This window comes from Bradyrhizobium sp. Tv2a-2 (assembly GCF_000472425.1).
Lineage (GTDB): Bacteria > Pseudomonadota > Alphaproteobacteria > Rhizobiales > Xanthobacteraceae > Bradyrhizobium.
The window spans coordinates 1-55,690 of the sequence record NZ_AXAI01000007.1; the positions used below are offsets into that span (position 1 = coordinate 1).

Here is a 55,690-nt window from a genome sequence, read left to right on the forward strand (position 1 = left end):
CAGTTCGCGAGACCAATGGTGCGATGACGCGCAAGCCTCGATCCCCACCAGGCATGGCGGCAATTTCTGGAAAAACGCCAGGACGTGCCGGCGCTTCAACTGACGGCGTATGACCACCTGGCCGGCTGCATCAACGCCGTGCAATTGAAAGACCGACTTCGCGATATCCAGACCGATCGTCGAAATTGACTGCATAGGCTGCTCCTCCGAATCGTGGGAGCCTCAAACGGCGCCCACTCCTTGGCACTCTCGTGCCCGTGGAGGAGCCGTCCACAGCATCACAGGCGGACTTCAACCGTCCTGAACGTTGGGCTTACCCGGCGTAGCCCGAGGCATTGGACGCCCGAACTCCAGCCGAGCCTTAGCCTCGCCAGAGGAGGGATAAAGGCAGACATGCGGGATGGAGCTGTCGCGCGGCTCCGCAACTGCCTTGTGAGCCTGCCAGTTGCACAGTAGGCTGCCTGTAATCCGATTGATGCGTTGCTTGCGTTGCGCTCGTGAGGGAGCGTCGTGAGCTCGAGGCCAGGGTTGCGTGCGCTCGAAGGCCGTTCCGCTCGGACATTTGCAACATTTCTAATAGAGAAAGATGCAAGATGAAGCCCTCATATGATGCAAATCATTTCTCCAATCTTACTTCGTGCAATCGGCGAACCGTTCTGCGAGGGATCGCGGGTTCACTAGCCACCCCTGCGCTGATTGCATCCACAGACGCCTCCGGCGATGCGCTGTGGGGCGTCACTTTGGCTGCCACCGAGAGTGGCACGGCACAATACGAACCGAGCCATCGAACGGTTTCTGTAAACGGGCTGCGTTTGCACATCGCCGAATCTGGTCAAGGTCCGTTGGTGCTGCTCTGCCACGGCTTTCCGGAATGTTGGTATTCCTGGCGGCATCAGTTGCGTGCGCTTGCAGAGGCAGGCTTTCACGCGGTGGCCCCTGATATGAGAGGCTTCGGCCAAACGGACGCCCCTGAAGATGTCGGGGAGTACACGATCGGCCACAACGTTGCCGACATGGTGCAATTGGTCTTAATACTCGGAGAAAAACAGGCGATCATTATCGGCCATGATTGGGGCGCACCGGTTGCTTGGACTTCAGCGCTGCTGCGGCCCGACATTTTCCGCGCGGTTGTGGCGATGAGCGTGCCATATCGCGCACGTTCGCCTGTCGCCCCGATGAAGGCACTTCGGGATGCTGGGAACACTAATTTCTATCAGCTGTATTTTCAAACGCCTGGTGTGGCGGAGGCCGAATTTGAGCGCGATGTCGATCGCAGCGTGCGGACACTCTTTTACGGGACCGGCATATCGCTGATGATGAAACCCGGAATGGGGTTCTTGGCGGATGCAACCATACCGCAGCAATTGCCGTCTTGGCTAACGGATGAGGATATTTCCTACTTTGTCGAAACTTATAAGCGCAGTGGCTATCGCGGTGGTTTGAACTGGTACCGCAATATCGACCGCAATTGGGAGCTTTCGGGAGGCTGGGAGGGGATGAAGATTCAGCAACCAGCGCTCTTCATCGCGGGAAGCAATGATGGCGTGATAAAGGCTATGGCTAAGCCGCTTGAGGAGCTGCCGACCACGGTGCCGGGATTGAAGAAGACGCTCATTCTGCCCGACAGCGGTCATTGGATTCAGCAGCAACGGCCGGCGGAAGTGAACGCGGCGATACTCGAATTTTTACGACCGGCCTAGGCCAAATCCATCGAAGAATTGTTACCGGGGCTCAAGCAATGGCTGATAGCTTCCCCCAATTATACTCGCTCACTGTTCTTCAACGTCGTTGATTCCCGGCGCAGCAAATCCAGGCTGTTGCGAATCGCCCTTGCGCGCTCGGTGAAGCACACCGTCGCTCCGACAACCCGGCGGAAGGCCGCCGGCTGCCCCATCAAGATTATGAGCTTGTGCCCCTGACGCAGCGTCCCCAGCGCACCCGGCGACCTGCCCGGCCTATTGGAGACTTCCGTATACGCCGGGTCTTTGCTACAATTTAAGCGTGTAGCTGTCGCTGTCGCCGTCCGTAAAGGCGCCGTACGATCTGCCGGAGAGCGTGTGTAAGCGCCTGGGCGCTGGCGTCGCAGCGCCAGAGGCGCGGAAGCCTTCGACTTTGTCACCTGGTACGACAGGGCCTACGCGGCCCGAAAGCCCTTGAACTTCAAGGATAAACTTGAAACTGAGGGGGCCGGCCACCTTGTGGTGGAAAGCCGCTCCCTCGCAGCCACCAGCGGTAAGGCTCAAGCCAGACCATAGGTGCCTGACGATCATAGAGGGTTCGCCGCGGCCCAGCGCGCCGCACCCCTCAATCGGACCTCGCGGCGACCCCGCAAGTAGCCAGCCGATGGCGATGTCTTCTAAACTCGCACCACGTGCTGCTGACGAGCGAAGGCGAGCCATGGACCGCATCGACGCCATGAAAGTGTTTGTGTCGGCTGTCGACGAGGGGAGTTTGGCGGGCGCGGGCAGGCGGCTTGGTCGTTCGCCGGCCGCAGTCAGCCGGGCCATCGCCTTTCTCGAGGAACATGTGGGCACGGAGCTCCTGCACCGCACCACGCGTTCCCTCAAGTTGAGCGAGGCCGGCGAGCGCTACGCGGCTGCCTGCCGGCGGGTGCTCGTCGATCTTGAGGAAGCCGATATTGCGGCTGCGGGTGAGCGCGCGGCGCCGCGCGGCACGCTGACCGTGACCGCGCCTGTTATCGCCGGCGAAGATCTGCTGCGGCCGATGCTCGACGCCTTCGTCAAGCAGCATCCCGCGGTCTCGGTGCGGCTGCTTTTGGTGGACCGGCCGGTGAATTTGATCGACGAGGGAATCGATGTCGCGTTGCGGATCGCGCATCTTGACGATTCGAGCTTCGTCGCGATCCGCCTGGGTGAGGTGCGCCGCGTGGTTGCCGCGGCACCTGCCTATCTTGCCCGACATCCGGTCATCCACGAGCCGGCTGACCTGGCAAAGCATCAAATCATCGCGATGACGCATTTCGGACAGGACTCCTGGACATTTGCGCCGCCGCCAGGCTCGTCCGTCGCGAGGGCCGTCCAGTTCACGCCGCGGCTCATCGTCAACACCGTGCGTGGCGCGGTTGCCTCCGCCGCCGAGGGCAACGGCGTGACGCGCGTGTTTTCCTATCACATCGCCGCGGAGATCAAGGGCGGGCAGCTCAAGATCCTGCTCGGCCAGGACGAATATCCGCCATTGCCCGTGCACCTGCTCGCGCCGCCCGGCCGCTTCTCGGTGCCCAAGGTCCGCGCCTTTGCCGACTTCGCGGTGCCGCGGCTGAAGCACTATTTCGAGAGCCTGTCGCGCGAAGCGAAGGAAACCGGCGAAGTCATTCGTTCGCGCGGCGGAAGAGTGTCTGCCGGATAGCGGGCATTGGCCCCAAGCCCCGCGATGCCTATTTGGCCATGTGCAACGACGGAAGCGTCGTTTTGGCAGAGATCATGGAGGCTCATTGTGGGTGCAGAACAGAAAGTCGCAATCATTACTGGCGCATCGCAGGGGATCGGCGGGGCTCTCGTCAGCGCTTATCGCGACCGCAACTATCGCGTCGTCGCAACCTCCCGCTCGATCAAGCCGTCATCGGATACGGGTATCCTCGCTGTCGCCGGTGACATCGCAGATCCCGCGACAGCGGAACGCGTCGTCTCGCAAGCGGTCGAGCGCTTCGGCCGTATCGACACGCTCGTCAACAATGCCGGCATCTTCGTTGCAAAGCCGTTCACGGCCTATACCGACGAGGATTATGTCAACATCCTCGGCATCAATCTGAACGGGTTTTTCCAGATCACGCGCCGCGTCGCCGGGGAGATGCTGAAGCAGGGGTCGGGGCACATCGTCCAGATTACCACCACCCTGGTCGATCACGCCAGCAGCAGCGTGCCGTCTGTACTCGCTTCGCTGACCAAGGGCGGGTTGAACGCGGCGACAAAGTCGCTGGCCATCGAATATGCAGCCAAGGGCATCCGCGTCAACGCGGTGTCTCCCGGCGTGATCAAGACGCCGATGCACGCGCCCCAGACGCATGAGTTCCTGGCCGGGTTGCATCCGGTCGGGCGGATGGGCGAGATACGCGACATTGTCGAAGCGGTGCTCTATCTCGAAGGCGCCTCGTTCGTAACAGGCGAGATCCTGCATGTCGACGGCGGCCAGAGCGCCGGCCGCTAAAGCGCGATGAGATTTGGTTGAATTGTCATCGCGCTTTACGCCTTTGATCGAGCACGATCTTTCGGAAAACCGCTACACGCTTTTCCGGATCATGCTTTAGGCGGGGACGAGTGACGGCTATTGTCGTCCGTCGCCCTCCAATAGCTGATCGCGCACCAGTCGAGTCGCGCCGCGGCTCCAGGAATAGTTGGCGCCCATGCGCAGTCCGCTGTCGGCATGGGCGACCACGGCGCCGGTATGGGAATCCCGAACCAGGAAGCCGATCGTGTATTCGGTGCGGCTCACGCGCCTGACAACGCCAAGCAGCGATTGGTCGGCGCCGAGTGCCAATGCCGCCTGCGACTCGCACCCGCTGCAGTCGTGCAACGCACGGGCTTTGGCGGCGTCCGCCCCGGCGGAGCCGACGTCGACCAGCTGATAGCGGCCCGACTGCGCCAGCAGTTGGCGGATCGCATCGGTCGTATCGCTCAATCCCGTGGCGTCGGAAGCGGTTTCGCCGATGGTTTCGGCGCTCGCACTGGTGTCGTCGAGCTCGAACGGGAACACCGCAAGCTTGATTGCAGCGGGCGCCGCAACGGCAGTCGCCGGGCCGCCTGCCAGGCCTGCGCGAAGCTCCTCCGACACAAAGGTCTCGGCCCGCCGCCAGGCTTCGTCACTGTCGCCACGGAAGGTGAAAAGCTTTTTAAGCACGATTCGATTGGTGGCCGTATCGATCGCCGCCAGCCGCGCCCATTGCACCAGCGTGCTCATCTTCTGGATATTGCCGACGGTCAGGATCTTCGCTCCGTCCCGTGATGCGGCGTGAAGTCGCTCCGCAAACCCCGGGCCGTCGCTCGCGCAGGCCGGGGCACAGGAGGAGGCAACAAGCTGAAAGCGTGCGTCCGCGCTGAGGTCCCCGCGCAGCGCAGCCATGAACGTCTGCAGGCGCTTTTGATGCACGGCCGCCTGATCGGTGGGCTCGTTCGAGGTGTCGAAATAGCCGAATTCGTCGATGGAAATAGAGATGGCTGGCCGCTCGGCGCTGCCGGGCATCGCTGCGCTGAGGCTCGATGCCAGCAGTAAAGCGGTCGCGGCACCAAGGTGGAGAATGCGGGCGTTACGCATGATTTGACATCCGTTGGCAGGTGGCGCGTGCCACCATAGGCGTTTCATCCGCGCGCCGCGGCTTACGGTTTCCCGCCTCGCGCCGGGAAAATCTCCCGCCGGTACCGCACAGCGTCAGGCAGTTCGAGTGCCATCGCCCTCCTTTCACGGCTTCGTTTTAACGGGCGCGTAGAATGGAGTATATGGTTTCGCCAGCGACTGACGTCATTGCTCGACGGAGGATATCGTGAAAACTTACCAGCTTTATATCAACGGCCAATCGGTCGACCCTGCCAACGGGGAATGGTTCGATTCGATCGATCCCTATCACGGCAAGCCCTGGGCGAAGATTCCGCGCGGCTCTGCCGCCGATGCCGACAAGGCCGTGAAGGCCGCCAATGAGGCGATGTGGCGCGGCCCCTGGTCGAAGATGACGGCGTCGGCGCGCGGCAAGGCGATGCGAAAGCTGGGTGACCTCGTCGCGGCGAACGCGCAGCGTCTCGCCGAAATCGAGGTGCGCGACAACGGCAAGCTCATGGCCGAGATGCTGGGCCAGCTTCGCTATCATCCGGAATGGTGGTGGTATTTCGGCGGGCTCGTTGACAAGATCGAAGGTGGGCTGGTGCCGATCGACAAGCCCGATACCTTCGCCTACACGACGCACGAGCCGGTCGGCGTCGTGGCCGCGTTGACGGCCTGGAATTCGCCACTGCTGTTCGTCGCCTGGAAATGTGCCGCGGCGCTCGCCGCCGGTTGCGCCGTCATCGTCAAGCCGTCGGAATTCACGTCCGCCAGTACGCTGGAATTCGCCGCGTTGACGAAAGAGGCCGGCATTCCCGATGGAATCTTCAATGTTGTCACCGGCTTCGGGCCCGAGATCGGCAGCGAGCTGATCTCGCATCCCGGCGTCGCCAAGATCACCTTCACGGGATCGGATGCGACGGGCGCAAAGGTGTATGAGACCGCTGCGCGCAGCCTCAAGCGCGTCTCGCTCGAGCTGGGAGGAAAGTCTCCCAACATTGTCTTTGAGGATGCCGATTTGAATGCGGCCGCGGCAGGCGCGATCTCCGGCATCTTCGCCGCGACGGGCCAGACCTGCATCGCCGGATCACGCCTGCTTGTGCAAAGCTCGATCAAGGACAAATTCGTGGCGCGCCTGTTGGAGCTTGCTCGCTCCGCCAAGATTGGCGACCCGATGCAATCGGACACCAATATCGGCCCCATCACGACTCCGGCGCAGTACAAGAAGGTGCTCGATTACATCGATATCGCGAAGACCGAGGGTGCCCGCTGCCTCCTTGGTGGAAAGCCCGCGTCGGGCGAGGGTATCGTCGGCGGCCAGTTCATCGAGCCGACCATCTTCACCGATGTCGACAACACCATGCGGATCGCGCGCGAGGAAGTCTTCGGCCCGGTCCTCTCCATCATCAGCTTCGACACCGAGGAAGATGCAATTCGGATCGCCAACGACACCATCTACGGCCTTGCGGCAGGCATCTGGACCACCGATCTGGCACGCGCCGTGCGTGTGCCGAAGCTGCTGCGCGCTGGAACCGTTTGGGTGAATACCTACCGCGCCATCAGCTACATGATGCCGTTTGGCGGCATGAAGCATTCAGGCGTCGGCCGCGAGTCCGGCATAGACGCGGTCCGCGAGTATCTGGAAACAAAGAGCGTCTGGATCTCGACTGCCAAGGACACTCCGGCCAATCCATTCGTCATGCGCTGACCGATCGCGGAGCCACTCTGCATCGGCCGTTTCGATCAGGCCAGACTAGGCCGCCTGCGCAAGCTAGATGGCATCGCGGTCGGCCGGGCTTCGTGCATGACTGGGTCGGCTTCCGGCTATTTGCGGACGTGCCGCTCCGTTCCAACGGGAAAAAACTCATCCCACGATCGGAAATATTTCCCGATCTCGTATGGATATTTTCCTTATTTTGGTTCTGATGGCGCGGGCTCTTCACGGTTGCGCCCGTGAATAATATTGATGGTCCGTACTCTGCTCACTGGTCTATCCGCTGCAAGCGGGTTTGTACGTAAACCTTGTGAAACTTATCCCCGCCTTCCGAAGCTCGATGGAAGGCGGGGACATTTCAGGCCGCACCGGCTCTGCACTTACGGTGCAGCCGAGTTGTCGTCAGTGGGCGCGATATCCTAGCCTCGGTGCATCCCGACCTTGATCAGCTCACCGCGGACGCGGTGCGGCCGAAAATGAAGAGGCGTGTTCTCTCGATCGTCATTGCGAGGAGCGATGCCTTCCGCTCACTCGCGTGCAAACGCGCCGTGACGCCCGGCCCCGGATGCGAAGCGTGTCGCACCCGCGAGCGTCTCGCCCGACGCAATCACCTCGAGTCCGCCGCGCATCTCATTGGCGATGGCGTCCTCCTCCGCGAGGTCCCATTGCTTGAGTGCCGACAGCCGGTCCGCGCGCAGACATGTCTGCGGAAAGCGCGCGATCTCATGCGCCAGCGCGATCGCCTGCGCCCGCGTCTCACCCTTGGCAACCAGCCGATTGGCAAGCCCCATGCGCAGCGCCTCCGGACCGCTGACGGGACGGCCGGTGAGAATCAGGTCCATGGCCTGGGAATGGCCGATCAGGCGCGGCAGGCGGATGGTGCCGAGATCGATCAGCGGCACACCGAAGCGGCGGCAGAAGATGCCAAAGGTCGCGTCGTCGGCGACCACGCGCATGTCTGCCCAGAGCGCGAGCTCCATGCCGCCGGCCACCGCAAAGCCTTCGATGGCCGCGATCACAGGCTTCGACAGCCGCAACCGGCTCGGCCCCATCGGGGCGATGGTGCTGTGTCCGCCGATCTCGCGCTTTTTGTTGACGTCACCCACCGCAACCGCCTTCAGGTCGGCGCCGGCGCAGAACGTGCCGCCGGTACCGGTGAAGACAGCGACGGACGCGTCGGGATCGGCATCGAAAGCGAGGAAGGTGTCGTACAGTTTGCGCGCGGTTAAGCCGTCAACGGCGTTGCGGCAACGCGGGCGATTGATGGAGACAACGGTCACCGGACCATCGCGCTCGACCAACACGGCGTCGGGCTCGGACATGATGCGCCTCCCTTGATGTGGCCTCCGTCATTTCGGGGCGGTGCGTTGGCGCCGAACTCAGATGTGCAATCGGACGTCGGATTTCACCCTGCGCGTGCCCCGGAATGACAAAAAGCTAAACCTTCAACTCCCGTCCCGTCACGCGCTTATACGCCTCGAGATAGCGCTTGCTGGTCGCGTCCACCACGCTGGCCGGCAGCGGCGGGGGTGGAGCGTCACCGTTCCAGCGGCCGACGCGGCGTTCGCTGTCGAGATAGTCGCGCAGCGGCTGCTTATCAAAGCTCGCTTGTGGCTGGCCGGGCTTGTAATCGTCGACCGCCCAGAAGCGCGAGGAATCCGGCGTCATCACCTCATCGATCAGGATGATGCGGCCGTCCTGATCCTTGCCGAACTCGAACTTGGTGTCGGCGATGATGATGCCCTGCTCGCGGGCAAGTTCTTCGCCAAGCGTGTAGATCGCCCGCGTCATGCTCTCCAGCGTATGGGCGGTGTCGTCGCCGACCACGGTCCGCATCCGCGCAACCGTGATATTCTCGTCATGTCCGGTCTCGGCCTTGGTCGCCGGGCTGAAGATCGCGGGCTCGAGCTTCGCGCTTTCGACGAGGCCAGCGGGCAGCTTCTCGCCGGCGAGCGTGCCGTCGGCCGCATATTCCTTCCAGGCGGAGCCCGAGAGATAGCCGCGGATCACGCATTCGATCGGAAATACGGCTGTGCGCCTGCACAGCATGGCACGCCCGAGAATGTCGGCGCGGTGATCCTTCAGCGCCGGCACCTGGCGGATGATCTCATCCGTCTCCGCACTGATCATGTGATGGGGTACCACGCCTTCGAGCTCCTTGAACCAGAAGGCGCTGATCTGCGTCAGCACGGCGCCCTTCATCGGAATGGTCTCGGCCATCACCACGTCGAAGGCGGAGATGCGGTCGGTGGTGAGCAGGAGCACGCGGTCGTCGCCGACGGCGTAGATGTCGCGTACCTTGCCGCGGCCGATCTTCGGCAACGGCAGGTCGCTGGAGAGCATGGTGGTCATGGAGGCGCCTTCGAAAAAATGTCTCTCGCAGAGGGCCTGCGAGAGACATCGGTAGATAGCCTATTCCGGCAGCGGAATGAACTCGTGCTCCTGCGGAACGGCGGCGAATCTGCCGGTTTTCCAGTCCTGCTTGGCCTGCTCGATCCGCTCCTTGCTGGAGGAGACGAAATTCCACCAGATGTGGCGCGGGCCTTCCAGCGCGTCGCCGCCCAGGAACATCATGCGCGTCGGCTTGATCGTCTTAACGGTGATCGCATCGCCTGGCCGGAAGATCAAAAGCCGCGGCGCTTCGTAGCGCTCGCGGGTGATCTCGACCTCGCCGTCGACGACATATATCGCGCGCTCCTCATGGTCGGGGTCGAGCGGCACGCTGACGCCGGCCTCTGCCGTCACCTCGGTGTAGAACCAGGGCGATACCATCGACACCGGCGAGGTGATGCCGAACGCGCTGCCCGCGATGACGCGGGCAGTGAAGCCGCGCTCGCTGATCATCGGCAGGTCGCCGGCGGCATAGTGCTGGAAGCTTGGTGCGATCTCCTCCTTGGCCTCAGGCAGCGCGATCCAGCTTTGCAGGCCCAGCATCTTCTGCCCGGCCTTGCGCTGGACATCCGGCGTGCGCTCGGAATGCGCGATGCCGCGGCCCGCGGTCATCAGGTTCATGGCGCCGGGCTCGATCTCCTGGATGTTGCCCTCGCTGTCGCGGTGCAGGATCTTGCCGTCGAACAGGTAGGTGACGGTCGCAAGTCCGATATGCGGATGCGGCCGCACGTCCATCCCGGTGCCCGAGACGAATTGCACCGGGCCGAAATGGTCGAAAAAGATGAAGGGGCCGACCATCTGGCGATTGCCGTGCGGCAGTGCACGGCGGACCTGGAACCCGTCGCCGAGATCGCGGGTGCGCGGCACGATGACGAGATCGAGCGCGTCGCAGGACATGGGATCGCCGAGCACGGGATCGTTGGAAGGCATCCAGCTCATAAGAGCCTCCTTGTTGTTGCTTGCGGCAAGCATAGCAGCATCGGCCATCCGTCGTCCAAGAGAACGTCCGAGAGAACGATCCGGCGCGAGCAATCACGAGCAATCATAAGCGAGCTGCTGCGAGGCATTCCCCTGTCCGGGCCGATGGCTTACGATGCACCGAAAAGCTCTGCAAAGGTCAAACTCATGATGCCTCCGGTCAAGCCCGGCGCAGTCTTCGGCAAGTTTCACGGTCCCGTCATCGAGACCGAACGGCTGAGCCTGCGACCCTGGCGCGCGTCCGACGTCGCCCTGAACACGCGGATGTTGTCCGATCCCTGCACGGCGCGCTTCATCACACCCGACCGCAAGGCGGTCACCGAGGAGCTCGTCGGCTGGCGTAACGCGGCGATCATTTCCGGCCATTGGGCGCTCCATGGTTTCGGCATGTTCGCGGTCGAGGAAAGGTCCTCAGGTCAATATGTCGGCCGTGTCGGTCCATGGTTTCCACCGACCTGGCCCGGCTTCGAGGTTGGCTGGGGCATTGCGAAGGAGCTGCGCGGCAGGGGATATGCGGTCGAAGCCGCGCGCGCGGCGATCGACTGGGTGTTCTCGACCTTCGAGATCGATCATGTGATCCATTGCATCCATCCGGAAAATCGGGCTTCGCAGGCGGTGGCGCGCAGGCTTGGCGCCGCGATCGAACGCCAGGCACAGATGTCCGGCGAGACGGTCGACATCTGGGTAACCCGGTGCGACGCATGGTCCGGCAAAAATTGAACAGGCCAATGACCTCGACTAAAATCATTGCCGCTGATTGAACCGGAAGATCCGATGTCGCTTGCGAGCATCGATATTGCATTGCGCGGTGCGAGCATTGCCATGCTGTTGGTGCTTGCCGCGTCGTTGCTTCGCGACTTCCGCGACCGCGTTGCCGGCCGGCTTGCGGTCGCCTTCGCGCTCGGCTCGGCCGCGCATGCCGCCACCCTCGGTTTCGGCGCGCAGTCTCCGGTTTCGGGCTGGCACGCAGCGCTGATCGCGCTCTCGACCGGCGATGTCGTGGTGTTCTGGCTGTTTTGCCGGGCGCTGTTCGACGATGCCTTCGTGCTCAGGCTCTGGCATGCGCTGGTCTGGGGCACTGTCGTGGCTTTCAGCTTCGTCAACTGCCTGGTGATAGCGCCCGGCGGGCACGCGCACGCCGCCGTTGTCGGGATCAACCTCCTCACGCTCGGCTTCATTGGTCTGGCGCTGGCCCAGACCGTCAGCTCATGGTCGGCCGATCTGGTCGAGGGCCGCCGGCGCTTGAGGGTGTTTATCGTGGTGATCGCGGCGCTCTATGGCGGATTGCACGACGCGCTGCAGATATTCACCTTCGGAACCGATGCCGCGGATATCGCCAACACCGTGAATGCAGCGCTGCTGGCCGGAATCGTGGCCTGGATATCGATTGCGATGATGCAGGTCACGGCCGGCGATTTGTTCGCTGAGCCCGAGATGGCGTCCGTCGCGAGCGTGCCGGTCGCATCGATCAACCCGGACACCATTGCCGCGGACCAGAAGCTGATCGATGCCTTGATGCGGCTGATGGCGGACGAGCGGGTCTACCGGCACGACGATCTCACCATCGGCACGCTGGCCACCAGGCTCAAGATCCCCGAATACCGGCTGCGGCGTCTGATCAACCAGAAGCTTGGTTACCGCAATTTCAATTCCTTCCTGAACAACCACCGGATCGAGGAGGCAAAGGCGGCGCTGGCCGACCCTGATCAGGCCGAGGTGCCCGTCATCACCATCGCGATGGACGCGGGCTTCCAGTCGCTCGGACCCTTCAACCGCGCCTTCAAGGCCATGACGGGGGTGACGCCTAGCGAATATCGCAAGCTCAAGGCGTCCGCAGCCTAGGATGTAAGCTCCTGTAAACATGGGGCCATTTCAGAATCGGCAAGGCGGGGCCGCATTCGGCCAGCGCCATTTCCGGAATCGGCGAGCGGATAGGGCTCGTTCGCGCTTGGATCACGCGCCAATGCGCATGCCGGAGAAAGCCATGACCAGACGACGCCTGATCTTCATCCTCGCAACCACCGCCCTGACTGGGGCCGTGCTGTTCGGCGCGGCGCGGGCACACGACGTGCCGAAGGTAGCGACCGGCTTTGTCGCCAACATCCTCTGCTCCGAAACATTCGTCTCCGGCCTCGATCCGGAAAAGACCTTTGCCGAGACCATCGATGCCATGCCGGGAACCCGGCTCATCACCTGGGCGATGGATTACCGTGTCGATCGCACGCGCAAGGACGTCACGGTGACGCTGTTCGGCCTCGGTCGCAGCCATGCCGTCTACCGCAACGGGGCCGGTTGCTATCTGGATCACGGCGGTGTGGCGGCCGAGGTTGCGATGCCGTCAGCGGATCGTCAGCCGGCGCTGTTGCCTGATATCGCGGGACCGGCGGTAGTCCAGCCAGCCAATCCGCAACTGGCCGCGGCGCTGGATCGCGCCTTCGTCGAGCCCGCGCAGCCGCCGTTCCGCCGCACCCGCGCGCTCGTCGTCATGAAAGATGGCCACGTCGTCGCCGAGCGCTATGCAGAGGGCTTCGGCGTCGATACGCCGCTGCTTGGCTTCTCCGCGACCAAGTCGGTGACCTCCGCCTTGGTCGGCATCCTCGTGCGGCAGGGTAAGCTGTCGCTGGACGCACCGGCGCCGGTTGCGGGCTGGCGCGATCCGAACGACCCGCGTCACGCGATCACCATCGACCAGCTAGTGCGCCATACCGCGGGACTGGGACTCGGTTCCTCGCTGCAAGCTTCGCTCGGCTCAGCCTTCGAGCCGGTCAACCGCATGAAGTTCATGGAGCCGGACATGGCGGGCTATGCCGAGACCATAGCACTCGCGACGCCGCCGGGGACGGCCTGGAGCTATCATGACGGCAATTATCTCATCCTGTCCCAGGTCATCCGCAATGCGGTGGGCGGCCGCCCCTCGGATTACCTGCGCTTTGCCCGCGACGAACTGTTCGCGCCGCTCGGCATGCGCCATGTCACCATCGAGTTCGATGCCAGCGGCACGCCGGAAGGATCGAGCCAGATGCTGGCCTCCGCGCGCGACTGGGCTCGGTTCGGCCAGCTCTATCTCGACGACGGCATCGTGGGCGGTAAGCGCATCCTGCCCGAGGGCTGGGTGACGTATTCGGCAGCGCCGACGCCCGGTGGATTCGTCGGCTACGGCGCGGGCTTCTGGACCAACCTCGGCGACAGCCGTGGCGCGACCTACCGGCTCAGCGAAGGCTGGCCGCGCGACGCTTTCATCGCCAAAGGAACGATCGGACAATATGTCATCATCATTCCCTCGCAGCGGCTGGTAATCGCCCGCTTCGGCCGGACGGTGAACTTCCCACTCGATGCAGATGGCGTGTCGCAGCTCGTGCGCGATGTGATCGCAGCCACGGCGGGCAAGGAGAAGCTGGCGGGAAGAGATTGAGCTGCGACTGCTTGCTCCACCTCTCCCCGCGAAGAGCGGGGAGACTACTGCCTTCCGAGCTGCGTTGCTTGCGCCACGCGATCGAAGCGCTCCAGTGATAGGATCGCGTTCGCGAGCTGCTCGGCGCGGTTGCTGAGCACCGGACGCGCCAGCGTCAGGAACTTCTGCTGCATCGCCTGGGCATCCGGGAAGGAGTTCGGCTCACCCGACGGATCGACATTCAGTCGCTCATGCACGCCGTCCTCGGTGGTGATTGAGACGCGCGCGCCGAAGGGATGCTTGCGGCCGGTCTCGAGCCGGTCGTCCTGCACCACGTCGAACTTGTCGGCGAGCGCGTCGATGGCGGCATCGCCGAGCCGGTCGTAATCGTCCCAGCCGAAGCGGCCCTGGTCGAGCGCGATCGCGCCGGTGAAGAACATCGAGAACTGGCCGCCGACGATCGAGCGCGGATGCCGCTTGGTCGCGGCATCGCCGGTCAGCGTGATGCCGTTGCGGTGCAGCCCGATCTCGACGCGCTTGATCTGGTCCGGTGTGAGATTGTGCTCGCGCCGCATGGCGATGATGGCGTCGATCGCGGCATGGGTGTAGCGGCAGCTCGGATAGGGCTTCACGCCGATCTTCATGGTCTCGTAGGTCGCGCCAAGTCCCGCGGTCGCCTTGTCGGGATGGGCATCGTCGCTGTAGCCCACCAGGAGCCCATGCTTGCCCTCGACCGACTCGATCGAGCCGACGAAATCGTTGCGCGCCAAGGTCGCTGCGATCACGCCGTTCATTGCAGCCGCGCCGACCTGATAGCGCTTGTTCCAGGCGCCGTTGACCAGGAATTGCAGCGAGCCCGCGGCCTGGCTGCCGGAGACGCCGAAAGCCGAGACGATCTGCGCCTCGGAAAGCCCATACAGCTTTGCCGCTGCCGCAGCAGCACCGTAGGTGCCGGCGGTCGCGGTGGGGTGAAAGCCGCGCGCATAATGCGAAGTGGGATCCAGTGCATTGCCAAGACGGCAGCAGACTTCATAGCCCGCGACAATCGCGGTCAGGACGTCGCGGCCCGATGCGCCGACCATTTCGCCGACGGCAAAAGCCGCAGGAACCACGGGTGCGCTCGGATGCAGCGAGGAGTCAGCGTGGGTGTCGTCGAAATCGAGCGAATGGCCGAATGCACCGTTGAGCAGCGCGGCCACAGCCGGCGTCCAGGTCTTGCTGTCGCCGAACACGGTCGACTGGCCCTTGCCGTCGAGCGATAGCCCTTCAAGCATCTTCAGAAGCGAGGGCGTCGATTCCGCATCGCGCCGTGCGCGGATGGCGCTGCCGAGAAAGTCCAGTGTCAGCACCTTGGCGCGGTCCAGCACCTCGGGCGGAATGTCCTCGAATGTCAGCCCGGCGACATAGCCGGCCAGCGTGGCGGTCTCCTGGACCATGGCGTTGCCTCTCAAATCTCGTCTTGCCGTTTGGTACGGCCGCGACCCCTCAACGTCAACCGCGCCTGCCGCACATCAGGCCCCTGTTTTGGATGCCTTGGTCCGGCGCGGATTATGAACCGGTCAATTCCAGTCGGCGGGTCAATTGCCGGAAACGCAGGATCAGCAGCGTCGCATAGACGGCCGTGCCGATCGACAGGCCGATCCAGACGCCAACGGCGCCAAGGCCGGTGTGGAAGCCGAGCACGCAGCTCAGGCAAAATCCGATCAGCCAATAACCTATGCCCGCGAACAATAGCGGCACGCGGGTGTCCTTGAGCCCGCGCAGGCTGCCAACAGCGATGCTCTGCATCGCATCGGTCACGAACAGGCTCGCGCCGACGAGGAGCAGCGTTGTTGCCAGCTCGATCGTCGCCGCGGCATTTTCGGTCACGTCGCCGAGGAAGAACTCCGCAATGTCGAGACGTGCCGCGACGACGACGAATGTCAGGATGACGGCGATTGCGATGCCGAGCAGCATCGCGACCAGCCCCGCGCGCCTGACGCCTGGGGCGTCGTTGCGGCCGACGGCATGGCCGACCCGCACGGTCGCAGCCATGCTGATGCCGAAAGGAATCATGAACAGGATCGCGGTTACCTGCAGCGCGATCTGATGCGCGGCGAGCGCCGTGGTGCCGATTACGCCCATCAAGAGCGCGGCGGCGGAAAACATGCCGTACTCCATCAGGAAGGCGAGGGAGATTGGCAGGCCGATCAGGAACAGCTGGCGCATCAGGGGCCAGTCGAAGCGCCAGAGGCGGGCGAGGATATGGTAGTCGCGGAACGGCTTGCGGCGCGTGGCGAACCAGAGCGCGGCGACGAACGTCGCGCAATTGACCAGCGTGGTTGCAAGGCCCACGCCGAACAGCTCCAGCCGCGGCAAGCCGAGCTTGCCGTACATCAAGAGATAGACCAGCAGCGCATTCACCGGAATGGCCGCAAGCGTGATCCATAGAACAGGCTGCGGCCGGTTCACCGCGCCCATGAAGCTCCGGATCGCCATGAACCACAGCGCCGGCGCCACGCCCCAGGCCAGCCCGAACAGATAGTTCTGCGCCAGCCGCGCTGCTTGCGGCGCCTGTCCCAGCAAGAGCAGGATCTGCTCGCCGCGCAGCGGAAACACCATGATCGGCAGCGACAGCAACAGCGCCGCCCACAATCCCGTGCGCAGCGAGCGGCGTACCATCATTGGGTCTTCCGCGCCGAAGGCCTGCGCCGCCAGCGGCGCCACCGCCGAGGTCAATCCCATGCCGAAAGTGAAGCTGACGAAATAGACCGTGCCGGCGAGCGCGGCCGCCGCAACCGCCTGGCCGCCGAGTCGCCCGATGAAGGCGAGATCGGTCGTCATCATCGCGATCTGCGAGAGCTGCGTCAGCGCCATGGGCAGCGCCAGCCGCGCCGTCTCGCTGAGCTCGACGACGAGGTGATGACGGCTCGCGCGCGCGCGTCGCGGCGATGAAGTTCCAACAATCTCGTCCATCGCGTCATGCTGCCCGGTTTGCCGCTTTCAAGCAAACCGGAGGCTTCGCAAAGGGGTGCGGCGGAAACGCGCTATCGCGCGCGCTCGGGCACGCGGGTGATCTTGGCGCCGAGGGCATTGAGCCGTTCGTCGATGCGCTCATAGCCACGCTCAATCTGGTCGGCATTGTTGATGGTCGAGGTGCCGTCGGCGCAGACGGCGGCGAGCAGCATGGCCATGCCGGCGCGGATATCGGGCGAGATCATTGAGGCACCATGTAACTTGCTTGGACCCGCGACAATGGCGCGATGCGGGTCGCACAGCACGATACGGGCGCCCATCGCGATCAGCTTGTCGACGAAGAACATTCGCGATTCGAACATCTTCTCGAACATGAGAATGACGCCGTCGCATTGCGTGGCGGTGACGATCGCGATCGACATCAGGTCGGCCGGGAAGGCCGGCCAGGGCTGGTCCTCGAGCTTCGGCACGTGGCCACCGAAATCATCCCTGATCTTCAGCGTCTGCTCCGACGGCACGATCAGATCGTCGCCGGCGACCTCGCAGACGATGCCGAGCCGTTCAAAACCCATGCGGATCGAGCGCAGATGCTCGACGCCGGCGCGCACGATGCGCAGAGGTGAGCGCGTCACTGCGGCGAGGCCGATCAGCGAGCCGACCTCGATATGGTCGGGCTGGATCGCGTAGCTGGCGGAGCCGAGCGTCGCCTGCCCATGCACCACCATGGTGTTGGTTCCGATGCCTTCGATCGTGGCGCCGAGCGCAGTGAGGAAATGCGCGAGGTCCTGCACATGCGGCTCGGAGGCCGCGTTGCGCAGATAGGTGGTGCCTTGCGCGGCGACAGCCGCAATCAGGGCGTTCTCGGTTGCGGTGACGCTGGGTTCGTCGAGGAAGACGTCGGCGCCCTTGAGCTGCGTGGATCGAAATTCGAGCTTGTCGCTCGCGGTGACCGTCGCGCCGAGCTGTTCAAAGGCCAGGAAATGCGTATCCAGACGGCGCCGGCCGATCACATCGCCGCCGGGTGGCGGCAATGTCAGCCCGCCGCAACGCGCGAGCAGGGGGCCCGCGAGCAGGATCGAGGCGCGGATGCGCGCGCAGAGATCGGGATCGAGATCGGCGGTGTGAAGCTCCTTGGCTTGGATGGCGAGCCGGTTGCGTCCGCGCCATTCCGCCGATGCACCGACCGAGCGGATCAGCTCAACCAGCGCCTCGGTGTCACGGATGCGCGGCACATTGTCGAGCGTGACCGGATGCTCCGTCAGAAGCGCAGCCGCAATGATCGGCAGCGCGGAGTTCTTGTTGCCGGATGGCTCGATGGCGCCACGAAGCCGGTGGCCGCCCTCGACAATATATTGGATGGGCGCCACCTGTGCCTCGCTTTCCCCTAGACGTCGACGGTTGCGCTGAGCGAGTTGTCCTGGATGAACTCGCGTCTTGGCTCGACCACATCGCCCATCAGCTTGGTGAAGATGTCGTCGGCCTCGTCGACCTCCTTGACCTTCACCTGCAAGAGCGAGCGCGCTTCGGTGTCCAGGGTCGTCTCCCACAGCTGCTCCGGGTTCATCTCGCCCAGACCTTTGTAGCGCTGCAGCGTCAGCCCCTTGCGGCCGGCATCGGTGACCGCCTCGAACAGGCCGACAGGGCCGTAGATGATGGCCTCGGAATCCTTCCGCCTGAGCCTGCCGGGACGTGCATAGACGTCCTGCAGCCTCTGTCGAAACTCGTGCAGCTTGCGGGCGTCGGCCGATCCAAGGAAGGCGTCGTCGATAATGGCGACATCTTTGACGCCGCGCACGGTGCGTTCGAACGTGAAGCCATGGCCTTCCTCGAAACGTCCAGTCCAGCCGCGTTCGACCTCCTCCGCCTGCTTGTCCAGACGTCCGGCCATATATTCTGCCGCAGCGGCGGCATTCTCCGGATTGGTACGGATTTCCTGTCCAAAGATGCCTGCGATCGCCGCCTGTTCGACAACGAGCCGGTTGTAGCGGCTATGCAAGTTGCGAAGCACTGAGCGGATCGCGCGGGCATCGTCCACCAGCGAACGCAGATCCAGCCCCTTGCGCTCCTCGCCGGTCCCAAGCGCGAACACGCAATCGTCCAGTCCCGTCTCGATCAGATAGTCCTCCAGCGCGCGCTCGTCCTTCAGATATTGCTCGGACTTGCCGCGGCTGACCTTATAGAGCGGCGGCTGGGCGATATAGAGATAGCCCTGATCGATGATGTCGCGCATCTGCCGGTAGAAGAAGGTGAGCAGCAGGGTGCGGATGTGGGCGCCGTCGACGTCGGCGTCCGTCATCAGGATGATCTTGTGGTAGCGCAGCTTGTCGACCGCGAAATCGTCGCTGATGCCGGTGCCAAGCGCCGTGATCAGCGTGCCGATCTGCTCGCTTGACAGCATCTTGTCGGTGCGGACGCGCTCGACATTGAGGATCTTGCCGCGCAAAGGCAGCACGGCCTGGAACTCGCGGTTGCGGCCCTGCTTGGCGCTGCCGCCGGCCGAGTCACCCTCGACGATAAAGAGTTCGGACTTGGCGGGATCCTTCTCCTGGCAGTCGGCGAGCTTGCCGGGCAGCGAGGAGACACTGAGCGGACTCTTGCGTGTCAGCTCGCGTGCCTTTCGCGCGGCTTCGCGCGCGGCGGCGGCCTGGATCACCTTCCCGACAATCACCTTGGCTTCGCTCGGATGCTCCTCGAACCAGGCGGCCAGGGCCTCGTTAAGCACGTTCTCCACCACGGGTCGCACTTCGGAGGACACCAGCTTGTCCTTGGTCTGCGAGGAGAACTTCGGATCCGGCACTTTCACCGAAAGTACTGCGGTCAGGCCTTCACGGCAGTCGTCGCCGGTGAGCTGGATCTTCTCCTTCTTCGCATTGGCCTCGGCATAGCCGTTGACCTGGCGCGTCAGCGCGCCGCGGAAGCCGGCAAGATGGGTACCGCCGTCGCGCTGCGGGATGTTGTTGGTGAAGCACAGCACGTTCTCGTGGTAGCTGTCGTTCCACCACAGCGCCGCCTCGACGCCGATGCCGTTCATCTCCGAGCGCACCATGATGGGCGCGGGTACGATCGCCTTCTTGTTGCGATCGAGATATTTGACGAACTCCTCTACACCGCCGCTGTAGTGCATCTCCTCGCGCTTCTCGACCGCGTGGCGCATGTCCGAGAGCACGATGTTGACGCCGGAATTGAGGAAGGCGAGCTCGCGCAGGCGATGCTCGAGAGTGGCGAAATCATATTCGATGTTTTTGAACGTATCGGTCGAGGCGAGGAACGTCACCTCGGTGCCGCGCTTGCCATGTGCGTCGCCGACCACCTTCAGTGGCGCCACCGCGTCGCCATGGGCGAATTCGACAAAGTGCTCCTTGCCGTCGCGCCAGACTTTCAGTTGCAGCTTGCTGGAGAGCGCATTGACCACGGACACGCCGACGCCGTGCAGGCCGCCGGAAACCTTGTAGGAGTTCTGGTCGAACTTTCCGCCGGCGTGCAGCTGGGTCATGATGACCTCGGCCGCGGAAATGCCCTCGCCCTTGTGGATGTCGACTGGAATGCCGCGGCCGTCGTCGCGCACGGTGACTGAATTGTCGGGATTGAGGATGACCTCGACGCGGCTGGCATGGCCGGCGAGCGCCTCGTCGATCGCGTTGTCGACGACCTCGTAGACCATGTGGTGCAGGCCGGAACCGTCGTCAGTGTCGCCTATATACATGCCCGGCCGCTTGCGAACGGCATCCAGGCCCTTCAAAACCCGGATCGATTCCGCGCCATACTCGCTCGCGATCGATTGCTCAGTGTCGGCAACGGTCTGCCGGGCGGGTTCTGTCATGTGAGGCCTTTTGCGGATGTCTCGAATCAGCTGCGCAAGAGAGGCGCTGATTTGCGCCATTTCTGCCACGAAAGACGCGACGCGCCTAGCGCAAAGTATCTCGGTATAAGCTTATGAATAAATAGAGCTTTTTGGCGACCTTTCAAGGCGTCAGAGGGTCGCTTTTTCGCAGCTGAAAAAGCACGATTCGCGATGGCTTTTTAACCCTTGAGTTGGTCGATTCGCGGGGGCAAATCGCCTTACGAGAGCGAGTTCCTGGTTCAATCGAGCCTTCAGGCGCGGCGGCTGGCGCGGCCGTTGTCGACGTCGAAAATCTCGCTGGCCTGGGTGATGTTACTGAAGGCTTGCGGGTCGGCCCCGGTCAGCCAAACCTGCGCACCGAGCTTGGCCAGCTCGATAAACAATGCGGCGCGCCGGCCGGGGTCGAGATGCGCGACCACCTCATCGAGCAACAAGAGCGGAATGATGCCGGTGCTCTCGGCTACGAGCGTGGCATGCGCGAGCACGAGCCCGATCAAGAGCGCCTTCTGCTCGCCGGTCGAGGCATCGCGTGCTGGCATATTTTTCGGCGCGTAGATCACCTGCAGGTCGGTCAGATGCGGCCCCTCGAGAGTGCGCCCCGCCGCGGCGTCGCGGGCACGGCTTTGCCGCAGCATCTCGCGATAGCGATCTTCGACCGCCGTCGCGGGCTCGTTGAGGAGCGCGTTTTCCATCCAGCCGTCGAGCGCAATCAAGGCTGAGGGAAAAGCCGAAGATTGTCCGCGGTCGCGCAGCATTGTCGCCAGTTTCACCGCGGTCTGCCCGCGCGTGGCCGCGACAGCGACCGCGAGCTCGGCGGTCTCGCGCTCGATCGCGTCACACCAATGATCGTCGAAATTGCGCACCTCCAGGAGCCGGTTGCGCGAACGAAGCGAGCGTTCCAGCGCCGAGACTCGACTGGAATGCTCGCTGTCGATGGCAAGCACCAGGCGGTCGAAGAAGCGCCGTCGGTCGGAGGCGGAGCCAACGAACAGGCCGTCCATCGACGGCGTCATCCACACCATGCGCAGATGATCGCCAAAGGCAGTGGCGGAGGCGACCGGTTCGCGATCGATGCGGCAGCGGCGCGGTATGCTCTGTCCGTCGCCGCGCGGCGGCTCGATGCCGGTGCCCAGTGTCGCCAAGCCCAGCGCACCCTCGACTTCCGCCGACACCGCCCAGGAGCCGTCGCCCTGATTGTCGGCGACATCCTCAAGCGTGGCGCGGCGCAGCCCGCGGCCGGGCGACAGAAACGAGATCGCCTCCAGGCAATTGGTCTTGCCGGCGCCGTTGGGCCCGACCAGCACCACCATGTCCGTCGTGGTGTCGACGCTTGCCGCGCGGTAATTGCGGAAATGCGTCAACGCCAGGCGATGGATGCGGGATGGGGTCATGTAACTCGTCATTGCACCGTCGTCATGCCCGGGCTTCCACGCCTTCCTTGATGTGGCCAAGACGTGGATGGCCGGGACGAGCCCGGCCATGACGCAAATATAATAAGCACGCCTGCAAACAACAGTCCGCTTACGTCTCCGGCCGGTCAAGCCCGGCCATGAGAAGCGCTCTACACGCGCATCGGCATCAGCACGTAGAGCGCATTCTTGTGATCGCGGTCCTGGATCAGGGTCGGCGAGCCCGGATCGGCGAGCCGCAAGGTCGCGACCTCACCCTCGATCTGGGCGGCGATGTCGAGCAGATAGCGTGAATTGAAGCCGATATCGAGCGGGTCGGAGGCGTATTCGACCTCGAGCTCTTCGGTCGCGCTGCCGGAATCCGGATTGGTCACGCTCAGCACCAGCTTGCCGGATGAGAGCGCAAGCTTCACGGCGCGGCCTCGCTCGCTGGAGATGGTGGAGACGCGGTCGACCGCGGCGGCGAAATCGGCTTTGTCGACCAGGAGTTCCTTGTCGTTGTTCTGCGGGATCACGCGGCCATAGTCCGGGAAGGTGCCGTCGATCAGCTTCGATGTCAGCACCACATGTCCGAGATTGAAGCGGATCTTGCCTTGCGACAATTCGATCGTGACCTCGGCCTCATTGTCCTCGATCAGCCGCTGCACCTCGCCGACCGTCTTGCGCGGCACGATCACGCCGGGCATGCCAGCGGCGCCGGCAGGCAAGGGCAGGTCGACCTGCGCAAGGCGATGGCCGTCGGTTGCGACCGCGCGCAAGGTCGCAGCTTTGTCGCTGCCGGCAGTGTGCAGATAGATGCCGTTGAGATAATAGCGGGTCTCTTCGGTCGAGATCGCAAATTGCGTGCGATCGATCAGCCGCTTCATGTCGGAGGCCGCGAGCGAGAAGGCGTGCGCCATGTCGCCGGCGGCGAGATCCGGAAAGTCGCTCTCAGGCAGCGTCTGCAGCGTGAAACGCGATCGGCCGGCGCGGATCGCGAGCACCGAGCGGTCGCCGTCGGCTTCGAGCGAGATCTGCGAGCCGTCGGGCAGCTTGCGCACGATATCGTAGAACATATGCGCAGGCACCGTGGTCGAGCCGCCGGTCGCGCTTTCCGCCGCCAGCGTCTCGGTCACTTCAAGGTCGAGGTCGGTCGCCTTCAGCGACAGCTGCGTGCTCTCGGCGCGCAACAGCACGTTGCCGAGGATCGGAATGGTGTTGCGGCGCTCGACCACGCGGTGAACGTGACCCAGCGATTTGAGGAGTTGCGCGCGTTCGACGGTGACCTTCATAACAATATTCGCCCGATCCGACAGAGCATGTCATTGGGAATGCCGGGCGAGCTAAGCGCCGCGGCCGATGGCACCCGTCGAGCCCAGAGCTTTCCGGCCTGCGGGGGCCCGTAAAGTGGCGCGGATGGGTCCCAAGTGCAAGGGATCGCCGGCCCATTTTCAACGATTTGCCGGGGCTCCCGCCGAAAAGCAGGCCTCTGCGCCGGCCTTGCGAACAGGTTTCCGGGGAGATCTCACATAGTCGCAAAAAACCCTCCCCCGGAGCGGGGGAGGGAACAGGCGGGGCGTTGGCGATGAGGAGGCAGGCTATTCCCGTAACCGGCTATTCCTGTAACTGCCGCTTCAGGGACTCCACCTCTTCCGACAGCGCGGTGTCCTTGGCGACCAGCGCCTCGATCTTGCGGACAGCGTGCAAAACTGTCGTGTGGTCGCGTCCGCCAAAACGACGGCCGATCTCGGGTAGCGAGCGCAAGGTCAGCGTCTTCGCCAGATACATCGCGACCTGCCGCGGACGCACCACGTTCGCGGTCCGGCGCGACGACAACAGGTCGGAGCGGCTGACGTTATATTGTCGTGCCACGACGCGCTGGATGTCCTCGATCTTGATCCGCTTCGGCTCCTGCGGGCGCACCAGGTCGCGCACTTCGCGCTCGGCCATATCCAGCGTCACGGGCTGGTTGTTGAGCTTGGAGTGGGCCAGCAGGCGATTGATCGCGCCTTCGAGATCGCGGCCGTTGTGGGTGATGGTGCGGGCGAGATAGTCCAGCACCGGCTCGGGCACGTCGAAGCTCGCGTGATGCGCCCGCGCGGCTGCGACGCGCGACCTCAGAATGCCGAGCCGCAGGTCTTCCCCGAGCGATGCCATCTCGACTACGAGCCCGCCTGCGAGCCGCGAGCGCACGCGATCGTCGAGGCTTTCCAGATCGGATGGCGGGCGGTCGGCCGCGATCACCACCTGACGCCCCGCATCGATCAGCGCGTTCAGGGTGTGACAGAACTCGGCCTGAGTCGACTTGCCCTGCAGGAATTGCAGATCGTCGATCACGAGCACGTCGATGCCGCGAAGCGCTTCCTTGAAGGCGAGCGAGGTCTGCGTCTTCAGCGCCGCGACAAAGCCGTACATGAACTTTTCCGCGGTGAGATAGAGCACCTTGCGTTCTCCGCCCGCGTTCCCCGCCCAGGTCACCGCCTGCAGCAGGTGGGTTTTGCCGAGCCCCACGCCGGCGTGGATATAGAGCGGGTTGAACATCACGGGATCGCCGCGCCGTCCTTCGGCGACCTGACGCGCGGCAGCGTGCGCCAGCGTGTTGGCGCGGCCGACGACGAAGCTTGCGAAGGTCAGGCGCGGATCGAGCGGCGAGCCGCCCAGCGCGTCATGGCTGGCCGAGACCGGCGCGGTCGCAGTCGCGCGCAGCTCGATCGGCGCACGCACCTCGGCACGCTCGACACGGCGCGCCTCGATGTTCTGCGCGACCTCCTTGACGGGCGCGACGCAGCGCATCGCGGAGCGCACGGTGAGGTCGATGCGATGGACTTCGGGCATCTCAGCCTGCCAGGCCGAGAGCACGCGCTCGGCATAATGGGACTGAATCCAGCTCTTGAGAAAACGCGTGGGGACCGAAAGGTGCACGCTCTCGTCCTGCACGGCCTCGAGATCCATACGCGCAAACCACGAGCTGTAAACGTCTTCGCCGACGGTCGACCGCAGCCGCCCCTTCACGCGGGTCCAACGTTCTTGTTCTGAATTTGTCATTGCCTGAAAGCTCTTCCAACCGAGTTGTCTCTGTCTGTTGAATCGCCAGGGCAGGCCTTGTTGGTTTCTGCCCTGGCGGGACCTCAGGCGGATTTTTTTCCGCTCCGGGCACAGCTCCGCCGTGCGGTGCCAGGCACCGCGGTCGGACCAGTGTTGAAAGGAGCGAAAAATCCTCCGCGAGGTCAGCGCGTACTCGAGGGGTGAGCCAGAGTGGGCGCCGCTTGAGTAGGCGCCGCTTGCCGTGTGCCGTTCACGGCGTCGAACCCGGTGTTAGCCGAAATGAGCTTTCCTATAAAATACAAGACGTGTCCGCTAAACATGCAACCTCCCCGTCTCACCGCGATCGCCCACGGCAAGCTGTCAACCCACGTGTGTCCAAAGTCAGCCGCGTCCGAACGTCAAGTTGTTCAGCCGCTAGGCTAGTTCGTTCAGCCCGTCCAAACTACCACCCGCTCGGGTCGGCCTTCGCTGCTCTTGCCGGTGCCGTATCTCTCTTTCTGCGCTCTTGGTAGAGCCCCGGCTCTTTATTGAGCCTGCGAGGATGGAAACCTCGCCCAGAGAAATTTCGACACAACTCTCCTGTTGTCCGTATTGCTACGGATTGGAATACGACAATCGCTTGGAAAGCGTCGCCAACGCGCACACCGCCGCCGATTTGCACGTCCGCCCCGATTCTAAAACCGCGCTGGTCTTACGATCGTGGGCGCCGCGAGCAATCTAGAAATACACGATGCGTGGCCACTCGCAACGCATTTGATTCAACATCGGAGCGCCTACTTGCTGTTCAACTGGTCAGCGACACTGGCGATGTTTCGGGTGGTCGAAAGCAAGTTTTTGAATCGCCGGGTAAAATCGCGCACCAAAACGGCACTGTCACAAATGACAACGTGCTGCAAAAAAATATTTACAAATCCTTCAAGCAACAGCCTTGAAGGCGATTTTTTCAAACGCTTCATCCCGCTATGGGGATAAGTGATTATCGAGACAAAGATTTTCGGGACTCTTTTGCGCGGGTAACCCTTGTACGCTGCGCGTGCGAAGGAACCGCGCGCAGTTGCAATTTAGCGGCTTGGCACAAGGCTTTTTTGCATTTTGCTCCGGTGTTTCACCTGCGGCAAAATTGTCACCTGGTAAATTTACGGGACGACCTGCGAATGCGGGGCCGAAGAGTACGCTCCAAGTGCAAACGCACCGCGAAAAATAAACGGCCCGGTCGCGACCGGGCCGTTTCACGACATCTCAATTTCGCGTTGCTCACTCTTTCGAGTGAGACGTGCTTCCGATCGGCTTACTTGCCGAGCTTCGCGATCTGGCGCGCAAGGCGGGAGACCTTGCGGCTTGCGGTGTTCTTGTGAACGATGTTGCGCTGAGCAGCGCGCATCAGCTCGGGCTCCGCGCCCGCCATCGCCTTGACCGCCGCATCGCGGTCGCCGCGATTGATCGCGTCCTCGACGCGGCGGACGGCGCCACGCATCTGCGTGCGGCGTGACTTGTTGATCGCGGTGCGGCGGGCAATCTTGCGCGTCGCCTTCTTGGCGGAGGTGGTGTTGGCCATCGTCTCAAATATCCTTGCGGTGACTGTTCGCTCTCGATCGTGACATGAGCGCGCCGGCCGCTTGAACCGCGTGATCGACGCTGCTGGTTTTCCTAAAACAAGTGTCTTCGAGAACGCCGTTGCCAAAAGCCCATCTGCAACAAGACCCATCTGCAACAAGAAGGGGGCCGGCACTGCCCAAAGAACAGCGGCGGCGGGATTGCGCCCGCCGCCATCGGCGCCCTTATAGAGGGGGCTTTTGACAAGGTCAACGCTTTCGCAGGCTTTTCGAGGCCGCCCGCCTTGCCGAAATGGCCGATAAGTGGCTGATGAGGTTGAATTTCTGCTTGCGCCCCGGTAATCGATGTCGGCGCCTGAAGGCCCGCCAGACAATGGGTGATGCATGATCCGCGGCTTTTTCCGACTGATAGGGCTGTTGCTGCTCGCCGGCGGGTTCGTCTTCATGGTCTATGACGGGGCCCGCTGGGTCGCCGACCAGTCGCTGCATTTCACGCGGTTCGGCCAGTTCTGGAACGACATCAACCAGGCAAGCCAGCAGGCGTTCCGGACCTGGGTGGAGAGCAAGGCGCCCTGGCTCTGGACGTCCGTGGTCCGTCTGGTGCTCGATCAGCCGGTTTTTGCCGTGCTTGGCGTTATTGGCATTCTCCTGATGCTGCTATTCCGGCCGCGCAAGCCGCTGATCGGTTACGGGCGCGACTGATCGGCGGGCCGTAACAAGGCTGCTGCCGACAGCGTAAAGACATATATAAGGGGCGGCGGCCGCGCGGCCCGTTGGGCCTTCCGGCCGATGTCACGCCCCGGGAGAAAATCCATGCTGTTCATGCGCAAGACCACCGCTCTTCCCAGCGCCACGGAAGCGCTGCCCGGCCGCGCCGCGCCGATCCCGACGGCCACCACTCACTATGTCAATGGCGAACGCCTGAAGCCGCCTTATCCTGTTGGCCTCGCGCAGGCGGTGTTCGGGCTCGGCTGCTTCTGGGGTGCCGAGCGTAAATTCTGGGAGCTCGGCGATGGCATCTACGTCACCGCGGTCGGCTATGCGGGCGGCGTCACGCCGAACCCGACCTATGAAGAGGTCTGCTCGGGCCGCACCGGTCATACCGAAGTGGTGATGGTCGTGTTCGACCCCGAGAAGATCTCCTATGAGAAGCTTCTGAAGGCATTCTGGGAGAACCACAACCCGACCCAGGGCATGCGCCAGGGCAACGACGTCGGCACCCAGTATCGCAGCGCGATCTACACCTTCGACGAGGCGCAGCGAAAAGCAGCGGACGCCTCGAAGGCGGTCTATCAGAAGGCGCTGTCCGCAAAGGGACTCGGTGCCATCACCACCGAGATCGCGCCTGTCGGCGAGTTCTATTTCGCCGAGGATTATCATCAGCAATATCTGGCCAAGAATCCAGCCGGCTATTGCGGGCTCGGCGGCACCGGCGTGTCCTGTCCCATCGGTGCTGGCGTCAGCGCCTGATCTGAAGTCTTCGCGATCTCGACTGTATCGCCCCGCCTCGTGCGGGGCGAAGGCTTTTGAAACCATTTGTTAACCATAGCCGGTGCAAGACTTAAGCCGTTTCTTTTCGAGGATTGGCCAAGGTGCCGGTTGTGCGCGCGTCTCGATTGCCGATCATTGCCGTCGCGCTTGCGCTGGCCAATAGCCTGCCCATGACCGCCGTTCCAGCGGCCGCGCAATCGCGCAACGATCTCGACTACATGGCCTACGGCCAGCCTTCCGCTTACGGACAGAACTACGCGCCGGCGCCGCCGCCCGCCGCCGATTCCGGGGGCGCAATCGCAGCACTCCGCCGGGCCTTCTCGTCACCCGCTTCCAGTTACACACAGCCGCAATCCTACAATCCGCCGGCCGCCTCCACGCCGTCGCCACAAGCCTATGACGCCTACGCCGCGGCTCCGATGCCATCGGCCCGCTCCGACGCGGCGTATCGGCTCGATGCCGGCGACAAGCTCCGCGTCGTGGTCTATGGCCAGGACGGTCTCACCAACACCTATGCAATCGATGCCGGCGGCTCCATCACGCTGCCGCTGATCGGCTCCGTGCCTGCGCGGGGGCGCACCACCGCAGAGCTTGCTTCCGCCATCACCGCCAAATTGCGCAACGGCTATATCCGGGAGCCCTCGGTCGCCGTCGAAATCGAGTCCTACCGCCCCTTCTTCATCCTGGGCGAGGTGGCAGCGCCCGGCCAATATCCTTACGTGCCCAACATGACCGTCGAGAGTGCGGTCGCAATCGCCGGTGGCTTTTCGCCGCGGGCGCGCCGCGACACGGTGACGTTGACCCACACCGCTGGCGGCGGCACCGGGCGCTATGTGGTGCCGCTCGGCACCACCGTGTCGCCGGGTGATACCGTCATGGTCGGCGAGCGCTGGTTCTGAATTTCCCTCTCCGTCATTCAGGGTTCACCGGCCGCGCGTGCGGCCCGGAATAACAGCGTCGAGATTGGCGCGCGGCTCCGGCGTCAATCTTGCTGCAGGCTCGCGAGGAACGGCTCGACTGCCTCGATGAAAGCCTGTGGCTGATCGATGTTGACGGCGTGGCCGGCATTCGGGATCACGGCTTTTCGCGCGCCGGGAATTTTCGCCGCCATATAGTCGGAGGCTGCGAGGAACGGCGTGTCGTCGGCGCCGACCACGATCAGGCTCGGCACCGCTATCTCGGGCAAAAGCTCGATCACGCGCGCATCGCGCTGGGTCAGCATGCCACGCGCGGCAAGTGCAAGTCCGCGCGCGTCGCGATGCTGCACGGTGGAGCGCTCGCGGCTGCCGGACTTCAGCACATTCAGCCCTTCGCGTTCGAGCCGCTCGCCGGTATCGCGCGCGCGCCTGTTCCACGCCTCTCGCGCATCGTCCTTCTTGAAGCCGGGGCCGGTATCGATGATCAGCAGCGCGCGCACGCGCTCCGGATGCGCGCGGTAGAAGGCGAGCGACATATAGCCGCCGAGCGACAGGCCGCCGACAATCGCGCGCTTCACCCCGACCGCGTCGAGGATTGCTGCGATATCCGCAACCGTCAGCGCTTCGCTATAGGCGTTGGGTTCCTCCGGATAGTCCGACTGGCCGTGGCCACGCATGTCCCACAAGATCAGTCTGTGGCGCTTCGACAGTGGAGCGATCTGCTCCTGCCACATTGCCGAGGTCGAGGAATAGCCGTGGGTGAGGATCAAGGGCGGGCCGTCGCCATGGACTTCATAATGGATCTTCACCCCGTCGCGGTCGAGTGTCGGCATAGTGGTCCCTCTCCAAACGTCTTTGCTTGAGCGGTAATCTAGCGCGATCGTCTCGCCGCCGGGAACGGCCGAAACCGCACGCGGCCCTGCGCTTCGAGCCGGCCTCGCTACCGCAGTGCAAAATAGTTCGGAATTTTATTCTCTTCGACCAATTCCAAATTGGATTGCCTCGATGCGGGAACCCGATCATGCTCTCGCCCAAGGCTGGCGCCGACCCGGTGGGTGCCCGCTATCGAAAAGTGAACTGCTGCCGTAAGTGGCGTCCACGCACCGGAAGGGGAAGAAACATATGGTTACTCTCAACATCAACGGACGGAATCTGTCCGTGGAGGCGGCAAACGACTCGCCGCTGCTGTGGGCCATCCGTGAGCAATTGCAGATGACCGGCACCAAGTTCGGCTGCGGCGCGGGTCTTTGCGGCGCATGCACGGTTCACGTCAATGGTGAGGCGGTACGCTCCTGCCAGACGGCAGTCGGCGACGTCGTCGGCAAGAAGGTCACCACCATCGAGGGCTTGTCGGCCAAGGGCGATCATCCACTGCAGAAGGCGTGGGTTGCCGAGCAGGTGCCGCAGTGCGGCTATTGCCAGTCCGGACAGATCATGCAGGCGGCCTCGCTGCTTGCGAAAAACAACAACCCGACCAAGGAAGAGATCGTGGCGCATATGGACGGCAATCTCTGCCGTTGCATGACCTATTCGCGCATTCAGAAGGCGATCATGCGCGCGGCCAACGAGATGCGTACCGCCGCGAACTCTGCAACCGAGCGGAGGGCCACATGAATAGCCACGTGAAGATGACCGAACTTCAATCCACCGATCTCAGCCGCCGCTCCTTCCTGGTCGGCGCTGCGGCATCAGGGCTGATGCTCGGCTATTCGGCGATGCCGGATGCGCTCGCTGCGACAGCGCCCGCCAATTTCGAGCCCAGCGTCTGGTACGCGATCGCGCCCGACGGTCTCGTGACCGTCACCTGCGGCAAGGCAGACATGGGCCAGCATGTCGCCTCCACCATGGCGCAGATTATCTGCGAGGAACTCGGCGCCAAATGGAGTGACATGCGCGTCTCGCTCGCCTCCAACGATCCGAAGTTCAACGACCCGGTGCTGGGTGCGCAGATCACCGGCGGCAGCTGGTCGACCATGATGAACTTCGACGCTATGAGCCGTGCCGGTGCAGCGGGGCGTATCGCCTTGGCCGACGCGGCAGCAGCCTCGATGGGCGTGCCGGCCAGTGAGCTTGCCGTGCGCGACTCCATGATCTCACATGCGAAATCGAAGAAGCAGATGAGCTTCGCCGAAATCGTCAAGAGCGGCAAGGCAACCAAGACCTTCACGCCTGATGAACTCAAGGCCATCAAGCTGAAGACGCCCGATCAATACACCATGATCGGTTTCTCGGTGCCGCAGCTCGACATCCCAGACAAGACGAGGGGTGCGGCCAAATACGGCATCGACGTCATGCTGCCTGGCATGGCCTACGGTGCTATCGTGACGCCGCCGGTACGTTATGGCGCGACGGTTAAATCGGTCGATGACAGCGCCGCCAAGAAGGTGCCCGGCTTCATCAAGGCGGTCACCCTCGACGACAAGACCGCAACCACGACCGGCTGGGTGGTGGCGGTCGCCAACACCTATCAAAATGCCCGCAAGGCGGCCGAAGCGCTGAAGATCACTTACGACGGTGGTCCGAATGCCAAGCTGTCGAGCGAGTCGCTGTTTGCGGAAGCAAAGCGCCTGCAGGCGTTGCCTGATTCCGGGGAGTTCTTTGTCAAGAACGGCGACACCGCGGCAGCGTTCGGAACGACGGCGAAGGTGATGGAGGCGGAATACACCACCAACATCAATATCCATGCGCCGATGGAGCCGATGAACGCGACCGCCGAGTTCAAGGGCGACATCCTGCATATCTACACCGGCAACCAGTTTGCGACGCGTTCCGGCGCGATCGCGGCCGGCGCGGCCGGGATCGATCCGAAATACGTGGTGATGCATCAGATGTGGCTCGGCGGCGGCTTCGGCCGGCGGCTCGATGCCGACATGACAGTGCCGGCGGTGCAGGCTGCGAAAGCGGTCGGCAAGCCCGTCAAGGTCATCTACTCACGCGAGAATGACATGACCATGGATTTCTCGCGGCCTCTCACCTACCAGAAGGTCAAGGCGGGGCTCGACGGCGACGGCAAGCTGATCGCGCTCAACCATGACGTGGTCTCGGCTTGGCCGACCCAGCGTTGGGGAATCCCTGATTTCCTGTCGCCCTCGGTCGACAAGAAAGGCCCGCTCGATGCGTTCACGGTGAATGGCGCGGACTTCTTCTACACCGTGCCCAATCACAATGTGCGCGCCATCAAGAACGAGATGGCGCACAATGCCACCCCGTCCGGTCAGCTCCGCTCGGTCGCACCGGGCTGGACCTTCTGGGCGGTGGAAAGCATGGTCGATGAGATCGCCCATGCCGTCGGCAAGGATCCGGCGCAATACCGTATCGAGATGCTGGACGGCAAAGGTGACAACGCCGGCGGCGCGCAGCGGCTGCGCAACACCTTGCTCGCCGCGATGGGCCTTGCCGGCTACGGCACCAAAGAACTCGCCAAAGGCGAGGGCATGGGTGTCGCCTGCGTCTCCTCTCAGGAGAGGAAGACGGCGAGCTGGACGGCCTGCGTGGCCCATGTCGCGGTCGCGCCCTCAGGCGAGGTGACGGTCAAGAAATTGACCGTGGCTACCGATGTCGGCACCCAGGTCAATCCCGATGGCATCCAGGCCCAGGTCTCGGGCGCGGCGTTGTGGGGCCTGTCGCTCGCGCTCTATGAGAAGGCGACGCTGAAGGACGGCGGCATCGAGCAGACCAACTTCGACAGCTACACGCCCTTGCGGATGAGCCAGCTGCCGGAAGTTGCCGTCAGCGTGATCGCCAATGGCGAGCACGCCACGGGTGTCGGCGAGCCCGCGGTGACCGTGATCGCGCCTGCGATCGGCAACGCGGTCTTCAACGCCGTCGGTGCGCGCGTGCGCTCGCTGCCGATTACGGCTGAAGCCGTGAAGGCCGCGATGAAGGCGTAAGGTCTTTGCGACGTCACGACAAATACGAATCCGCCGGAGATTTTCTCCGGCGGATTTTTTTTGTCGGCCCGAACATCGGTAAAATTGTAACCATCCGGCTACATCCGTGTTCATCATCCCTATTAAGCCGCATGGAACGCCTTGTGGGTAAGCTTTTGCTGACATAGCCAACGCAAAGCTCACTGGGGATCCATGACAGCTCTTGCCAAGAAGCCTTCCAAGCGCCGTTTCCTGCTGGCATCCGACCACCTCGACCAGTGCAGCGAACTCGCCAGCATCCTCAAATCGGTCGGCGAGGTCGACACGGTCTCGACCGCCGAGATTCCGGAGCAGCCGGCCGACCAGTTCTCCGGCGTCGTGGTCGACATCAACTTGCGCTCGCCGGAGAGCGTGCAGCGGGTACGCAACAAGCTGCGTGGCGACGCCTATCGTTCGATGCCGCGCCTGTTCGTGCTGGCGGATGCCCTCCATCACGCCGCGATGCAGGCCTGGGCGCTGGGCGCAACCGATACCATCACAAGGCCGTTCCGGCCGACCGATATCCTGCAGCGCATCCGCAGCGCGTTTCCCGACACCGAGAATTATGATGCGAGTGATCGCGGCAAGACCCTGAACCGCGGCGTCGAGGCGGCGCATGCAGTGATCAAGAAAATGTTCCAGCGGCTGCCGGTCGGCTCGCCCTTGACCTTCGAGGACCTGATCGAAGCAGAAAACAAGATCCTGAAGGCTATCAAGCACTCCTCCTTGCGCGAATGGCTGACCACAGTCGGCTGCCACCATGCCGGCAGCTATCGCCACTGCCTGTTCGTTACCGGTTTTGCAGTGGCTTTTGCGCAGCATCTTGGCATGCGCGAAGACGACCAGCGCCGCCTCACCCGTGCGGCGCTGTTGCACGATGTCGGCAAGGCCTTCATCCCGATCGAGATCCTGGACAAGCCCGGCAAGCTCACCGACGAAGAAATCCTGATCATCCGCGAGCATCCCCGGTTCGGCTATGAGGCCTTGGCGAAACAGGGCGGTTTTCCTCGCGAGATGCTCGACGTCGTGCTCCATCACCACGAGTTGCTCGACGGCAGCGGCTATCCCCACGGCCTCTCGGGCGACGAGGTCAGCGATATCGTGCGGCTGACAACCATTGTCGATATCTATACGGCCTTGGTCGAGAAGCGTGCTTACCGCATGCCCTTCACCCACGCCCGCGCCTTCTCGGTGATGGAAGATATGGGCGGCAAGCTCGACCAGCAATTGCTGCAGGCGTTCCGCCCGGTGGCCTTCGGGTCGCATTGACCCTGTCGTCATTGCGAGGAGCGCAAGCGACGAAGCAATCCAGAGTCGTCTGCGCGGCTCTGGATTGCTTTGCTGCCGTTCGCAATGACGGCGCTAGCCCACCAACTTCCGCAACTCGGCCTTTGCCACTTTCTCCAGCGTTGAACGCGGCAGCTCGTCGACGAAGTGGATTTCGCGCGGCTGCTTGAAGTCGGCGAGCGAGCTGCGGCAGGCCGCCATGACATTATCGTGCAGGTCCTGCGGAAGCTTGCCGACGCCCGCAGCAGGAATTATGAAGACCACCGGCACCTCGTCCAGCATTGGATGCCTCTTGGCCACTACGGCCGCCTCGCGCACGCCGGCGACCAGCGCGATCACCTGTTCGATCTCGGAAGCTGCGACGTTCTCGCCGCCGACCTTCAGCATGTCCTTGGCGCGGTCGCCGAACTTGATGTAGCCGCGCTCCAGCAATGTGACGCGGTCGCCGGTGAGAAAGAAGCCCTGCTCGTCGAAGCTCTCGCGCGTGGCTTTCTCGTTGTGGAGATATTCCCTGAACAGGGAGAGCCCGGGCACGCCCTTGATGGCGAGATTGCCGGTGTCGCCCACCTCTGTCGGCCGTCCGTCGTCGTCGGTGATGCGGATCGTGTATTCGCTCGCCGCGCGGCCGATCGACATCGGCGTGTTCGGCTGGTCGATCTCGCCGACAATGCCGTGGGTGATGGTCTCGGTCATGCCCCACCAGCCGATGATCTTGACGCCAAAGGCGGCGAAAGGCGGCGGCTCGTTGACTGCAGTGCCCCAGAGCCGGAATTTATGGTGCTTCGGGATCTCGTGCTCGAGCAACGCCTTCATGCAGAAGGGAATGGTCGAGGTCCAGGTGCAGCCATGCTCGATCGCCACGCGCCAGAACCGGCTCGCGGAAAACCGCGGCTGAATGACGCAAGTAGCGCCGACCCAGAGCGAGGCCAACATGGAATAGGCCAGCGCATTGGTGTGGAACAGCGGCAAATAGGTCTGGTGCACGTCGAAAGCATGCAGGTCCTGATGTGCGGCGTTGACTTTGGCGCCCCACAGTGCGTTGGCGTGGGTCCAAAGTACCGCCTTCGGGCGCGATGTCGTGCCGGATGTATATTGCACGCTGCAGGGGGCGGTAGGATCGGTTGCGCGACGCGGCCGGTCGGCGCTATCGGCGAACAGCGCGTCGAAGGAGTTTTCGCGGGACGGAACGTGTGTCGGCGCAGCGCCGGCATCATGGCCGATCACGGCGATCCAGCGCAGGTTCCTGCAGTTCGCTGCGACCAGCTCGACATAGGCAGGCTGGGTGATCGCGGCGACCGCGCCGCAATGGCCGGCAAAATATTCGATCTCTGCGGCGGCCGAGCGGGTGTTGGTAGTCACCGCGATGGCGCCGAGCTCGACACAGGCAAACCAGGCCAGCATCGCCTCGATGCAGTTGTCGAGGTGGATCAGCACATAGTCGCCTTGCTTGATACCGCGCTTGATCAAACCCGCCGCAAGCGCGCCGACCCGCTCGTGAAATTCGCCGTAAGTCCATATGCGCGCCGGCGCATCGAACGGCGCCCAGATCAGGAACGGATGGTCGCGCCGCGTCGCGCTGCGCATTTTCAGGAGCCATGGGACGTCGAGCCCTGCGAATGGTCCGACGACACCGGGCGTGCTTTGCGAATTAGCCATGCTTCCTCCCGCGCAGCTCTTCAAGCGGCTGCTGTTTCAAGGAGGTTTTGCCACCGGATTGATTAGCAGGCAAATCGCGTGACTCTGAGCGTCTTGCCCGGATCTAGCCCGGGCAGAACGATCTTGCGTGTACTGGCTACGGCCGCTCGGGCAGCATCTGCGCATACGACGAAATCTCGATCAGGCTCCCGTCGGGGTCGCGGCAATAGACCGAGCGGAGCGGGCCGCGGGCGCCCTGCTTGTCGACCGGGCCTTCCTCGATCGCAACGCCGCTCGCCTTGAGATGCGCGACCACCTCGTCCGGCGGGCTCGACGTTAGGAAGCACAGATCCTCGCTGCCCGGCGTCTCGTGATCGGCGGTGAACCATTCCACCTTGTCTGTACCTTTTGGTCGCACATTGATCTTCTGGTTGCCGAACAGCAGCGACGTCCGCTTGGGCTTGCCCTGGCCGGGGTCGAACACGCTGACCTCCATGCCGAGGATCTTCTGGTACCACGCGACGGTGCGCGCAACGTCGGCGACATTGATCACGAGATGATCGAGCGCTTGGACCTTGACCGGCATGAAACTATCCTTTCGTCGCGATGTCGAACGCGCAACTGGCACCATAGGATGGTGTTTGTTACAACGCGGCCAGCGTTCAATTCAACGAGAACAAACTGGGAGAAAACCTGATGATTTCGCGCCGCGATGCGATTGGCATCCTGTCCGTTGGCCTGCCGGCTGTGATCACCTCGACACGGCGTGCCGCCGCGGCATTGGAGTATCCCACCCGGCCGGTACGCTTCGTGGTCGGCTTCCCGCCGGGTGGCGCGACCGACATCCTCGCTCGCCTGATCGGCCAGCGGCTATCGGAGCGGCTCGGCCAGCAATTTGTGGTCGATAACAGGCCGGGTGCCGGCAACAATATCGGCACCGAGGCCGCCGTGAACGCGGAAGGCGACGGCTACACGGTCCTGCTGGTTAACCCCGCGAACTACATCAACACCTCGCTCTATGCGAATCTGAAGTTCAATTTCGTGCGCGATATCGCAGCCGTTGCCTCCTTCAACCGTGTGCCGAACGTGATGACGGTCAACAAGGACGTGCCGGCGAAGAACGTCGCGGAGTTCATCGCCTATCTGAAAGCCAATCCCGGCAAGATCAACATGGCCTCGTCGGGCAACGGAACCTCGGTGCATCTGTCCGGGGAGATGTTCATGGCGATGACCGGCACCAAGATGCAGCATGTGCCCTATCGCGGGGCAGCACCGGCCATTACCGACATGCTGGGCGGGCAGGTGCAGGTGATCTTCGACAACATGCCGTCGATCATCCAGCATATCCGCGGCGGCGCCTTGCGCGCGCTCGGCGTGACCACCACCCAACGCTCGCCGCAGCTGCCTGACGTGCAGGCCATTGCGGAAACCGTCCCGGGTTATGAAGCCAGCGCCCTGTTCGGCATGGGCGCGCCGAAGGCGACGCCAAAGGAAATCATCGCCAAGCTCAATACCGAGATCAACGCCATCATGGCCGAGCCGGACATGAAGCAGCGTCTGGTCGAACTCGGCGGCGAACCGCTGATCCAGACGCCCGAAGACTTCGGTGACGAGATCAAGGCAGAAACCGAGAAGTGGAGAAAGGTGGTCGAATTCGCGGGCCTCAAGGTGGAGTGATCGGCTGATTTGCCGGTGATCTGATATGCTTGCTTCCGGCAGGCAGTGCTCACCAATTGGCGAGAAGGAAAACCTTCAATGCGAAAGATCGGCTTTGTGATGATGACCGTGCTGGCTGCCGGATTTGCGAGCTTCGCAAGCTCGGTGCCGGCACGGGCTGACGACTATCCATGGTGCACCCAGGGTCGCAGCGTTGGCTATCCCGGCGACTGCTCCTACCAGACCTATGCTCAGTGCATGGCGAGTGCATCTGGCCGCAACCTCTATTGCGGCATCAATCCGCGCTTTGCCTTCGCCCAGGAGCGGCGCGGTCGACGGGTCTATCGCGACCCCTATCCTCAATGGTGAGCTGACGGCGGGGCCGCTCAAGAGCGGCTCCGCTTGACAAAAACGGGTTTGCGTCTATACTAAACCACATGGTTAAGTATAGCGATCGAGCAGGACCTGCACTGGACCGCACCTTTGCCGCGCTCGCCGATCCCACCCGGCGCGCACTGCTGGCGCGGCTGTCGTCGGAGGATGCGCTCTCGGTCAGCGAGCTGGCGCAACCTTTTGCGATGTCGCTGCCCGCGGTGATGAAACATCTCGACGTGCTCACAGATGCGGGCCTGGTTGCGCGGGAAAAAACCGGCCGGGTCGTCGCCTGCCGGCTGACGGCCGAGCCGATGCGCGAGGCACTTGCCTGGCTCAATCGTTATGAGCACTTCTGGTCCGACAATCTCGATCGCCTGACCGCTTTTGTGGAGGAAGACAAATGGCCGCAGCATCCGGCATCGCCGACCCCATTGCCCGACCGAGCCTCACCTTCAAGCGGCGGATCAATGCGCCGCCCGAGAGAGTCTTTGCTGCCTGGACCGACCCGAAAAAAATAGTCGGCTGGTTTGGCCGGCCGGATGCGCGGGCCGAGACGTTGCAAGCTGAGGCCGATGTGCGCGTCGGCGGGCGCTTTCGCTTCAGCTTCTCGACCGCCAACGAATATTACGAGGTCGGCGGTGTCTATCGCGAGGTGGTCCCCAACCGCCGCCTCGTATTCAGCTGGGCGTGGCATTCGACACCGGAACGCGAATCGCAGGTGACCGTGGCCTTGCAACCCGATAGCAACGGCACGCTGCTGACGCTCCACCACGAGCAATTGTTTGACCCGGCCGCGCGCGATGGTCACGAGCGCGGCTGGACCGTCGGGCTCGAGCGGATGGAGAAATTGCTGGCTTGACGTCTATATTGGAGACAGGAGACTCACATGCAGCCGCACAAGATCGTCTCACAGCAGGAATGGATCGAAGCACGCAAGGGGCTGCTTGCGCGCGAGAAGGAGTTCACCCACGCTCGCGAACGCCTCAGCGAGGAGCGGCGCGCGTTGCCCTGGGTGAAGGTCGAAAAGCCCTATCTGTTTGACAGCGTTGACGGGCGAACGACGCTGTCCGACCTGTTCAAGGGCCGGCCGCAGCTTGTGGTCCAGCATTTCATGTTCGGGCCTGATTGGAACGAAGGCTGCAAGAGCTGCTCGTTCTGGGCAGACGGCTTCGAGCGCATGATTCCGCATCTGGCCGCTCGCGACACGACTCTTGTCGCCATCTCCCGCGCCCCGCTTGCAAAACTTGAAGCGTTCAGGAAGCGGATGGGCTGGACCTTCGACTGGGTTTCGTCAGCCCCAAGCGATTTCAATTTCGACTATGCGGTGTCGTTCACGCCCGATGAGGTCGAGTCGGGCGCCAAAGTTTACAATTTCGGCACCTCGGGCTTTGGCGCGGAGGAGGCGCCGGGCATCAGCGTGTTCTACCGCGACGAGGCGGGCGATGTCTTCCACACCTATTCCTGCTTCGCCCGCGGCCTCGACATGATGAACGCCGCCTATCACTATCTCGATCTCACCCCGCTCGGCCGCCACGAGGAGGGCCTGCCCTATCCCATGGACTGGGTGCGTCTGCGCGATCAGTACGCGCCGGCGCAAGACGCAGCCTTGTGCTGTCACGGCTGAGACTGGCGATCGGCGTCAGCGCTTCGCCTCGACCGGCTCCTTGCCGGTGCAGGTGATCAGGAGTGTAAAGCCCCGCGCCTTCTCCGCGATCTCGGGCGTCTTGAGCTCGCCGCCCGGTGCTGCGGTCTCATAGGGCACCACGCTGTTGTCGAGGAAATCGCGGATGGCGCCGGTCTTGATAGCGAAGTTGATGTTCTCCGGTATATCGCCGGTGCGACGTACCATGGATAGCCCATCGAGCTTCCCTGTCACCACGCCGGTGACCAGCCCACTGGTATCGAACAGCGGCCCCCCGCTGTTCCCAGGCTGCACAGCCGCGCTGATCTGAAGAAACCGGGTATCGTTCCAGAGGCCGCTGAGTGAACTCACGATGCCCGTGGTCACGGTGAAATCGGATGTCAGCAGGCCGTGAAACGGGTAGCCGATTGCGACCACGGAATCGCCTGAGTGTACCGAGCGGTCGCGAATCCTCGCATAATCCTTGAATGATGCCGCCGGCCCCTGCAGCAACGCGAGGTCGTTCTGTGAGTCGTTTGATACCACCCGCAACGTCGACACCGGCTGGCCACTGAGATTGCCGCGAATATCTGTGCAGCCGTCGATAACGTGATTGTTGGTGAGTATGTGTCCGCTGGCGCTGATGACGAACCCCGTGCCGCTTTTGCCGACATTCTTCTCGGCATTCCTGTCGGCGCTTCTGCTGGTTTTGGGCGCAGCGGGTGTGCCGTTGCCGCCATCTCCTGCCGCAGCCGACCTCGCCGCCACCTTGGCGAAATCGCCGGCGCTGTTCAGCCCGTCCGCCTTGACCTTGGCGACGCATGTCGCGATCACGGCCAACAGCGGCCCGGTCGAGGTCAGGTTGAATTGCAATGTGGCCTTGCCGGCCTGCGCGACCATCAGACTCGACCTTTGAAAAGTGCGTGCGACGCTCGCGGGCAGGATCGCTATCACCATATTGCTCGAACTCGCCGTCGCGAACAGTCTGGCCTGGGACTGGCCGTCGAACGTGACGTCGATCGCCATTTGGTCGCCCGTGTTCAGCTTGAAGTCGGGGCTGGCAAAGCCGAGCAGCCAGGCACTGGCGATGTTCTGGCCGATCACCAGACTGACCCCGCTGGCGTAGGAGGTCGTCGCCGCGCAGTGCGAAAATGCACCCGTCGAATCGTCGCTGAAAGCGCCGCCAATCCAGTTGCCGACATGGATGGTGCCGTAGGGGCCGGCGGCCTGGGCACTGCTAACGGTAGAGCAGGCGAATGCCGTCAGCAGTCCGCAGGCAACGAATAGTCTTCTTAACATCAACGCCCCCAAAACCCCGACCCTCCGTATCATTCTATGTGTATCCGGTGTATGACGCAATCATGAGTAGAGTTGTGTATTTTGCTTTTGCGAGTGTTAACCTTGTTGTCGGCTGGAGAGGGTTGCCTTAACGATGCCGCAAACTGAGCCTTGCATTCACTTTGCGACTCAACATACTTTGCGGTACAAAGCGGAGCGGGGTATGCGCGATCTCGACAAGGCGCTGGCGGATATCATGGCCATTCGGAGCCAGATTGCGGCCGGCACCGCCTTTCGTGGCTACGGTCCGGCGGCGATCGCCGCAACCGGCGGCGTGGCACTGCTGACGGCCGTCCTGCAATATCTCTGGCTTGACGATCCGACCGCCAATCCGCTTGCTTTCCTGCTCGGCTGGGCTTTCGCGGCGGCAGTCTCCGCGCTCATGATCTGGTTCGAGATGCAGGCACGTTCGCGCCGGCATCATTCGGGCCTGGCGGATGCCATGATCCACCAGGCGCTCGAGCAGTTTCTCCCGTCTGGAATCGCCGGCGTGCTGCTCGCAGTGGTGCTCTGGAAATTCGCGCCGGAGACGTTGTGGACGCTGCCGGGATTGTGGCAGCTGCTGGTCAGTCTCGGCGTCTTTGCCTCCGTGCGTTCGCTGCCGCGCAGCGTCGCGCTCGCAGGCGCCTGGTATTTTGTCGCGGGCTTTGTCGTCCTGGTGCTGGCGAGCCAAAGCCATGCGCTGTCGCCATGGACCATGGGACTGCCCTTCGCAATCGGCCAATGGCTGATGGCGGCCATCATCTATTTCGCGTCCGGGGAAACCGATGTTGAAGACTGATGTCAATCACGCGCCGTTCTCCTATGACGGGCTCGACCGCGTCATTCATGAAAAGGCGCGGCTTGGACTGATGACCTCGCTGATGGCCCATCCGAAAGGCCTAGCCTTTGCCGATCTCAAGCAGCTCTGCGGCCTGACCGACGGCAATTTGTCGCGGCATCTGCAGGTGCTGCAGGAGGCGGGCCTGGTCGAGGTGACCAAGGGCTATGAGGGCAACCGTCCCCACACATCCTGCCGTCTCACCAAGGCCGGCCGCCGCCGTTTTCTCGACTATCTGGCCGTGCTCGAACGGCTCGTGCGCGACGCCGCCAAGGCGGCTGGCAAGGAGCAGGGCGCGCTGTCGCGGCTCGGCATCCTGCCGACCTGATCTCATTTTTTTTGCAGGGGAACTTTGTGATGCAAAGTAATTTCTCTACCAGGCTTTCGGAAAGGCTTCGCGAGAAGCTTCATGTCGGGATCATCATGGATGGCAACGGCCGCTGGGCGACACGGCGCGGACTGTCGCGATTGCGCGGGCATGAGGCGGGCGTGGAGGCCATCAGGCGCATTGTCGAGGCTGCGCCCGACCAGGGCATCGGTACGCTGACGCTCTATGCTTTCTCCACTGACAACTGGCGCCGGCCGCGGACCGAAGTCTCGGCGCTGATGGGGCTGTTGCGCTTCTATCTCGCCAACGAGGTCCAAAGCCTGGTCAGGAACGGCGTTCGCCTGCACGTGATCGGCCGGCGCGATCGACTGCCCGACGGCATTGCGGACGCGATCTCGCGCGCCGAGGCAGCGACTGCCGCGGGCGAGACCCTGCATCTGCGCATTGCGGTCGATTATTCCGCGCGCGACGCCATTCTGAATGCGGCAGTGAAGCTCGCCGGCATCGCTGCGCCGAGCCGCGAACTGTTCTCCGATCTCGTCACTGGCGAGAGGGGCCTGCGCGATGTCGATCTCATCATCCGCACCAGCGGGGAAAAGCGGCTCTCTGACTTCCTGCTTTGGGAAGGTGCTTACGCTGAATTGCATTTCACCGAACGGATGTGGCCCGAATTCGACGCCGCCGACCTCACCGAGGCCTTGGCCTCCTTCCACCGCCGCGAACGCCGCTTCGGCGGCTTGCAAGCCCTGTCGCTGGAGCCCGCGCCGAGCCTGTAGAGATGACGGCACGAGCGCCGCCTTTTCGCTTGTGAAGGAATCATCTACTGCTGCGGCACTGGTCATCCCAACAGGTGCCGATGAACCGTCAGCAGCGACGCGCTTCTGCCAAGCAACCCGGCAAGAGTCCGACAAGCCCGCCGCGGCCGGCCGCGGCGGATTTTTTCGAGTCTGCTCTCCGCCTGTTACGTGATGGTCAGCTTGTGGAAGCGGAGACTAGCTGTCGCCAGGCGCTGGCTGTCGAGCCCGATCACGCCGACGCGCTGCACTTGATGGGGCTGCTGTGCCAGGTCGGCAGGCGATACGATCTGGCGATAGCGTGGTTCGCGCAGGCGATCCGCAAGAATCCTGCCGTCGCCGACTATTTTTTCAATCTCGCGACCGTCCTGCAGCATCAGGACCGCGTCGACGACGCGATCAAGAGCTATGACCGCGGACTGGTGCTGAAGCCCGATTTCGCGGCGGGTTGGTACCGGCTCGGCGAGTTGCTGCTGCAGCAGGAGCGCCGTGACGAAGCCCGCCTCAGCTTCGGTCAGGCGCTCAAGGTCGATCCTCGCCATCTCGAGGCCGCCAACAGCGTCGCGCTGCTCGATTTCCACGCTGGCGATTATCAGTTTGCGATCGCCGGCTTCGACCGATCGCTTGCGATCAAGCCGAATGATCCGGGCGCGCTGCACTTAAAGGGCGTATGTCAGCTGCGTCTCAAACGCTTCGACGAGGCGCTGGTCAATATCGGCCGGGCGCTTGCGCAAGTGCCCGACCACCCCGAGGTGATCTGCAACTATGGCCTGGTACTGCACAAGCTCGGGCGTGATGAGGAGGCGATCGTCCATTTCGACCGCGCGCTCGCGCTCAAGCCGGATTTAGTCGAGACGCTCAACCATCGTGGCTCCGCTCTCGCCGAGCTGCATCGCTTTGATGAGGCGCTCGAAAGTTTCGACCGCGCGGTCGCGCTTAGGCCGGAGTTTGCCGACGTGCATTGGAATGCCGCTTTGCTGCGGCTTCTGCTCGGCGATTTCGAGAACGGCTGGCCGGGGCGCGAGTGGGGCCGCAAGTGCAGGGCGGTCGGTTTTGTCGAGCGGTCGTTCGCACAGCCGCTCTGGCTCGGCGAGGCGCCGCTTGCCGGCAAGACGATTCTGCTGCACAGCGACGAGGGGCTGGGCGATACCATTCAGTTTTCCCGCTATGCGCCGCTCGTTGCCGCGCATGGGGCGCGGGTGATTCTCGAGGTCGACGCCGCGCTGCATCCCTTGCTGTCCGGTATGGACGGCGTCGCACTTTGCGTGCCGAGAGGCGGGAGCGAGGTGGATGATTTCGATCTGCACTGCCCGCTGTCGAGCCTGCCGCTGGTTTGTCGCACCCGGCTTCAGTCCATTCCTGCGACGCCCTACCTGCCTGCGCTTCCGGAAGCCGTCGTCGGTGCCTGGCAGGCGCGTCTCGGGCCGCGCAAGGCGTTCCGGGTCGGACTGGCGTGGTCGGGCAATCCCGCGCATGGCAATGATCGCAACCGCTCGATGCGGCTCCGCGAATTGGCGCCGCTGCTCGACTGTGACGTGACCTTCGTCAGCTTGCAGAAGGAGCCGCGCGCCAAGGACAGAGCCTGCTTGCAGGAGCGGGGAGGGATCGTCGATCTCACCGCGCATCTCGCTAATTTTGTCGAGACCGCCGCGCTGATCTCCTGCCTCGACCTCGTCATCACGGTCGACACCAGCGTCGCCCATCTCGCCGGCGCGCTGTTTCGCCCGACCTGGATCCTGCTGCCTTATACGCCGGACTATCGCTGGCTGCTCGATCGCTCGGACAATCCCTGGTATCCGACGGTGCGATTGTTCCGGCAAGACGCGACACGTGACTATGCGCGCGTAGTCGAGCGCGTGCGCACCGAGCTGCAGGCGCTCATCACAGCGAGCCGCGCCTCTGCGCGATAGCGCGGCGTCGCTCCACGATCGGCCCGTATTTTTCGTAACCTTTTGCGGACTAAAGCGCGATGAGATTTGTTTGAATCGTCATCGCGCTTTAGGTCTTTGATTGAGCATGATCTTTTCGGAAAACCGCTACACACTTTTCCGGATCATGCTTTAGCTTTCCCGCTCTCCGGCCCGCGACGTCGTCGCGATCCCGCGAGCGGACGGCCCCGACGTGTTCTCAGCACGTCGGGGCCGTTTGTTGTCGGTGGGGTGGTAAACGGAGACTTAAGAGGACGGGCCGATTTCCGGTCATGGGGCTAAAACCATTCTAACAGCTGTCCGCTACACCCATAGGGACGGATCAAGCTCTATCGATTGGGGTACTCTTGTGAACATGCTGGCAGCCAACCGACGTAAAAGCGAACGTCGCCTGTGCAGGCGGATTGCGAAAATTCAGACCGGTGCCGGCTCGCTGCCGCGCGACTGCACGATCACGGATATTTCCGACGGCGGCGTCAAGGTCGTGGCGGAATATCTCGAGATTCCGCCGAATTTCACCATCATCTTCGCTCACGACCATGCAAGGCAGTGCCGGCTGGTGTGGCGCATCGGCTGCGAGTTCGGCGCCGAGTTCACTGACTAGAGCATTTCCGGTTCTGATTGAATCAGAACCGATGCTCTAGATTCGTGTTTTGACGCGTTTTCTTCACGCGATCCGGCGTCAACTTCGCTCGACGCTCTAAAAGAAAGGCGGCGCTACGGCGCCGCTCTTCACTTTCGCATCCAGGCGGCGCGGTTACATGCCGCCGGCGGCCGAGCGCTTGGGCTTGCCGCGCAGTCTCTCCAGCATTGGCGAGAGCCGGAAGCGCGACTTCCTCGGCTCGGCACGGCCGGTCAGCTGGCGGGCGATCTGCTGGAAGATCACGGAAGCGCGGTGGCTTTTCGACAATTCCGCGATCATCTGCCCGTTATTGGCCGCCATGCCGAACACCTTCGAATCGAACGGAATCGCCGCGACCGGTGCACTCTCGATAGTCTTGGCAAAGCTCTTGACGTCTATCTCGGGCCGCTTGTGCATGCCGACCTGGTTGATGCAGTAGAGCGGTGGTCGGTCGTTCGGCCGTGCCGCCTTGAGGACGCTCATCAGGTTCTTGGTGTTGCGTAAATTCGCGAGGTCCGGCTCGGCGACAACAAGAATATCGTCCGCGCTGATCAGCGTGCGCCGCGTCCAGGCCGACCATTGATGCGGAATGTCGAGCACGATGCAGGGCGTCGTCATGCGCATGGTATCGAAGATCGCGTCGAACGCCTCCGCACCGAAGTCATAGACCCGGTCGAGCGTCGCCGGTGCCGCAAGCAGGCTCAGATGCTCGCTGCATTTGGCAAGCAGCCTTTCCATCAATGCGGTGTCGGGCCGCTCCGGCTGGAACACGGCGTTGGCAATGTTCTGCAGCGGGTCCTGGTTGTAGTCGAGGCTCGCGGTGCCGAAGGCCATGTCGAGGTCGATCACGACCGAATCGAGCGCGAGGTCCCGCGCGATCGTCCAGGCGACATTGTGCGCCACCGTGGAGGCGCCAACGCCGCCCTTGGCGCCGATGACGGCGATGATGCGGCCGGTGACCACGGCTTCGGAGGCCGAGAACAGGTTGCAGATCGCCCGCACGATATCGAGGATCTCGATCGGCCCGACGATGTAGTCGTTAACGCCGCGCCGCACCAGCTCGCGATAGGGCACCTCGTCCTGCTCGCTGCCGATCACGACCACGCGCGTGCCGGGATCGCAGACGCCGGCGAGCTCATCGAGCCCGTCGAGAATGTCGCGGCCCGTCGATTCCAGGATGATCACATTCGGCGTCGGCATCGCGTTATAGGTCTCGACGGCCGCCGCGACGCCGCCCTTCTTCACGGTCATATGCGCCTTGGCAAGGCGGCGATCCTGGCTTGCCGCCTTGGCGAGGTCGAAGATGGTCTCGCTCTCGCAGAAGGCCTGCACCGAGATGCGCGGCACGGGCGCGATATATTCGTCGGCGGCAGGCTGGCCCGTGCCATCCGCGATGTCGTCTTGATTGTGGTGAGCGGATTTGATCATTGGCCGGTATCGCTGAGTTTGGCTTTTTCGCTTTCTGGATAAATCGTCGTCGTCGACTGGCCCTTGCGGTATTTGTCGAATCCTTCGCTACGGCGCATCGTGTATACGGGCGTCTCGGCCCGCGGTTGCTCGAGATCGGCCGGATTATCGATCATCGCGGCCATGTTGTGCTGGGTGGCGCAGCCGAAATTGTAGTAGGGCTTGTTGTCGTTATAGCTCGGGTTGAGCACGGAGGGACCGAGGTCCTCGGGCCACAGCCCGCAGGGGCCGGCGGTCGCCTTGATCTTGGGATAGCTCAGCCGGATTGTGGGGAAGAACTGCGGATCGCTTGGCGCGTAATTGCGCAGCACCACGCCATTCGACGGCACGCCGCTCGCCAGCAGCACGGATCTGATTTCATGATAGGCGGACACCGCGGCGCGCGCATTCGGCGTATCCACCGGCACGTCGGCCACGATCGCGCCGGTGCCTTCATGCACCCAGCTGCGGCCGAGCCCGGCGACATCGCCGCGCTGTTCCGGCGAAAGGCCGCCGCGGCCGCGGCCGACGAACACGACGATGGAATGCGTGCCTTCCTCGATCGCGATCGGATGCCGCGCGCGAACGTCCTCCGGCACGCCGCCGGTGATGATCTGGTCAGACGTGGTGTTGCAGCCGGCAAGCCCAAGGGCAACGCCAAGTGCAAGGCCAGGCAGCGCAGCCGATAGCAGCGATTTCCGGTAGCTGCCGCCTCTCTCTGTCATACTCATGTTCTGTCCCCATCCCCGCCGTCTCAGGCCCTGGCCTCAATCGATGATGAACCCGAAGCCGCACCTGCAGCTCGCGACCGGCGTGTGCGCGGCGACGCCGTAGATCTTGTTGATCTGCGCGAGCAGCGTGGACTCCGAATCCGAGGCAGGCGCAAACCCGTCATCGGGCCGCGACAGATCTTTCTCGGCCACCGCGCGCACCACATAGGGGGTCACCATGACCACAAGCTCGGTCTCGTCGTTGACATAGTCCTGGCTGCGGAACAGCGCGCCGAGCACCGGCACCTGGTCGAGGCCGGGCAGACCGTTGATCGCGCGCTTGGTCTGCTCCTGGATCAGTCCGGCCATGGCCATGGTGCCGCCGGAGGGAATTTCCAGCGTCGTGTCGGCGCGGCGGGTGCGGATCGAGGGAATCGTGATGGAGTTCGTCGACGTCGAGGTCAGTGCCTGCGACACGGTGATGGCGTTGTCGGTGGAGAGCTCCGATACTTCGGTCATGACATGCAGGCTGATCCGCCCTTCCGACAGCACGACCGGCGTGAAGTTCAGGGAGATGCCGAACTTCTTGTAGGAAATCTGGGTGGTACAGACATGCGTGGTCGGGTCGCAGGAATAACCTGCAGGAATTGGAAATTCGCCGCCCGCGACGAAGGTTGCGGCCTCGCCTGAGATCGCCGTCAGGTTCGGCTCGGCCAGTGTCCGCATCACGCCCGCGCTCTCCATCGCGCGCATGGTGGTGGTGACAGTGGGCAGGCCCTTGACGATCGAGGAGGCGCTCAAGGCATTGCCCGACACCAGCGGTCCGCCACTGGCGGTAAACGGGTTCGAGTTATTGAAATTCACCACCGCGGTGCCGTAGTTCATGCTGGCGGAGAGGTCGATGCCCATCTGCTTGACGATGTCGCGCCGCACTTCAGCGACATGCACCTTCAGCATCACCTGGTCGCGGCCGCGCACCACGATCGAGTTGACGACCTTGTCGCCACCGCCGACGAGTCTCGCCGCGATATCGCCGGCCTGCTGCGCCTCGATCGGAGAGTTCACCGAGCCGGTCAGGATCACGCCCTCGCCGACGCCCTCTATGGAGACGCCGGGCAGGCTCTGGTGCAGGGCGGCGCGCACGCCGTTGAGGTCGCGCTTGACTGCGATGTCGTACGAGCCGATCTGCTGGCCGTCGGCGTCGAAGAACACGACATTGGTCTGGCCGACGCCGACGCCGATGATAAAGGCGCGCTGCGCCGAACGGATCACGGCATTGGCGATCTTGGGGTCGGCGACCAGCACGTCCTTGGCCTCGCGCGGAAGATCAACGACCGCCGACTTGCCGACGCCGAGCGGCATGAAGCGCGTCTTCACCACCAGCGGGGGCAGATGCGGCTTCGCGGGCGGCAGGGCTTCCGCCGTCCCGGTCGAGGCTGTCGTGGCTGGCGCGGTGACGGCAGGGGCTGCGACCATCGGCGGCGCATCGCCCACCGCGGGCTCGTCTTGCGCGCGCAATGGCGTGACTGCGAACATCAGCGCGGCAGCCGCCGCAAACGACAGGGCGCGAACCAGCGAGGTCCGGTGCGCCTTATAATGTGCGCTGCATGTCATCTTGCTTTCCTTTCGGTCACTTCTGTGCCGTAGATTCGCTTGGCATCCCGTGTCGGACGATCTGCACATCCTGGCGATACGTCCTTGCGGCCTCGACCACTTCCACTGCATCGGTGTCGGCGATGCTGCGCAATGCCAGCGACAGCGTGCCGGCCTGGCGCGCGCTCACCAGCACAACGTTCTGCTCGGGTTTCAATTCCAGCGTCACGGTCTTGCCGAGCACCGCGTTCTGGCCGTCCTTCTCCTTCGGTGCCTGGTCGATCGCGAGCACGCGCACATTGTGGAGCACGATCTCGGTCTGGATGATGTCCGGCATGCTGCCGCGCGGGTCGGGATTCTTGAAACGCCGCGTGAGCAGCACGTCGACGCGATCGTTCGGCAGGATGAAGCCGCCGGCGCCGGTCTCGGCCGAAATCTCGGTCGAGACGGCGCGCATGCCCGATGGCAGGATTGCCGCCATGAAGCCCGAGCCGTCGGCCTTGACGAGCTTCTGCTCGCGGATCGGCTCGCCCGCCATCATGGCGGTGCGCGCGATCGCGCCGGTGAGCTCTTTGGTAGCGTCGGGACGGTCGCCCTTGCGAATGAAGCTGTTGCTGGCGGTCGAAGCCGGCCAGACCTGCCATTGCAGATCCTCGGGCTTCACCCTCTGGCCGAGATTGATGTCGTTTTTCGCGACCAGCACCTCGACGGTCGGGAGTTGGGCGACCGGTGCGGGCGGCGGCGGCCTGCCGTTGTCGGCGCCGCTGGCGAGATAGGCCGCGACGCCACCGGCGCCGAGAGCGATGGCCAGGACGACGATACGTGCGGTGTTCATACGCTTTTACTGTTTGCCACGCGCCGGAGGACAGGAGGGAACCGGCATCCCGCAAGCACGATTAGGCAGCAATGGTATAAGCATGGTTGGGATGGGGGCGGATTTGCCGCCCGGTTCCTGCGGCTCTGTTCGGATGGTGAACAAAGCGTTGCGGCGGCCTCCGGAGATTTCCGGATGGTCCGCTATTCGTATTCGCGCCGTGCCGGCTCATGGTGGCGCGTCGGCGAGGCGGCCCGCGACGGATGATCGATCCGGTTCGGCTCCGCGGTGCGTGCGCGCTCGGTGGTGCGATTGGTCCTGAGCGGTTGGGGTGTCGGCCGCCGCGCGCCCTGGGTTTGGTCTGGCTTGGCAGTTCTGTTCATTGCTCGCATGATGCTCCGTGGGCCGCGTTCGTTGGCTTGGCTCTGGTCGTTCACTCGGCGGGCGCGATGTGCAGACGGTACATGCTGTTGAGCATTGGCGTCTGCGACACGCTCTCGGTCTCGGCGTCGAGATCGGCGATGACATCCTCGAAGGCCGAGATCGCCTGCTGGATCGCGGCGATCTGCATCAGCTCCCAGCCGCTGACCGGCCCGGTCCGGTTCTGAAGGGCGACGATCAGCTCGCGACGCTGCTCCTTGAGCTGGACAAGGGGCAGGCCGTGGTCGGGTAGGTCTCGCAGCATCAGGTGACTCCTTGGGATCAAGGATTGTTAGCCGCGCCCTCGTGCCATCGGCTTACTGGAAAGCGGCAAATTTGATTTGATTTGCGGGGGCAGTGCCGCGCGCACCTGCCAATCGTCGTCCAGCGTAGGCCGGGACGACCTGGGGATATTCCGGATAAATTGCAAACAGCGCACTCCGTCATTACTTCGCTTCGCTCCTCGCATGGGCAAATCAGTCTGCATGCAATCGCTATCTCGGGTACCGGCCGATCGGGCCAGGTCGACGCATCGCCTTCGAACTGTCACTTTCGAGGCAAATTAGAGCCAAACATCGTGGGTTCCATAGTGACCGGATAGCAATCGCTGGAGCAACGATGCCATACAAGATTGTCGCCACCAGAGGCGATGAGGTGCTGCGCTCGGAGCGGGAAAGCCTCTTGATCGCAGCGGCCAAGGCACGCGTGTGGGCAAGGGTCGGCTGGGACGTCGTCGTGACCGACCCGGATGGTAACGCGGTCGATCCCGCCGAGTTCGAGAGACTGTTTGCCCCGCCGGACCCACGGCGTGCCAAATTGCGGGAAGTCAGTGCGCGCCTGCGTCTCGCCGCCACTGTTTGAGGATCGTTGATGTCAGACTTCGACGCTACCGTCGCCGCTCGCTACAATCCGCTCGACCACCTGGCGCTCGAGCGCTCTATTGCTCTGCGCTGGACGCTGCGCGATATCCTCGCCGGCCGGACCAAATTCCTGCCGCTCGCCGAAACCGATCTGCAATTGCTGATCGAGATGGGCATGGTCGAGATGCATGACGACGTGCCAGCGCTTACCGAGACCGGCCTGGCGGCGCTCGAATAGATCCGTAGCTGTGGTTCGCCAAGCTGGTGCGTTTCGCCCGCGCTCGACCCCACCCCGCGGGCGCGGCCGATCAGCACCCTACGATGGCAGCCAGATAGACCATGCCGCGCAGCTTGAAGCGCAGGCGATCGACGATCGGCGACAGCGGCTTTGCGATGATGCGTAGCACAGGCTCCTTGCTGCGGCCTTCGATGTAAGGTCCGTGCAGAACGTCCATCTGGCGTTCATAGGCCAGGCGCCCGAGTGACGCCGCCGCAAACACAAGTCCGCTCACTGCCACGATTTCGATGTTCATTTGAGGCCCCCGCCTGCTTGAAATCCCCTGCGACTTTCATACAGCTGGAATTTTAAGCTTCGGATCAGCCGCGCCACCGCAATTTAAGTGTCGTGTTAGCGTGCTCTTAACCGAGCCGATCCGACGCCGGGGCCGGCACGGCTCGAAATCCGCCGCCATTGGCGTGCCGGCGCCTGGCGAATGCAAAGCAAGAGTTCGCAAACCATCCATCGTTTCTCCTCCGCCCGCTAACCAATTGGCAAAGCGTTGCGGCGAAAGTCGCAATTGACCGGATGACGCTTGCGAAGCGTTAAGCATTGGGAAGTGTTTGAGGATCGGGGAGTCCAAGCAGATGAACGGAAACGCCGTCCTGGAAAATGTACGCCGCTATCGCACCATCGCTTCGCTGTTTCGCCAGACCGCGGCCTTCCGTCCCCTGCAACGGGGATCGCTGTTGGGCCAGGCCGAGGAATGGGAGCATCGCGCGGTGGCCGAGCTCGAGTCCTATTTCAGGGGCCATGACAGCCCTGCCTTTGGACTGCAGCCGCAGGGCTCGTCCTATGGCGGAATGATCGCCGCGGCGTAAAGCTCTCTTCGCAATCCGCGCACGCGCAATGTCCACGACGTCTGGCATTACGATGACACGATCAGGCGGTCCTCACGGGGCGCGCACCAACTGCTGGCGTCGCAGTCGTCGATGATCGAATCCTTGCCGCGTCTGATGAATTTTCGCGCATTGAGCAGCGAAAGGGGCTCCGCCGTCCTGTATTTTGGACACTCGACCACGAACGATATTTTTCCGCTGGCCCCAAGCGCATCCAGAAGCGCACGGAAGCGTCATTTTTCCGAACGTGAACTCGCAATTCGATCTCGTCCGGCTTGGACGGATAATTGTCCATCGACGACGATCGGTACCGTCCCTGCTCGCCGCGCCTCGGCTTGATCGGCTTCACCTCGATGAATAGTCCCGGCATGTTCTTTCCTGTGCTGGGCACAGCCACATTCCCAGTCTTGCGGTTCAGCAAAATTGTCATGAGAGCGCGCTGCTCCAGGGCGCTTACAAGCGGCGGACCAGCCTCTGCAATGGCTCGGAAACCATTACCCGTCGTTGCCGCGCCCGCTAACGATTTGGAAAAACCGGCCAGCGCAAAGTCGCGCCTGGAATTGAAGAGGGATGCCGTCGTGAGTGTCGAAGCTGTCTTGCAACAAGCCCTATTGGACGACGCAGTGCTGGAAAATGTGCGCCGATACCGCGCCATCGCCTCATTGTGCCGCCAGACCGCAGCCTTTCGCCCCGTTCAAAGACTGTCTCTGCTGCAGCAAGCCGAGGAGTGGGAGCGTCTGGCGATCCGAGAACTTGAATCTCAGCGCGATCTCGAAGCTCACTGCGATCCGATCGAAACCGCCGACGAAGAAGATCCGGAGCCACAACAACAGCTGGTGGACACGCGCTGGTGGCTGCCGCGGCGCGAGGGCTTGTTTGCCGGGCTGCAGGCCTGAAGCGCGATGAGATTTAGTTGAATCGTCATCGCGCGCAATGTTGGCGCTTGCTACCGGCCGAGAAACGCAGGCGGGCGCTTCTCCACGAAAGCCGCCACGCCTTCGTTGGCGTCGTAGGTCGACACTATGCGGGCAAATGCCGCTTCCTCGATCGCCAGCCCGTCGTCGATCGACGCATCCATGCCGCGATGCACGGCTGTCAGTGCTGCCGCGATCGCGTGGGGTGGTTTGCTGGTCAGATCCGAAGCAAGCACATGCGCGGCTTCGAGAATGTCGGACGCGGGCACCACACGGTTAACCAGCCCAAGCCGGGCGGCTTCGGCCGCGTCGAACTCTCGCCCCGAGAGAATCAATTCCAGCGCAGCCTTTCGCCCGATGTTGCGCGGCAAGCGCTGCGTGCCACCAAAAGTCGGGATAATGCCGATGTTGATCTCGGCCTTTGAGAACCGGGCTCCTTCCGCCGCGAGCGCTATGTGACAGGCCTCGACCAACTCGCAACCGCCGCCGAAGGCAAGACCGTTCACAGCAGCAATAACCGGCTTGGAGAAATTCTCGACCCGCCTGGTCATGCGATGCCCTGGGCGCATGAAGTGCGTGACCGCCTCGACCGGACCCGCTTGCATGTGGCGTTGAAAGGCCGTGATGTCGGCTCCGGCGCTAAAGGCTCGCCCAGCCCCCGTGATGACGACGGCACGCAGCGCCGGGTCCAGTTCGATCCGGTCCAGCGTGTCGCAGATCGCGTTCAGCAGGTCGTTGTTCAGCGCGTTCAGCTTTTCCGGGCGGTTCAACGTCAGCACCGCCACGGCATTTTTTGTCTCGAACTTCAAGATCGCGGACACGGCTTGCTCCCTGGCACGCTAGCGTAGACCCCAAGGATAGGATCTGCTAGGCAGTTTGTATATTCACTGGTCGGTATACATGACACGCAACTCGGCTCCCACGCGAGAGCGCATCATCGCCGCTGCAAGCAAGCTGTTTTACGGCGAGGGTATCGGTCGCGTCAGCATGGACGCTGTTGCCGAGAAGGCCGGGGTCACCAAGCGGACGCTCTACTATCACTTCCGCAGCAAGGACGATCTCGTCGCTGCCTATCTCTACGGCCGAGACCAACCGAATCTCTCCCTTTTCCAACGTTGGTTCGACGAGACCGAGGGCGGACTCGCCGAGAAGGTCCGGGGCATTTTCATCCATCTCGCGGGCTCCGCGCGCCACCCAAAATGGAGAGGATGCGGCTTTCTTCGCACGACAGCGGAACTCGCGCATATGCCCGGTCACCCCGCTATCAAAGTGGGTGCTGCGCACAAGAAACGGTTTGAAAGCTGGATTCGTGGCATGATCGAGGGTGAGGGAGTTCGGGATGGCCTGCCGCTCGCCCGGCAGATCATGCTGCTGCTGGATGGCTCCTTTGCGGTGACGCTGCTCCACCGTGACCCGTCTTATATGGAGGCCGCAGGCGACGCAGCGGTCACGCTTCTGAGAACTGCTTTGCGGCAGCAGCGCTCGACCGAGGCTCCAGCGCGGCCCCGAAGAGCCAAAGAAGGATGAAGCCGACACCTTGCCTCGACACGCGCGCGGGAATGTAGTGAAGCAGATTCGCCTACGTGCCTCGAAGAGCGTGCTGTCGACCTCGTCATGCTGAATTTGTTGCACCACAGGCCGGGCCTCGCCTCGCTACGGCACTACGCGCTGTGAATATCTTGGCCTCGGTTGAAATGTTCTGCCAGTGAATTCGGGCACCGGTGATCCATTTGAAGGCTCGGCTCAACGATGGTCGTACCGACCGAATGTTCAGGTGAAGGGAAATTCGAAAGAGCGTAGTAAGAACGGCAATGACGACGCACAATTGGGACGAAGATTATGATCTGGCGCGTCTCTACTAATTCATTGCCACATGCCTTTTGGGCGGAGCGATCACCGGCTATGAAGCCACTATGAGTGCCATGAGCTCGAACGCGTTCCGAGTCGTGGCACATCGGTTCGGACCTTCAGAGGAGGTCCTTGTTTATGAGCCAGCACAAGTGCCGGTCCTGGAACAGGACGCCGTACTTGTTCGCATGTTGGCCAGCGGCATCAATCCCTCAGACCTCATTCCGGTGACGGGCGCCTATCGCCATCGCACGAACATCCCGTTCGTGCCTGGCTTCGATGGGGTCGGCGAGATCTTCGCGGTCGGCGAACACGTCGATCGGGCGCTCATCTGCCGCCGTGTGCTGCCGTTGGGTTCAGCCGGCAACTGGCAAACCTTTAAGGCGGCACCAGCCGATTGGTGCATCGAAGTGCCGTCCGACATCACCGACGAGCAGGCGGCATTGGCCTACGTCAACCCTCTTACTGCCCGCCTGTTGGTCGAGGCACTCAATCCGCAACATGGCGATCTCGTCGGCATAACGGCTGCAGCCTCCCAAATTGGCCGAATGCTTATACGAATGCTCTCCGCGGCCGGTGCTCGTCCTCTGGCGATAGTGCGCTCGTCCTCTGCGCTCGCCGCGTTGCATAGCGAAGCCGTTGCTGATGTTGTCTTGGAGGGCACTGACCTCCCGGTTCTGGACGCTGGATTTGATGCCGTGGGAGGAATCTGTGGCGCCCGACTA

General features: G+C 63.1%; 54 protein-coding genes and 1 pseudogene (1 of these 55 cut by a window edge). 30 read left to right on the forward strand and 25 right to left on the reverse strand.

All coding sequences use genetic code 11. The features are described 5' to 3' along the window. Nucleotides 1-195: pseudogene (locus A3AI_RS49120) on the reverse strand (IS110 family transposase); the annotation flags it as partial. Between the two features lie 398 nt (nt 196-593). On the opposite strand from A3AI_RS49120, the gene A3AI_RS0115155 reads away from it, so the two are divergent. The 3 genes from A3AI_RS0115155 (at nt 594) to A3AI_RS0115170 (ending at nt 4,164) form a co-directional block, all read left to right on the forward strand. Next, nucleotides 594-1,700 carry an alpha/beta fold hydrolase gene (locus A3AI_RS0115155; RefSeq protein ID WP_024516399.1) on the forward strand — a complete coding sequence of 369 codons (1,107 nt, stop codon included), beginning with the start codon at nt 594-596 and terminating at the stop codon, nt 1,698-1,700. A 697-nt stretch (nt 1,701-2,397) separates the two neighbouring features. Beyond that, nucleotides 2,398-3,366 (forward strand): LysR family transcriptional regulator, encoded by a 969-nt coding sequence (locus A3AI_RS0115165; RefSeq protein ID WP_024516401.1) that lies wholly within the window; start codon nt 2,398-2,400, stop codon nt 3,364-3,366. 87 nt (nt 3,367-3,453) lie between these two features. After that, on the forward strand, nt 3,454-4,164 hold the full coding sequence (locus A3AI_RS0115170; RefSeq protein ID WP_024516402.1) for an SDR family NAD(P)-dependent oxidoreductase: 711 nt from the start codon (nt 3,454-3,456) through the stop codon (nt 4,162-4,164). A gap of 117 nt (nt 4,165-4,281) precedes the next feature. Here A3AI_RS0115170 and A3AI_RS0115175 read toward each other — a convergent pair whose 3' ends face one another. Further along, on the reverse strand, nt 4,282-5,268 hold the full coding sequence (locus tag A3AI_RS0115175) for a DUF3280 domain-containing protein (protein ID WP_024516403.1): 987 nt from the start codon (nt 5,266-5,268) through the stop codon (nt 4,282-4,284). A 226-nt stretch (nt 5,269-5,494) separates the two neighbouring features. On the opposite strand from A3AI_RS0115175, the gene A3AI_RS0115180 reads away from it, so the two are divergent. Beyond that, nucleotides 5,495-6,976 carry an aldehyde dehydrogenase gene (locus tag A3AI_RS0115180; RefSeq protein WP_024516404.1) on the forward strand — a complete coding sequence of 494 codons (1,482 nt, stop codon included), beginning with the start codon at nt 5,495-5,497 and terminating at the stop codon, nt 6,974-6,976. A gap of 533 nt (nt 6,977-7,509) precedes the next feature. Here A3AI_RS0115180 and A3AI_RS0115185 read toward each other — a convergent pair. From A3AI_RS0115185 to A3AI_RS0115195, 3 genes are all read right to left on the reverse strand, one after another. Beyond that, nucleotides 7,510-8,304: a crotonase/enoyl-CoA hydratase family protein gene (locus A3AI_RS0115185; RefSeq protein ID WP_024516405.1), complete on the reverse strand. Its 795-nt coding sequence runs from the start codon at nt 8,302-8,304 to the stop codon at nt 7,510-7,512. A gap of 115 nt (nt 8,305-8,419) precedes the next feature. Beyond that, nucleotides 8,420-9,334, reverse strand: coding sequence for a phosphoribosylaminoimidazolesuccinocarboxamide synthase (locus tag A3AI_RS0115190; RefSeq protein WP_024516406.1), 915 nt, complete (start codon nt 9,332-9,334; stop codon nt 8,420-8,422). Between the two features lie 60 nt (nt 9,335-9,394). Further along, complete coding sequence (locus A3AI_RS0115195; protein ID WP_024516407.1) at nt 9,395-10,312, reverse strand: pirin family protein; 918 nt, start codon at nt 10,310-10,312, stop codon at nt 9,395-9,397. 186 nt (nt 10,313-10,498) lie between these two features. Here A3AI_RS0115195 and A3AI_RS0115200 point away from each other — a divergent pair, with 186 nt between their 5' ends. The 3 genes from A3AI_RS0115200 to A3AI_RS0115210 all read left to right on the forward strand — a co-directional run bounded on the left by A3AI_RS0115200 (nt 10,499) and on the right by A3AI_RS0115210 (nt 13,763). Further along, nucleotides 10,499-11,071 (forward strand): GNAT family N-acetyltransferase, encoded by a 573-nt coding sequence (locus A3AI_RS0115200; protein WP_024516408.1) that lies wholly within the window; start codon nt 10,499-10,501, stop codon nt 11,069-11,071. A 54-nt stretch (nt 11,072-11,125) separates the two neighbouring features. Continuing rightward, complete coding sequence (locus tag A3AI_RS0115205) at nt 11,126-12,193, forward strand: AraC family transcriptional regulator (RefSeq protein WP_024516409.1); 1,068 nt, start codon at nt 11,126-11,128, stop codon at nt 12,191-12,193. Between the two features lie 142 nt (nt 12,194-12,335). Continuing rightward, complete coding sequence (locus A3AI_RS0115210; protein ID WP_024516410.1) at nt 12,336-13,763, forward strand: serine hydrolase domain-containing protein; 1,428 nt, start codon at nt 12,336-12,338, stop codon at nt 13,761-13,763. A gap of 44 nt (nt 13,764-13,807) precedes the next feature. On the opposite strand, the gene A3AI_RS0115215 is transcribed toward A3AI_RS0115210, so the two are convergent. The 7 genes from A3AI_RS0115215 to dnaA all read right to left on the reverse strand — a co-directional run bounded on the left by A3AI_RS0115215 (nt 13,808) and on the right by dnaA (nt 24,971). Further along, a complete protein-coding gene (locus tag A3AI_RS0115215) occupies nt 13,808-15,178 on the reverse strand; it encodes an MmgE/PrpD family protein (RefSeq protein ID WP_024516411.1) in 1,371 nt (456 codons plus the stop codon). Nucleotides 15,179-15,290: 112 nt separating this feature from the next. After that, the gene (locus tag A3AI_RS0115220) at nt 15,291-16,697 is read right to left on the reverse strand and encodes an MATE family efflux transporter (RefSeq protein WP_024516412.1); all 1,407 of its coding nucleotides are present in this window, start codon (nt 16,695-16,697) and stop codon (nt 15,291-15,293) included. Nucleotides 16,698-16,768: 71 nt separating this feature from the next. Further along, the gene (murA, locus tag A3AI_RS0115225) at nt 16,769-18,064 is read right to left on the reverse strand and encodes a UDP-N-acetylglucosamine 1-carboxyvinyltransferase (protein ID WP_024516413.1); all 1,296 of its coding nucleotides are present in this window, start codon (nt 18,062-18,064) and stop codon (nt 16,769-16,771) included. A 17-nt stretch (nt 18,065-18,081) separates the two neighbouring features. Next, nucleotides 18,082-20,517, reverse strand: a complete 2,436-nt coding sequence (gene gyrB, locus A3AI_RS0115230) for a DNA topoisomerase (ATP-hydrolyzing) subunit B (RefSeq protein WP_024516414.1) — start codon at nt 20,515-20,517, stop codon at nt 18,082-18,084. A 272-nt stretch (nt 20,518-20,789) separates the two neighbouring features. Then, nucleotides 20,790-21,929: a DNA replication/repair protein RecF gene (gene recF / locus A3AI_RS0115235; protein WP_024516415.1), complete on the reverse strand. Its 1,140-nt coding sequence runs from the start codon at nt 21,927-21,929 to the stop codon at nt 20,790-20,792. A gap of 170 nt (nt 21,930-22,099) precedes the next feature. Then, entirely contained in the window at nt 22,100-23,218 is a 1,119-nt protein-coding gene (gene dnaN / locus A3AI_RS0115240) for a DNA polymerase III subunit beta (RefSeq protein WP_024516416.1), read from the reverse strand. A 322-nt stretch (nt 23,219-23,540) separates the two neighbouring features. Continuing rightward, complete coding sequence (gene dnaA / locus A3AI_RS0115245) at nt 23,541-24,971, reverse strand: chromosomal replication initiator protein DnaA (protein WP_024516417.1); 1,431 nt, start codon at nt 24,969-24,971, stop codon at nt 23,541-23,543. 734 nt (nt 24,972-25,705) lie between these two features. On the opposite strand from dnaA, the gene A3AI_RS47530 reads away from it, so the two are divergent. Continuing rightward, nucleotides 25,706-25,903, forward strand: a complete 198-nt coding sequence (locus A3AI_RS47530; RefSeq protein WP_156927791.1) for a hypothetical protein — start codon at nt 25,706-25,708, stop codon at nt 25,901-25,903. A 356-nt stretch (nt 25,904-26,259) separates the two neighbouring features. Here the strand turns inward: A3AI_RS47530 and rpsT are convergent, their stop codons facing one another. Continuing rightward, a complete protein-coding gene (rpsT, locus tag A3AI_RS0115250) occupies nt 26,260-26,526 on the reverse strand; it encodes a 30S ribosomal protein S20 (RefSeq protein WP_024516418.1) in 267 nt (88 codons plus the stop codon). Nucleotides 26,527-26,908: 382 nt separating this feature from the next. On the opposite strand from rpsT, the gene A3AI_RS0115255 reads away from it, so the two are divergent. From A3AI_RS0115255 to A3AI_RS0115265, 3 genes are all read left to right on the forward strand, one after another. After that, a complete protein-coding gene (locus tag A3AI_RS0115255) occupies nt 26,909-27,226 on the forward strand; it encodes a hypothetical protein (RefSeq protein WP_024516419.1) in 318 nt (105 codons plus the stop codon). Between the two features lie 111 nt (nt 27,227-27,337). Then, nucleotides 27,338-27,994: a peptide-methionine (S)-S-oxide reductase MsrA gene (gene msrA / locus A3AI_RS0115260; protein WP_024516420.1), complete on the forward strand. Its 657-nt coding sequence runs from the start codon at nt 27,338-27,340 to the stop codon at nt 27,992-27,994. A 131-nt stretch (nt 27,995-28,125) separates the two neighbouring features. Then, a complete protein-coding gene (locus tag A3AI_RS0115265) occupies nt 28,126-28,914 on the forward strand; it encodes a polysaccharide biosynthesis/export family protein (protein WP_024516421.1) in 789 nt (262 codons plus the stop codon). Between the two features lie 83 nt (nt 28,915-28,997). Here the strand turns inward: A3AI_RS0115265 and A3AI_RS0115270 are convergent, their stop codons facing one another. Further along, a complete protein-coding gene (locus A3AI_RS0115270) occupies nt 28,998-29,765 on the reverse strand; it encodes an alpha/beta fold hydrolase (RefSeq protein ID WP_024516422.1) in 768 nt (255 codons plus the stop codon). Nucleotides 29,766-30,054: 289 nt separating this feature from the next. Between A3AI_RS0115270 and A3AI_RS0115275 the strand changes: the two genes are divergently transcribed. From A3AI_RS0115275 to A3AI_RS0115285, 3 genes are all read left to right on the forward strand, one after another. Continuing rightward, the gene (locus A3AI_RS0115275) at nt 30,055-30,546 is read left to right on the forward strand and encodes a (2Fe-2S)-binding protein (RefSeq protein ID WP_024516423.1); all 492 of its coding nucleotides are present in this window, start codon (nt 30,055-30,057) and stop codon (nt 30,544-30,546) included. After that, nucleotides 30,543-32,822, forward strand: coding sequence for a xanthine dehydrogenase family protein molybdopterin-binding subunit (locus tag A3AI_RS0115280; protein WP_024516424.1), 2,280 nt, complete (start codon nt 30,543-30,545; stop codon nt 32,820-32,822). Before A3AI_RS0115275 ends, A3AI_RS0115280 begins: the two co-directional genes overlap by 4 nt. A 192-nt stretch (nt 32,823-33,014) precedes the next feature. Then, a complete protein-coding gene (locus tag A3AI_RS0115285) occupies nt 33,015-34,109 on the forward strand; it encodes an HD-GYP domain-containing protein (RefSeq protein ID WP_024516425.1) in 1,095 nt (364 codons plus the stop codon). A 93-nt stretch (nt 34,110-34,202) separates the two neighbouring features. Here the strand turns inward: A3AI_RS0115285 and A3AI_RS0115290 are convergent, their stop codons facing one another. Together A3AI_RS0115290 and A3AI_RS0115295 are read right to left on the reverse strand one after the other, a co-directional pair. After that, on the reverse strand, nt 34,203-35,783 hold the full coding sequence (locus A3AI_RS0115290) for an AMP-binding protein (protein WP_024516426.1): 1,581 nt from the start codon (nt 35,781-35,783) through the stop codon (nt 34,203-34,205). A 136-nt stretch (nt 35,784-35,919) separates the two neighbouring features. Then, nucleotides 35,920-36,348 (reverse strand): VOC family protein, encoded by a 429-nt coding sequence (locus A3AI_RS0115295; protein ID WP_024516427.1) that lies wholly within the window; start codon nt 36,346-36,348, stop codon nt 35,920-35,922. 110 nt (nt 36,349-36,458) lie between these two features. Between A3AI_RS0115295 and A3AI_RS0115300 the strand changes: the two genes are divergently transcribed. From A3AI_RS0115300 to A3AI_RS0115320, 5 genes are all read left to right on the forward strand, one after another. Further along, entirely contained in the window at nt 36,459-37,439 is a 981-nt protein-coding gene (locus A3AI_RS0115300; protein ID WP_024516428.1) for a Bug family tripartite tricarboxylate transporter substrate binding protein, read from the forward strand. A 78-nt stretch (nt 37,440-37,517) separates the two neighbouring features. After that, on the forward strand, nt 37,518-37,787 hold the full coding sequence (locus tag A3AI_RS0115305; RefSeq protein WP_024516429.1) for a DUF3551 domain-containing protein: 270 nt from the start codon (nt 37,518-37,520) through the stop codon (nt 37,785-37,787). Between the two features lie 68 nt (nt 37,788-37,855). Further along, nucleotides 37,856-38,311, forward strand: coding sequence for an ArsR/SmtB family transcription factor (locus A3AI_RS0115310; protein WP_024516430.1), 456 nt, complete (start codon nt 37,856-37,858; stop codon nt 38,309-38,311). Beyond that, the gene (locus A3AI_RS0115315) at nt 38,194-38,652 is read left to right on the forward strand and encodes an SRPBCC family protein (protein ID WP_156927793.1); all 459 of its coding nucleotides are present in this window, start codon (nt 38,194-38,196) and stop codon (nt 38,650-38,652) included. The genes A3AI_RS0115310 and A3AI_RS0115315 overlap by 118 nt, the downstream gene beginning before the upstream one ends. Before the next feature lie 27 nt (nt 38,653-38,679). Further along, nucleotides 38,680-39,417, forward strand: a complete 738-nt coding sequence (locus A3AI_RS0115320) for a DUF899 domain-containing protein (RefSeq protein WP_024516432.1) — start codon at nt 38,680-38,682, stop codon at nt 39,415-39,417. 15 nt (nt 39,418-39,432) lie between these two features. Here the strand turns inward: A3AI_RS0115320 and A3AI_RS0115325 are convergent, their stop codons facing one another. After that, the gene (locus A3AI_RS0115325; RefSeq protein WP_024516433.1) at nt 39,433-40,713 is read right to left on the reverse strand and encodes a S1C family serine protease; all 1,281 of its coding nucleotides are present in this window, start codon (nt 40,711-40,713) and stop codon (nt 39,433-39,435) included. Between the two features lie 202 nt (nt 40,714-40,915). On the opposite strand from A3AI_RS0115325, the gene A3AI_RS0115330 reads away from it, so the two are divergent. The 5 genes from A3AI_RS0115330 to A3AI_RS0115350 all read left to right on the forward strand — a co-directional run bounded on the left by A3AI_RS0115330 (nt 40,916) and on the right by A3AI_RS0115350 (nt 45,226). After that, the gene (locus A3AI_RS0115330; protein ID WP_024516434.1) at nt 40,916-41,533 is read left to right on the forward strand and encodes a hypothetical protein; all 618 of its coding nucleotides are present in this window, start codon (nt 40,916-40,918) and stop codon (nt 41,531-41,533) included. Next, nucleotides 41,520-41,900 (forward strand): winged helix-turn-helix domain-containing protein, encoded by a 381-nt coding sequence (locus A3AI_RS42770; RefSeq protein ID WP_036048539.1) that lies wholly within the window; start codon nt 41,520-41,522, stop codon nt 41,898-41,900. Before A3AI_RS0115330 ends, A3AI_RS42770 begins: the two co-directional genes overlap by 14 nt. A 29-nt stretch (nt 41,901-41,929) precedes the next feature. After that, nucleotides 41,930-42,676, forward strand: a complete 747-nt coding sequence (locus A3AI_RS0115340) for a di-trans,poly-cis-decaprenylcistransferase (RefSeq protein ID WP_024516435.1) — start codon at nt 41,930-41,932, stop codon at nt 42,674-42,676. Nucleotides 42,677-42,756: 80 nt separating this feature from the next. Then, nucleotides 42,757-44,604 (forward strand): tetratricopeptide repeat-containing glycosyltransferase family protein, encoded by a 1,848-nt coding sequence (locus A3AI_RS0115345; protein WP_024516436.1) that lies wholly within the window; start codon nt 42,757-42,759, stop codon nt 44,602-44,604. Nucleotides 44,605-44,977: 373 nt separating this feature from the next. Beyond that, nucleotides 44,978-45,226 (forward strand): PilZ domain-containing protein, encoded by a 249-nt coding sequence (locus A3AI_RS0115350; protein ID WP_051382418.1) that lies wholly within the window; start codon nt 44,978-44,980, stop codon nt 45,224-45,226. 153 nt (nt 45,227-45,379) lie between these two features. Here A3AI_RS0115350 and A3AI_RS0115355 read toward each other — a convergent pair whose 3' ends face one another. From A3AI_RS0115355 to A3AI_RS42780, 6 genes are all read right to left on the reverse strand, one after another. Then, the gene (locus A3AI_RS0115355; RefSeq protein WP_024516438.1) at nt 45,380-46,672 is read right to left on the reverse strand and encodes a CpaE/TadZ family protein; all 1,293 of its coding nucleotides are present in this window, start codon (nt 46,670-46,672) and stop codon (nt 45,380-45,382) included. Continuing rightward, the gene (locus A3AI_RS0115360) at nt 46,669-47,421 is read right to left on the reverse strand and encodes a CpaD family pilus assembly protein (protein ID WP_502685746.1); all 753 of its coding nucleotides are present in this window, start codon (nt 47,419-47,421) and stop codon (nt 46,669-46,671) included. The genes A3AI_RS0115355 and A3AI_RS0115360 overlap by 4 nt, the downstream gene beginning before the upstream one ends. 36 nt (nt 47,422-47,457) lie before the next feature. Continuing rightward, nucleotides 47,458-49,014, reverse strand: a complete 1,557-nt coding sequence (locus A3AI_RS0115365) for a type II and III secretion system protein family protein (RefSeq protein WP_036048484.1) — start codon at nt 49,012-49,014, stop codon at nt 47,458-47,460. A 16-nt stretch (nt 49,015-49,030) separates the two neighbouring features. Further along, a complete protein-coding gene (gene cpaB / locus A3AI_RS0115370; RefSeq protein WP_024516441.1) occupies nt 49,031-49,828 on the reverse strand; it encodes a Flp pilus assembly protein CpaB in 798 nt (265 codons plus the stop codon). Nucleotides 49,829-50,010: 182 nt separating this feature from the next. After that, nucleotides 50,011-50,190: a hypothetical protein gene (locus A3AI_RS42775; protein ID WP_036048486.1), complete on the reverse strand. Its 180-nt coding sequence runs from the start codon at nt 50,188-50,190 to the stop codon at nt 50,011-50,013. A 50-nt stretch (nt 50,191-50,240) separates the two neighbouring features. Beyond that, nucleotides 50,241-50,492: a hypothetical protein gene (locus A3AI_RS42780; protein ID WP_024516443.1), complete on the reverse strand. Its 252-nt coding sequence runs from the start codon at nt 50,490-50,492 to the stop codon at nt 50,241-50,243. A 353-nt stretch (nt 50,493-50,845) separates the two neighbouring features. Here A3AI_RS42780 and A3AI_RS0115385 point away from each other — a divergent pair, with 353 nt between their 5' ends. Beyond that, nucleotides 50,846-51,088 (forward strand): hypothetical protein, encoded by a 243-nt coding sequence (locus A3AI_RS0115385; protein WP_024516444.1) that lies wholly within the window; start codon nt 50,846-50,848, stop codon nt 51,086-51,088. Between the two features lie 9 nt (nt 51,089-51,097). Continuing rightward, on the forward strand, nt 51,098-51,325 hold the full coding sequence (locus tag A3AI_RS0115390) for a hypothetical protein (protein WP_024516445.1): 228 nt from the start codon (nt 51,098-51,100) through the stop codon (nt 51,323-51,325). 70 nt (nt 51,326-51,395) lie between these two features. On the opposite strand, the gene A3AI_RS0115395 is transcribed toward A3AI_RS0115390, so the two are convergent. Then, on the reverse strand, nt 51,396-51,620 hold the full coding sequence (locus A3AI_RS0115395; RefSeq protein ID WP_024516446.1) for a hypothetical protein: 225 nt from the start codon (nt 51,618-51,620) through the stop codon (nt 51,396-51,398). A 331-nt stretch (nt 51,621-51,951) separates the two neighbouring features. Here A3AI_RS0115395 and A3AI_RS0115400 point away from each other — a divergent pair, with 331 nt between their 5' ends. Continuing rightward, nucleotides 51,952-52,185 (forward strand): hypothetical protein, encoded by a 234-nt coding sequence (locus tag A3AI_RS0115400; protein ID WP_024516447.1) that lies wholly within the window; start codon nt 51,952-51,954, stop codon nt 52,183-52,185. 614 nt (nt 52,186-52,799) lie between these two features. Beyond that, the gene (locus tag A3AI_RS49325) at nt 52,800-53,099 is read left to right on the forward strand and encodes a hypothetical protein (RefSeq protein ID WP_245286906.1); all 300 of its coding nucleotides are present in this window, start codon (nt 52,800-52,802) and stop codon (nt 53,097-53,099) included. Between the two features lie 50 nt (nt 53,100-53,149). Here the strand turns inward: A3AI_RS49325 and A3AI_RS0115415 are convergent, their stop codons facing one another. Then, on the reverse strand, nt 53,150-53,926 hold the full coding sequence (locus tag A3AI_RS0115415) for an enoyl-CoA hydratase-related protein (RefSeq protein WP_245286895.1): 777 nt from the start codon (nt 53,924-53,926) through the stop codon (nt 53,150-53,152). Between the two features lie 91 nt (nt 53,927-54,017). Here A3AI_RS0115415 and A3AI_RS0115420 point away from each other — a divergent pair, with 91 nt between their 5' ends. Both A3AI_RS0115420 and A3AI_RS0115425 read left to right on the forward strand, forming a co-directional pair. After that, the gene (locus tag A3AI_RS0115420) at nt 54,018-54,644 is read left to right on the forward strand and encodes a TetR/AcrR family transcriptional regulator (protein WP_024516450.1); all 627 of its coding nucleotides are present in this window, start codon (nt 54,018-54,020) and stop codon (nt 54,642-54,644) included. 473 nt (nt 54,645-55,117) lie between these two features. After that, nucleotides 55,118-55,690, forward strand: partial view of a zinc-dependent alcohol dehydrogenase family protein gene (locus A3AI_RS0115425; protein ID WP_198030122.1) — the 5' portion only. It continues 300 nt past the right edge of the window; 573 of the gene's 873 nt are visible here — the first part of the coding sequence; the start codon lies at nt 55,118-55,120; its stop codon lies off the right edge, out of view.

Excerpts from the sequence above, each read along its gene's own strand:
- A3AI_RS0115155 (WP_024516399.1), top strand. The coding sequence starts at position 594 with ATGAAGCCCTCATATGATGCAAATCATTTCTCCAATCTTACTTCGTGC.
- A3AI_RS0115165 (WP_024516401.1), top strand. The coding sequence starts at position 2,398 with ATGGACCGCATCGACGCCATGAAAGTGTTTGTGTCGGCTGTCGACGAG.
- A3AI_RS0115175 (WP_024516403.1), bottom strand. The coding sequence starts at position 5,268 with ATGCGTAACGCCCGCATTCTCCACCTTGGTGCCGCGACCGCTTTACTG.
- A3AI_RS0115185 (WP_024516405.1), bottom strand. The coding sequence starts at position 8,304 with ATGTCCGAGCCCGACGCCGTGTTGGTCGAGCGCGATGGTCCGGTGACC.
- A3AI_RS0115190 (WP_024516406.1), bottom strand. The coding sequence starts at position 9,334 with ATGACCACCATGCTCTCCAGCGACCTGCCGTTGCCGAAGATCGGCCGC.
- A3AI_RS0115195 (WP_024516407.1), bottom strand. The coding sequence starts at position 10,312 with ATGAGCTGGATGCCTTCCAACGATCCCGTGCTCGGCGATCCCATGTCC.
- A3AI_RS0115200 (WP_024516408.1), top strand. The coding sequence starts at position 10,499 with ATGATGCCTCCGGTCAAGCCCGGCGCAGTCTTCGGCAAGTTTCACGGT.
- A3AI_RS0115205 (WP_024516409.1), top strand. The coding sequence starts at position 11,126 with ATGTCGCTTGCGAGCATCGATATTGCATTGCGCGGTGCGAGCATTGCC.
- A3AI_RS0115210 (WP_024516410.1), top strand. The coding sequence starts at position 12,336 with ATGACCAGACGACGCCTGATCTTCATCCTCGCAACCACCGCCCTGACT.
- A3AI_RS0115215 (WP_024516411.1), bottom strand. The coding sequence starts at position 15,178 with ATGGTCCAGGAGACCGCCACGCTGGCCGGCTATGTCGCCGGGCTGACA.
- A3AI_RS0115220 (WP_024516412.1), bottom strand. The coding sequence starts at position 16,697 with ATGGACGAGATTGTTGGAACTTCATCGCCGCGACGCGCGCGCGCGAGC.
- gyrB (WP_024516414.1), bottom strand. The coding sequence starts at position 20,517 with ATGACAGAACCCGCCCGGCAGACCGTTGCCGACACTGAGCAATCGATC.
- recF (WP_024516415.1), bottom strand. The coding sequence starts at position 21,929 with ATGACCCCATCCCGCATCCATCGCCTGGCGTTGACGCATTTCCGCAAT.
- dnaN (WP_024516416.1), bottom strand. The coding sequence starts at position 23,218 with ATGAAGGTCACCGTCGAACGCGCGCAACTCCTCAAATCGCTGGGTCAC.
- dnaA (WP_024516417.1), bottom strand. The coding sequence starts at position 24,971 with ATGACAAATTCAGAACAAGAACGTTGGACCCGCGTGAAGGGGCGGCTG.
- rpsT (WP_024516418.1), bottom strand. The coding sequence starts at position 26,526 with ATGGCCAACACCACCTCCGCCAAGAAGGCGACGCGCAAGATTGCCCGC.
- A3AI_RS0115255 (WP_024516419.1), top strand. The coding sequence starts at position 26,909 with ATGATCCGCGGCTTTTTCCGACTGATAGGGCTGTTGCTGCTCGCCGGC.
- msrA (WP_024516420.1), top strand. The coding sequence starts at position 27,338 with ATGCTGTTCATGCGCAAGACCACCGCTCTTCCCAGCGCCACGGAAGCG.
- A3AI_RS0115270 (WP_024516422.1), bottom strand. The coding sequence starts at position 29,765 with ATGCCGACACTCGACCGCGACGGGGTGAAGATCCATTATGAAGTCCAT.
- A3AI_RS0115275 (WP_024516423.1), top strand. The coding sequence starts at position 30,055 with ATGGTTACTCTCAACATCAACGGACGGAATCTGTCCGTGGAGGCGGCA.
- A3AI_RS0115280 (WP_024516424.1), top strand. The coding sequence starts at position 30,543 with ATGAATAGCCACGTGAAGATGACCGAACTTCAATCCACCGATCTCAGC.
- A3AI_RS0115285 (WP_024516425.1), top strand. The coding sequence starts at position 33,015 with ATGACAGCTCTTGCCAAGAAGCCTTCCAAGCGCCGTTTCCTGCTGGCA.
- A3AI_RS0115290 (WP_024516426.1), bottom strand. The coding sequence starts at position 35,783 with ATGGCTAATTCGCAAAGCACGCCCGGTGTCGTCGGACCATTCGCAGGG.
- A3AI_RS0115295 (WP_024516427.1), bottom strand. The coding sequence starts at position 36,348 with ATGCCGGTCAAGGTCCAAGCGCTCGATCATCTCGTGATCAATGTCGCC.
- A3AI_RS0115300 (WP_024516428.1), top strand. The coding sequence starts at position 36,459 with ATGATTTCGCGCCGCGATGCGATTGGCATCCTGTCCGTTGGCCTGCCG.
- A3AI_RS0115305 (WP_024516429.1), top strand. The coding sequence starts at position 37,518 with ATGCGAAAGATCGGCTTTGTGATGATGACCGTGCTGGCTGCCGGATTT.
- A3AI_RS0115310 (WP_024516430.1), top strand. The coding sequence starts at position 37,856 with ATGGTTAAGTATAGCGATCGAGCAGGACCTGCACTGGACCGCACCTTT.
- A3AI_RS0115315 (WP_156927793.1), top strand. The coding sequence starts at position 38,194 with ATGGCCGCAGCATCCGGCATCGCCGACCCCATTGCCCGACCGAGCCTC.
- A3AI_RS0115320 (WP_024516432.1), top strand. The coding sequence starts at position 38,680 with ATGCAGCCGCACAAGATCGTCTCACAGCAGGAATGGATCGAAGCACGC.
- A3AI_RS0115325 (WP_024516433.1), bottom strand. The coding sequence starts at position 40,713 with ATGTTAAGAAGACTATTCGTTGCCTGCGGACTGCTGACGGCATTCGCC.
- A3AI_RS0115330 (WP_024516434.1), top strand. The coding sequence starts at position 40,916 with ATGCGCGATCTCGACAAGGCGCTGGCGGATATCATGGCCATTCGGAGC.
- A3AI_RS42770 (WP_036048539.1), top strand. The coding sequence starts at position 41,520 with ATGTTGAAGACTGATGTCAATCACGCGCCGTTCTCCTATGACGGGCTC.
- A3AI_RS0115340 (WP_024516435.1), top strand. The coding sequence starts at position 41,930 with ATGCAAAGTAATTTCTCTACCAGGCTTTCGGAAAGGCTTCGCGAGAAG.
- A3AI_RS0115345 (WP_024516436.1), top strand. The coding sequence starts at position 42,757 with ATGAACCGTCAGCAGCGACGCGCTTCTGCCAAGCAACCCGGCAAGAGT.
- A3AI_RS0115350 (WP_051382418.1), top strand. The coding sequence starts at position 44,978 with ATGCTGGCAGCCAACCGACGTAAAAGCGAACGTCGCCTGTGCAGGCGG.
- A3AI_RS0115355 (WP_024516438.1), bottom strand. The coding sequence starts at position 46,672 with ATGATCAAATCCGCTCACCACAATCAAGACGACATCGCGGATGGCACG.
- A3AI_RS0115360 (WP_502685746.1), bottom strand. The coding sequence starts at position 47,421 with ATGAGTATGACAGAGAGAGGCGGCAGCTACCGGAAATCGCTGCTATCG.
- A3AI_RS0115365 (WP_036048484.1), bottom strand. The coding sequence starts at position 49,014 with ATGACATGCAGCGCACATTATAAGGCGCACCGGACCTCGCTGGTTCGC.
- cpaB (WP_024516441.1), bottom strand. The coding sequence starts at position 49,828 with ATGAACACCGCACGTATCGTCGTCCTGGCCATCGCTCTCGGCGCCGGT.
- A3AI_RS42775 (WP_036048486.1), bottom strand. The coding sequence starts at position 50,190 with ATGAACAGAACTGCCAAGCCAGACCAAACCCAGGGCGCGCGGCGGCCG.
- A3AI_RS42780 (WP_024516443.1), bottom strand. The coding sequence starts at position 50,492 with ATGCTGCGAGACCTACCCGACCACGGCCTGCCCCTTGTCCAGCTCAAG.
- A3AI_RS0115385 (WP_024516444.1), top strand. The coding sequence starts at position 50,846 with ATGCCATACAAGATTGTCGCCACCAGAGGCGATGAGGTGCTGCGCTCG.
- A3AI_RS0115390 (WP_024516445.1), top strand. The coding sequence starts at position 51,098 with ATGTCAGACTTCGACGCTACCGTCGCCGCTCGCTACAATCCGCTCGAC.
- A3AI_RS0115395 (WP_024516446.1), bottom strand. The coding sequence starts at position 51,620 with ATGAACATCGAAATCGTGGCAGTGAGCGGACTTGTGTTTGCGGCGGCG.
- A3AI_RS0115400 (WP_024516447.1), top strand. The coding sequence starts at position 51,952 with ATGAACGGAAACGCCGTCCTGGAAAATGTACGCCGCTATCGCACCATC.
- A3AI_RS0115420 (WP_024516450.1), top strand. The coding sequence starts at position 54,018 with ATGACACGCAACTCGGCTCCCACGCGAGAGCGCATCATCGCCGCTGCA.